The sequence below is a fragment of the Shewanella sp. H8 genome, from assembly GCF_040285065.1.
GTDB lineage: Bacteria > Pseudomonadota > Gammaproteobacteria > Enterobacterales > Shewanellaceae > Shewanella > Shewanella polaris.
This window is the reverse complement of the sequence record NZ_CP157213.1, coordinates 2768227-2825897: the sequence shown is the minus strand read 5'-3', so window position 1 is coordinate 2825897 and position 57671 is coordinate 2768227. Positions and strand designations below refer to the sequence as shown.

Sequence of the window (57671 nt, the reverse complement as noted above, 5' to 3'; positions counted from 1 at the left end):
GGTGATAATACTGTGCCCGTATTGTGCATTGAATTACAAAAAGACATCGTATGCTCAACCTCTAAAGCACTGTATCAAGAGTTATTAACCTTGGCTGAGCAATATCCACATACCGACGGAATAGGACGCTTTTTAATTCATCCTGAATTTCCGGTCGATGTGCGTCATAACGCAAAAATATTCAGAGAAAAACTTGCTGTCTGGGCACAAAAACAGTGGAAAGAATAAGGTCATCATCATGAATCTGACAGATTTACATCCACTTGAGCAATCTGCGCTTAGGCAATTGGCATTGTCGGTCAACAAAGTGTTTGTTACCGGAGCTGGCGGCTTTTTAGGATTGGCTGTCTGTCAGCGCTTATTAACGGCTGGTATTCAGGTGGTGGGTTATGCCCGTAGCGACTACCCAAGACTCGTTGAACTGGGCGTCGATATGCGTCAAGGCGATATCAGTGACTATGATAGTGTTAAACAAGCCATGCATGGGTGCGATCTGATATTTCATGTGGCATCAAAGGCAGGTGTGTGGGGTAACAAGCAAAGTTATTACTCGCCTAATGTTGATGGTGCAGACAATATTATCAATGCTTGTAAAGAACTTAATATTCAAAATCTTATTTATACCAGTACTCCAAGTGTCACCTTTGCCGGACAGGACGAAAACGGTATTAATGAGTCAGCACCTTATGCAAAAACATACCTCAATTATTACGGTGAATCTAAAGCCATAGCCGAGCAACTCGTCCTTACGGCTAACTCCGCTAAACTTCGAACAACAGCCTTACGGCCACATTTAATTTGGGGACCAAACGATCCTCATCTTGTGCCAAGAGTGATTGAACGGGCTAGAGCAGGGCGGTTAAAGCTTGTTGGGAATGAAGACAAACTGGTTGATACCATTTATGTCGATAACGCTGCCTATGCCCATATTTTAGCCGCGTTAGATTTAGTGACTAATGCTAAGTGTGCAGGTAAAGCGTATTTTTTAAGTAACGATCAACCCATTACCATGGCTGATATGCTTAATCGTATTCTCGCGTGTGTTGATTTACCGCCAGTGACCAAGCGTGTGCCAGCAAGTGTTGCTTATACTGCAGGCGTAGTGCTTGAAACCGTATATGGCTTATTGAATAAATCGCAAGAACCCATCATCACTCGTTTTGTCGCAAGGCAGCTATCAACTAGCCATTACTTTGATATCAGCGCAGCTAAACAAGACTTAGGTTACCAACCGCTGCTTAACATTGACCAAGGCATGCAAAAATTAAAGATATCACTCACAACTTAATTGTTAGGCACCTCCATTTTAATTGCGTCAACAGCATACAAAAAATGAATGGTCTAAACGACATGAAAAGCCGTTTGTAACATTGTTCTTACATCACTTCCGTTGGTTATTTTTAGTAATCACTTGGTTATATTTTATTCCACTGTATCTTAAATTCTGACCACCACGACAATAACCCCAAAGAGGGTAACAACTCATAACTAGGTGGCGCAGGGAGAAGCAATGCAAGATAACAAACAGGGTAAATGGAACTTAGCCACATTAGCCATTCATGGCGGACATCAACGCGAAGCCTTTGGCTCACTCACCACACCTTTGTATCAAACTGCCACATTTGTTTTCGATAGTGCCGAACAAGGCGGAGCTCGCTTTGCCGGAGAAGAACCAGGCTATATCTATACTCGTTTAGGCAACCCGACAACCGCAGAACTTGAGCGAAAAATGGCGCTATTAGAAGGCGCCGAAGACGCTGCAGCAACCGCATCAGGTATGGCTGCAGTATCAAGTGCATTATTAACTCACTTGCACGCAGGCGATCACTTAATCGCATCTAAAGCGGTTTATGGTTGCACCTTCGCATTAATGACTACTCAACTAACGCGTTTAGGCATCACAACAACCTTGGTCGATTTTACTGATATCGCGGCAATAGAAGCAGCCATCAAGTCAAATACCAAAGTGCTGTTTTGCGAAACGCCGGTAAATCCACATTTACAAGTATTCGACCTTACCGCCATGGCCAATGTCGCTAAAGCGTATAACCTAGTATCTATTGTCGATAACACCTTTATGACACCGCTATTGCAACAACCGCTAGCGTTGGGTATCGATATGGTGATCCACAGTGCTACCAAGTATTTAAACGGCCATGGTGATGTAATCGCGGGTATTGTGTGCGGCAATGCAGAGCACATGCACAGATTAAAATACGAAATATTAAAAGACTTCGGTGGCGTGATATCTCCGCACGATGCATGGTTAATTTTACGCGGTTTAAAAACGTTAGATGTACGGTTAACTCGTCATTGCGACAACGCAGAGGTGTTAGCCGAGTATTTAGATAAAAACGCTAAATTTAGCCAAGTGTTTTACCCTGGTTTAGCACACCACCAAGGTCATCGTTTCATCGGTAAGCAAATGAAACGTGCGGGTGGGGTTATTGCATTTGAATTGAAGGGCGATAAACAAGATGCGATAAACTTCGTCAATCGACTCAAGCTATTCACCATAGCAGTAAGTTTGGGGGATGCAGAATCGCTGATCCAACACCCAGCATCCATGACCCACTCACCTTACACACCAGAAGCTCGATTAGCCGCAGGCATTACTGACAACTTACTTCGTATTTCTGTTGGGTTAGAGAATGTAGAGGATCTGATTGCAGATATAGAGCAAGCCTTAGAATAAATACGGTAGCTAATGAAAAATTTGTTGATAGCAAATTTAAATGTAAATATTTTAATAACGGTCAATGTAATCGTAAAAAGGCTATGAACCATAATAAAGACTGATAATACTTACCTATAGGTTATCTCAGCAACGCTTTTTCGAAGTAATGTTACGAGTATTATAGGTATAAAAAACAACGCATTTTGCGTTGTTTTTCATTGTTAACAAACTTGTTTGGCTACTATGTTAGTTTTCAGAAATCGTTCCTGCTCCACCGCCTGAACCGCCACCAAAACCTGTAGCTCCAGGTGCTGGTGCAGCACCAAACCCTCCACCACCGGAAGTTTGCGTTTCTTCAACGACTTCTGCCACTATGGATGGGTCAATACCGTTGGCAAGTGCGACAGCTAAAATATCATCAGGAGCCATACCTGCAACAGCAGCAGCCTTCAATGCTTGCTTAATCAGCTCTGTATTGCCATTTGCGGCTTGAATCTCTATAGATAATTGCTGTGCTTGCTCTGAAATTGGAGCATTTTGAGTGCTAGCGGTTAACGTATCTTCAGCCATAACACCAGCAGACATGCCCGCTGTAAATAATGCTGAAACTAATAACAGGGTTAATTTATTTTTGCGCATTATTCTGCCTCGCTATTTGGTGAATGATTAAAATAGTTCAGTTGCAATGCACTGATCCATGTTCGTGTTGCATTAATAGGAATTATACTACTGAAATTTTGTACAGCATACAATCCATTCCCTTGTAAACCATCGATGTTTATGAGTGAAAAGTGTTCACCTATAATGGCAGTTTCTACTTGCGGTGCGATGACTTTAATCCCAATACCATGACAAATTTGAATAACTGTTTGAACAAAGAATCGAGTATCTGATTGAGCAATATCTCGGACATAACTAGGTTCAATCTTAATAAAATCAATGTTTAAGTTTCTTATATAGCAAAAAGAACTTAAAGTGGAACCAAAACGTTCAATGGCAATTTCAATATTTAATTTTTTTGCTCTATCAATAAAATGCTCTGTTGACTCAAGCGAAAGCATAGCTCCAGATTCGTTAAATTCATACAAAAGTGGTGGAAGCGTTTTATGTAATTTTTGGTACAAATCAAATAACCAATCGGTAAATATCGGATTATGCAAAGCACGATTACTAATATTAATGGCCACTCGTGTATGCTCGATATGTTGTAACTTATAAAAAATAAAGCACACAACAGCTTGTTCAAGTTCTTGAAGAACACCTAAACGTTCAGCCATAGCAAACACATCTAACGTCGATAACACTTCACCGTTTACTTTAAAACGAACAAATGACTCAACATATAAAATCGATTGATTATTATCTATTACAGGTTGCAACATCAAATCAAAAATCTTATCTAGTGGAATACACTTAATGGAAAAGTTTTTACTATTACAATGGTTAATTTCATTTTTAAAATACTGAGTAAACTCAGTTAAAATACTAACCCATTCTTCACGTGAATGATTCTTGTACGTTGTCTGGCTAGAAACCAACCCTGTGGCATTATCAGCATATTGATTGCATATCAGTTGATTATCTAGACGTTTAATTACTTCGGCGAAGCTTTCTTGATGGTTTACTCGGGTTAGAGTATGTTTTGCAAAGCCATTACTAAAACGTGATGAGCTTTCAATCATAATGTAAGACGTTATTTGCTTATCAACGACTTTAGCCTCGTCTTCCGTTAGCAAACTTAGAAACGCAAACTCAGACCCTGAAATACGATATAACGTTGTACCTTGTAAGTTATTTATCTTTTTACTAAAAAGCTGTGCACCTGATAAAATATAGTCATCACCACTTCCATAACCTTCATTATCATTCACCTGTTTTAAAGATGTCATCGATAATAAACCTAAGTAAAAGTGGTTACCGTGCTGCTCATATTCTGTTTGAATCGATTCAAACTTTTTTAATAACGCGCGGCGATTGGGTAACCCGGTATGTGAGTCGATATAAACATCGTGCGATAAGGCTTCAGCAAATTTTGTTTGTTCGTAAAATGATCGTTGAATATTCTCAATCATACTATTAATGGCATTTACCACAGTGTGCAACTCTGTGGTAAATGGTTTTATAGGATTGATCTCAAAGCGTTTGTGAATAACCGATTCAGCCTGCTTTTTAATACTATTTAGCGGGGTTAATACCGCTTTTAAAATAAAGTAAGCACATAACAGCGCAATAACAAACTGAAATAATGTAGAGACTAAGTTACTGACGGCATGATCCCATAAACTCTTATAAGAAGTACCAGCATGCGACTGCACTTGTAACTGTCCAGCAATACGCCAGCCATCACTCACTTCACTGGTCATTAGAGGCGGGTGCAAGGTAAACCAATTTATAAACCATTGTGGTACAACCAAGTTGCCTACAGGGTTTTCGCGCTTAAATAATATTTTCCCATCAAGATCTGTAAATGTTATTTGTTGATAATAACCAGAGTCGAAAATAACATTAGTCATGGTCTCGGCAGTCACTAAACCTTCTTCATCCATATAAGGCGAGATGGACAAACCTAAACTGTGTGCAGCACCTTGTGCGTGTGATGCTAACTGTTCATTTAAATAGTTACGCATATTCGACACATTATTGTATAACGCAGCTCCAAAGCTAAAAACAGATAAACAAACTATGAGCAGATAAAGCTGCAGACGCAAAGACATTCCATTAATAAACATTAATTGCTCCAGATCCTTTAGTTGGATTATTCACCGTTTTCAATTCGATTGATTAAATCAGTCCAATTTTTTGTACCACCGCTGGATGGTTTTGTGCTGCCTAACCCTTGTGCTTTTGCTAACCATAATCCTTGTCCATTAAATGAATAGACTGGCTTTAAATCACGACGCTGGTCAGCAGGTAAAATCTTAGTTTTTAAATTATCCAAAACCAGGGGCATCGATTTTGGGGTTTCAAAATAAATCAGTACCATATGTGGCTCGTCAATCAATAATGCACGCACATACATCAAGCGCATTTTGCTTTCATCTACGCCCATTGCTTTTAAAGTAAAGTACTTAAATATGGCAAAATCCTCGCAATCACCACCTTTAGTGCCTAATGATTCAAGCGGTGTTGCCCAATAATCACTTTTGTGCCAATGCTCACTATCACTCACAAAACGAATCCGTCGATTAGCGAACTGATTAGTTAAAAGTAACTTATCGTAATCACTTACTAGAGAACCTTCATTTATGATGTCATGCCAGTCACTAAATTCTTCTACACTTTCAGTGCCATAGCGGATCTCTACTTGTTTAAAAAAATCGGGTGTAAATAGGTCGTTGGTTATGTTGGCAATACACACAGCCGAAAAAATCACTGACAAGATAAGCCAGTGACGATATTTATCCCTATAAAACAAAATTAGCTTGATACGTAAATCCTACAAAAATGATGGTTAATCATAACACTGTAACTAATTAACATAAATTTATGCAATAACGGCCACATCATAAGCTAGTTAGTAAAAGAGCGACAATAAAATGACGCCACTTACTAGAGTATATACATAAAAATAACAAATTGTCTGAGATTAGATCGAAATCAGCCTGTTCAAATCAAAACCAAGTTTGTTAGTAAACACAATTGGTGGCGGCGTCAAATTATTGGCATGATTGTTGTTATGTAAATAGGTTGTAAGTTGATTTTAGTCATTTTTGTAGACAGTAGTATTGCTGGTTTTTGTGAGTTATTTACAGTTTATTTTTATTTATTGTTTTAAATCAATAGCTTTAGAGTCGAACATGCTTGTGATAAAAGAAATTTTTTCATAAGTAATAACAAAATAAGTGTATTTACAGGCACAAAAATAGTGCACATGATTATTTAAAATAACATTTATGGTGCAAAAGAAACAATGTAAACAGATTTTTGTAAATCCAATTTGAAGACAAATGAGTAAATTTATAGCTGGTCTATGCCAAAAGAGTCTGACATTAAACTACTGCTAAAGGAATTTTTTTTCAGTACTTTGATTTTTGACTGAATAAATAGTCATAAAACTGACCTTTTAATGGTGAGTGTCAAAAAACTGTCATTAAATTGCTGTATATCATATACTCATAACATTATTAAAGATGAATAATGCAAAACAGAAAGTAGAAATGGACAATTTAAACAAGGAATGAAGTCTGTGATAACAGTATTGAAGCCGTAAACCCTATGATTTTGCTTCATATTTTATCGATGTATTCTCATTTTTATATTTGTCCTATAGGGTCGAAAGGGATTCTTTTCTACTGTTTCGTTTAATTCATAAAATGTTAACAATTTGAAATGAATCATAGCAATCTGGAAGCTGTAATCTAGTGGCGGTAGCGTGTCTTTTTTCTAGTGTTTGTTGAGTATGCTACCGTCAACTTTCAATGCTAGAGCTTAGTTAAACGACATAATTTGAAAGACTAAATGAAACCGATCCGATTTTGATTTAAGGCAGTACCTTAAAGTTTTGTTATTGGAGTTCAACTTTAGATGTTCCTTTGCTCACACGGTTTGCATGGGCAGATTTGCAGTCATCTTTTACCGGTCAATAGAATTTGGGCTTTAGGAAATATGCGAAGAAAAGGTTTATAAATCATAAGAGAGATAATAAATACTAATATTGGACTGATGATGAAGAGTGTTACGTAACTGTATGTCATTGGTTCAATGTGAAGCTTCTTTGCTATAATCCATATAAAACTGATTATTAGAGTATGGGAGCAAAATGTAAAAAATATAACTGAACTATATTTCCCTATATTGAATTTTTTCGTTAAAAAACAAGCTATATTCCAAAAGATTATTGCCCCAAAAACTCTAGATGTTAAAGATATTATAGTTTGAACCTCATCAGGTAAGTTTTCAGGTTTGATAAAGATTAATAAGTTTGTTGAAACTATTAATAAAATTAAACTAACAGTGAACAATAACTGACTTTCAAATTGTTCAACATAGATATTTTTGTTTTTAGCTATGACCATTCCAAGAAAAAAGAAAATAATAATTTTATCATTTATAAATAAGTAATTGTTTAAATTAGATATTGATAAGGTTATTAATAAAATAAAGGTAACAATTGATTTTATTCCAGATGTTAACCGTAATAATAAAAATGATAGTGTTACACATACAAATATGTCTCTTAAAAAATATAAAGGTAGAATACCCGGCGTATCGTATATGGAAAGTAAGTAGTTTAGAACATTTTTATCTTCCAGTGGGGATGTGCCAAGTAGTGAGTCTTTAGTCAGTGATAAGAAGTTCCATGCCACTAAAGGTACTAATAGCGTCAATGTTTTATTTCTTAATAATTTAGTGTATTTGTATTTTGAAATGGAAGTAACGATAAGGTAACCACTAACAATACTGAGCAATGGAACACTAGACCTGCCAATAAGATTACTTATTAACATAATAAAATAATCTTTGAAATTATTTACATCTGTTATTTCGCCATATAGAGGTGGAAAATGTACATAAATCAAACTTAAAATGCAAATTACGCGAGCAGTTGAGATTTTCTTAGATAGTGAGTTTTTCATGATTTAATAACAAATTCATTATACATTTTCGTTGATACTATTTCTTTAACTAACATAATTCAAGTAAAAATTAATAATTATGAATGACTATAAGTTGTTAAGAACAGATGTTATCTTAAAATTTGTTGTATTTTCTTTCTTTTTCTCATTAGTATTTAATTCAACTATTGGTTCTTTAGCTGCGTTGATGTTTATTGTTTGTGGCGGTTCTATTTTGATTAATAATATTAGTGAGAGCTATCGAATCTTGTTGAGATATAGGGCGTTATTGATTATCCCATGTCTTGCTATAGTATCATCTTTTTGGTCTGATACTTCCATGATTGCATTTAGAGGTGGAGTTCAATTATTATTAACAACTGTATTTTCAATAGTGTTGATCTGCCGAGTAGATAAAAACTTACTACTTAATTGTTTGGTTTTTACGTTTATTATTGCAATGGGCGCAAGTCTTGCCTCCAATCGTGTTGCATTAAATGGAATGACTGGTGAAATAAGTTTAATTGGAATATTTTCAAGTAAGAATTATTTGGCTATACATACGGCTATTGGGGTTGGTGTTGGTGTTGTTATGTATTTTTATAGTGAAAAAACCAATAGATTATCACGTATTCTAGGCGGAATTTTGTTATTCCTTGCTGTATTGGTTCTATTAAAAGCAAAATCATTTGGTACCACATTATCAGTATCTATGTCGCTATTTTTAATGTATTTATTTATGTGGTACCAAACTAAAAATATTACATTTTATTTGAGATTAAATGTTAATTTTTTTATGGTGGCAATACTTATTTCAATTATTGGAATAGCGATTTATTCATTGACTCAAAGTTTTTTTGACGAATTTATGTATGATATCGGGAAGGATCCTACATTAACAGGAAGAACTTATATATGGCAAAGAGGTTTAGATTTGATTTCTGAAAACCCTATATTAGGTTCTGGGTATCAAAGTGTTTTCGTTATAAATAATATGGTTGCTGAAGATATCTGGGAGTACGCGAAAGTAGAGTCAGGTTCGGGATTTAACTTTCATAATATGTTTATTAATATATGGGTTGAATTAGGTTTTGTTGGTTTTTTTATCTATGTAGTAGGCCTTATTCTACTTATAAAAAAACTTTATAAAAACTATGACTTTACAAATCCATTATTGGTTTTGTCAATATTTGTGTTCTTCTTTTTCTTTACGCAATCTTTCCTTGAAGCTGTTCTGTTAAGACAATTTACATTAGCTCAGTTTCTGATTTGTTTAGCTTGGATTTCATTTAGTTCTGTAAGCAGGAGAATTGTTAATGTTGCATGATGTTGGTAAAAAAGTAATTGTTTTTGGTGGTTCAGGTTTTATTGGTAACCATTTGATCTGCTCATTGGATAATACTGTAGACAGAATAATATCTATTGATATAAAACCGCCAAAAAATATTGTAAAAAATGTTGAATATATTCAAGCTGATGTAAGAGATTTAGCATCTTTAGAGGTGTATGAAAATATTGATGTTATTTATAATTTAGCTGCAATCCACACTACGCCGGGACATGAACATCATGAATACTATGAAACTAATATAGTTGGTGCAATTGAAGTATGTAAATATGCTAAAAAATGCAATATAAAAGAAATTGTTTTCACGAGTTCAATTTCTGTATATGGTCCTGGTGAAGATCAAAAAGTAGAAACTACGGCCTTAAAGCCTACATCCTCTTATGGTTATTCTAAAAAGATAGCTGAAAGAATCCATCGTGATTGGCAACAATTCGATAGTAATTATAAACTGACAATTGTCAGGCCTGCTGTTGTTTTTGGTCATGGGGAAGGAGGTAATTTCACTCGATTAGCTACATTATTGTCTAAAGGTTGGTTTATTTACCCTGGACGTAAAGATACGATCAAAGCATGTATTTACGTTGGTGATTTGCTGAATGCCATCGAATTCGCCAGAGGGGCTCATAATGATGAAGTTACTTTTAATGGTGCTTACCATCATGGCTATACCTTAGAGGATATTATTAACACATTCACGAAAGAACACTTCCCAAAAGTTAATACATTTCTTGTCCCCAAGTTTATTGTGTTGGCAGCGGCTAAAGCATTCAGATTATTCAATGCACTAAATATTGGAATTCACCCAGATAGAGTGATGAAATTGGTGCAATCAACCAACATATACCCTCAGTGGCTAGTGGATAATGGTAAAACATTTGATGATGGACTTGTTAGAGCATTAGCAGAGTGGAAAAAGGACTCATCAGGAACTTTTAAGTAATGGATAAACAAAAAATTCTGATCATTATTCCTTGCTTAAATGAAGCAGAACATATCGGTCGATTGTTACATCAATTTTGCAAAAATAAGAATAGTTTAATTATTGTTGCGGATGGTGGAAGTTCAGATGGTACTCAGCGGATAGTCAAAGATTGTATCATTGTAAATTCTAATATTAAGTTGATTGTTAACGAAAAGAAAATTCAAAGTGCTGGTATAAACCTTGCTATTAAGCTTTTTGGGTTTGATAGTAAGTATTTTATTCGTATTGATGCACATGCCGATTATCCTGATAACTTTGTAACTGAGTTAATTCAGTCGGCTGAAGTAACGGATGCAGATTCTGTGGTAATAGCAATGGATACCGTCGGTAAAACAGCTATGCAGAATATGTTTGCTATAACGCAAAACTCAAAACTAGGTAATGGCGGTTCGGCACATCGCAATATTAGCAATGAGGGGAAGTGGGTAGAACATGGTCATCATGCTTTAATGCGTGTTTCTGCTTTCACTGATGTTGGTGGTTATGATGAATTATTCGTTGCAAACGAAGATGCTGAATTAGATTTTAGATTAATTAAAGCAGGATTTAAAATTTGGCTAACATCATCAACCTTTATGACTTACTATCCTAGAAGTGATTTTATAGGGCTATTTAAACAATATTACCGCTATGGAATTGGTCGTGCTTCTAATGTTATTAAACATAAACAAATCCCAAAAATTCGACAACTTATACCACTGTCTGTTCTCCCAATATTACTACTTTGCTTATTATTTCCAATAAATATAATTTTTGCATTACCATTTATAAGTTGGTTAGGTCTGTGTTTAGCTTATGGTGTTTTACTGTCAATTCAGAATAAAAAATTATTTATTGTTTTGTCTGGACCAACTGCTGCACTTATGCATTTTGGTTGGTCGGCTGGATTCTGCAGAAAATTAATTTCAAAAATTTTATATAGATAGGATTAGTTATGGAAGTATGTATTGGCATCTGTACCTATAAAAGACCTGAAATTAGGTTAACTTTAGAGTCTATTAGTGCACAAGTTATACCTAAAGATGTCACAATTACAATAGTTGTTGCTGATAATGATGAAACGGCTTGTGCAAGAGAATATATCGAAGGCTTAGCGTTAGAATTAAAGTTAACTTTAAAATATATTCATGCACCTAAGCGAAATATTTCTATTGCTAGAAATGCTTGTCTAGATCATACAACGAGCCCAATTTTTTTAACTATTGATGATGATCAGGTAGCATCAAATAATTGGCTTTCATTGATGCTGAAAAAATTAGAAACAGAAAATGCTGATGTTGTTTTTGGTCCTGTAAATGCTATTTATCAAGATCATACACCTAAATGGATACTCAACAATGATTTTCATTCGCATAAACCAGTGTTCATTAATAATGAAATTCAGACGGGGTATACGGGGAATACTTTAATAAATTTATCCAAAACTGATGGTTTACGTTTTAATTTAGATTATGGAAGAACTGGTGGCGAAGACACAGATTTTTTTTATAAAATGTATGAAAGTGGCGCTAAATTAGTTTTCGAACCAATGGCGATTGTTGAAGAGCCTGTTCCAGAAAATAGACTTACCAAAAAATGGATTTTGAAAAGAAAGCTTCGAATGGGTCAGTCTTTTGGACAGTTAAATTTAGATGATAATCGTGGTTTAAGTAAATTTAAATGTTTTATAATATCGTTATCAAAATTAACGTATTGCTTTGCTCTTTGTTTATTACATTTTTTTGATAATGATAAGTTTCACTTTTGGTTAATGCGCGGAACCTTTCATCTAGGGGTTAATTTAAAATCTTTGGGCTTAAACCATATTGAGAATTATTAATGGATAATAGTATTTCAGTTATAATTGCGGCCTATAATTGTGAAGATTCAATCGTAAAATGTATTAATTCAGCTTTAAATCAATCATTCGTCAAAAAAATATTTGTTATTGATGATTTCTCAACAGATAAAACACTTGAAATAATTAATAATACATACTTTTTAGAAGCTAAAGTTGAAATTCTTACTAATGATAAAAATATGGGACCTTCTTTTTCAAGAAATAGAGCTCTTGAAATTTGTGATACAGAATGGGTTACTGTGTTAGATTCAGATGATTTTATGATTGAAAATCGATTTGAATCATTATTAACATATGATAATGGTTATGAAATAATTGGCGACGATCAATTTAGAACTTTTGAAAATAACCCTGCAACATTATCAAAAATGTTAAATGTTGAAATTCCACTACTTGTTGATATATATTATTTTGTTGAGTCAAATATAACTAAAAAAGATGAGTATAGAAAAGAACTTGGTTTTTTGAAACCACTATTGAGACTTAGTTTTATTAAGAAGTATCAAATAAAATATAAAGAAGAGATGAGGCTTGGAGAAGACTTTGAGTTTTATTCAAGGTTACTATTGCATGGCGCTCGCTTTATACTTGTCGAAGCATGTGGGTACGTTACAGTCGTAAGGGATGATTCTCTTTCTGCAACACATTCAGTTGAAGATTTAACATATTTAAGAGATTGCAACTTATCCTTAATAAATGATTTTGATTATGACACTAAGGTTCACTCATTATTTTATAAATTGTATTACTCAATAAATAAAAAAATAAAATGGATCGAGTTTTATACAGCAATTAAAAATAGAAATATACTGCGTTCCATATCAGTTTTGTTTTGCCGGTTAGATGTGTTTTTCTTTATTACAAGCAATTTATTGGAGCAATTTAAGATTAGGTTTTTAAATGAAAAATAAAAGCTCTATGTTTGCATTATTTATAAGTAAATTTTTTCCGCCAATTCTTAATTTTATTGTATTTGTTTACAGTGCTAGGATTCTGGACCCTGAATCTTTTGGCGAGGTGGCATTAGCATTAACATTGATTTTTCTAGTTTCTTCATTTTTACCTACAGGATGGCGAGATAATTTATTTAAGAGTGAATACATAACAAGCGAAATGATCTCTACTGTTATTTGGTTTCATGTTCTTATGTCAATTGTTCTAGTTTCTTTATTATTATTGTTTTTTTATTTTTTTGAATTTTATTTTTATACTGAAACTATTAACAATATGGTCATGTTACTTTTTGTAAAAGTCTTATTTGATTGCTTTGTAAATGTATATAATACCCTTTGTGTGAAATATGAATATTATTTCCAACTAGCTATAAGAACAGTTATTTGTACTTTGTCTTCAGCTATAACGGTATATGTTATGTTGCAGTTAGATTTTGGTGTATGGGCTTTGGTATGTAGTCAAATCATTATTTCATTATTTGGTTTTATTTTTTTATACATTAAATTTAGAGATCAAACTTTATTATATTTTAGGTTTGAAATTATTAAGGATATGTATCAGTTTTCAATGCCTGTTACATTTGTGAATGGATTTACAAATTTATTTATTCAAGCTGAATCATTTATTGTAGGGAGTTTTTTAGGTGTTAAAGAGTTAGGTTTTTTTAATTTATCAAAACGTCTATATGACATAATAGTAGATATTTTTATTAGTACGATAAATGAAGTTTCTTTAAGTAAGATCTCTAAAAATATTAATGATGTTAAAGTTGATAAAAGTAACGAATTTATAAAACTAACGGCTGTTACTTGGTGGTTGATGTTGCCATTGATTTTTTTGGCTTATTATTTTAGCGAACCAATGTTCAATATTTTATTTACCAATAAATGGATTGAGTCAATTAAAATATTCAATTTCTTTTGTATAATCGCATTGATTGTGTCCTTAGGTGTACCACAGAGGAATTTTATTATATTACTTGGTGGCGCTCGTCATTTATCGAAAATTCAAGTATGTGTTGCTACTATCTCTATTCCAATATATATGACTTTAGCATCATACAACATGGAATATTTCTTGTATTCTTTAGTGTTTTTTAAATTTGTTAATTATATGTCATCGTTGATATTAGTTAGGCGGTTTATCTGTTTTTCTACTAGTTCATACTTTAAAGTTTTATTTAACTCTACGTTGTCATTAATCTTGGCTAACTTTCTTTGTGAATTTTTGTTTACTGGTTTTATTCATAATATTTACATTTATATAGTTATCTACTCTTTATCGCTGATAGCTTTTTATATCGGTTTTTTAGAGTTTTTTTCTCGTCGATTTAAAATAATTCCATCGATTGGGAACTTTACTTTTTTAACAATAATTAAATAAGGATAATTTTTTGAAATTGACTTTTTTTGAATCAAACCCTCCAAACTTTGGTGATGAGTTAAACAAATATTTATGGAGTAATTTAATTGAACCTGGGTTTTTTGATGAGGACGAAAGCACTTTATTCTTAGGTGTTGGTTCAATTCTTTGGGATCATTATCCTAAAGATGCAACAAAAATAGTGATGGGTTCCGGATATGGTGGTTATACACCAATTCCTAATGTTCATGATGGTAGTTGGGATATTACGTTTGTTAGAGGTCCAAGAACAGCTCAACTACTCAATATTGATAAATCTAAAGTGATAACTGATGCTGCTATTTTAGTTAAATATCTCAAATTTCCATCACATATACAGTCACCAAATAGAGTTAGTCGAATTGGTTTTATGCCTCACTATCAGAGTATTCCTCGAGCATGCTGGAAAGAAGTTTGTGAAGTTGCTGGCCTAGTTTACTTAGATCCTACAGAACCAAATGTAACAAACACACTTTCTATGATTAAGAGTTGTGATTTTATTATTTCAGAAGCGATGCATGGCGTAATACTTGCCGATACATTACGAGTTCCTTGGATTCCTATTCAACCCAAAGTAGCTATTCATCGCAATAAATGGTTCGATTGGGCTGAGTCGATGGATTTATCATTATCCTTCAATGACTGTCCAAACTCTTCTATACTAGATTTCTGGTCTTCATTTTCGGGTTTACAAGCAACCGGAAAACGTAGCAATTATGTTCAAAATAAATTAAAAATGATCAATTCCATTTTCGTTAATAATGCAGCTAAAACATTATCGAATTTTATAATTGACGATGCTTTTTTGAGTTCTGACAGTGTTTTTGAAAGAAATTCTGTTAACGCTTTGGAAGCATTAAGTTCAAAATGCAAAATCGTTAGGGGTATCGGATGAAGCATTTAGCTGTAATTATTCCATTTTATCAAAAGAAATCCGGATTATTGCGTAATTCAATAAATTCGATTCTTTCACAGTCTGACATTGATAACATAAGAATTACTATTATTATTATTGATGATGAGTCTCCAATTAATGCTGAGAAAGAGTTAATAAATATAGAAAAAATACAAAATATAGAAATTGAAATTATTAATCAAGAAAATTCAGGCCCAGCCAAAGCTAGAAACGTTGGACTTGATTTGGCTGATTCTTTGAACGTTGATTATATTGCTTTTCTGGATTCTGATGATATTTGGCATGACGACCATATTAGTCGGGCGATGTTTTATCTAAATAAAGAAAGTGATTTCTATTTCTGTGATCATCAGCGGTTTGATAATGAAAATAGCTACTTTGTAGAAAATCCTTATATAAATGATTATGTCAATAAATATAAAGTTGAGCAATCTTTAGTTATTGAAATTAAAGCAAAAATTTTCTTTGTTAATTTAATTGAAACTTATTTTTGTCAAACTTCAACAATCGTTTTCTCTCGTAAAATACTTAATGGTTTACGTTTTGATGAAACATTGACTGTTGCAGGTGAAGATCATTTAATGTGGCTTCATTTAATTTCTCAATGTAACATAGTCACTATGGATTTAAAGTCTGGAGTTGATTATGGAGAAGGTGTCAATATATTTACGTCTAGCAATGACTGGGGAACGTCATTATCAATTAAAAATAACTTTGATCAGTTCAGCTTATTTCTTAAAATGAGTAAAGAATTTATTCTTGATAATGCAGTTAAAAAATTTGTAAAATATAAAATGGATGAAAAGTTTTCTTTTTACTCGTATCTAACAGTTAAATTTGCGCTAAGATTCGACTTCATTGGTTTTAAATTATTGTTTAATAGTGATCTTCCTAAGGTATCAACTTTTTTTAAAATTATTTATAATTTTTTCTATTTTATAATTATGAGACCATTGAAATGAGAAATGTTCTAGTTACTTGCCTTTCGGTTGGGTCTAGAATGAATAGCCTAGAAGAGTGCATTTCAAAAGTTAAATCTCTTGAAGTGAATAATTTTACTTTCGAGTTGCTTATTCTAGAAAATTCTATTACAGCTTCAACAGAAATACAAAACCTAATTGGTAAATATAGATCTGATGATTTTATTATAAATCATTGTTTAGAGAGTCGTTTAGGTATCCCATTTGCTAGAAATACAGCTCTTAAATATGCAGTTGATAATAATTTTTCTTTTTTAGCTTTTATAGATGATGATGCTTATCCAGAAAAATTCTGGTTAAATCATCTTATGTCAACGCAAAAATCTTATAATGCTAATGCTGTTACTGGCCCACAGATCCCCATTTTTCCTCAGACGGCCAACAATTCATTTAAATTTGCTTCAATTTTCTCTGAACGAAAGTTTGCTCACAACAAAACTATTTCATGGGCAGCCACTAATAATGTGCTTATGGATGTGAAATTTTTTAATAATAATAATCTATTTTTTAATGAGCAACTAACAGAAGGGGGAGAAGATAAAAACCTTTTTCTTCGGGCTACAAAGCAAGGAGCTATTCTTTATTGGGATGCGAATGCATTAGTTTATGAAAATGTAGTTGATTCGAGAATGACAGTAACTTGGGTAATGGATAGAAGCTTTAGGCATGGTGCAACAGGCTATGCAATTGAATCTTCGACTAAGTCAAAAATTTATACCTTTTTAACATGCTTATTTAAAGGTAATGCGTATATTTTAAAATCTTTTATCTGGCTTCCAGTTAATATTATTAATCCTAAAAAATCATTTCTAGATTCAATTTGTGATTTTTTTCATGGGCTTGGCTTCTTTTATGGTCTTTGGTCAAAAGGACGGTTTAAAAAATATATATGAATACCGTGATTGAAAATGATATAGATGTTTCTATTGTAATAGCTGCTTGGAATTCTGCTGATTTTATTGAAACTGCAATTTTTTCTGCTTTAAATCAAGTCGGTGTAAGTGTTGAGGTTATCGTCATTGACGATTGCTCGACTGATGATACCATTTCTGTTGTACAAAATATTAATGACCCTCGTCTTCGGTTAATTAAAAATATAAAGAATACTGGGCCAGGTGGAGCAAGAAATGCGGGTTTTGATGCGGCAAGAGGTCTGTGGATAGCCGTACTTGATTCTGATGATGATATGTTACCTGATCGATTATCGACTTTGCTTTCTTTAAAAAATGATAAAACTGATATTATTCTTGATAATTTTTATCAGAAACTAAATTCTGACTCAGATTTAATACCTTATTATAGTAAATCAGATCTTCCTTTGGGTGAGTTTTCTCTTTCGTTCTTGATTAATACCAACCTCATATTTTCAAAGGTAAAATCAACTGGTTACTTAAAGCCCGTTTTTAAACGTAGTTTTATTAAAAATAAAGGGGTTAAGTATTGGCCCGAAGTTAGAGTTGGAGAAGATTATTATTTCCTCGCCAACTGTTTAGCTAATTCTGCTAATGCAGAGGTCGTTAAATATTCTGGCTACATTTATAATGTTCGTGGCGATTCAATATCAAGTGTTTTAAACTTACATCATATAAGTACATTGATTGATGCAGATACTAAACTAGTTAATTGTTTTTGTTTTGATAAAACTACTGAAATTGCGCAAGTTACCCGTACTAAAAATCTTCTACGATCATATAAATACCTCGAGATAGTTAACCTGTTAAAACAACGTAAGTTAATAAAAGCTTTTATTTATTCAATTTTATTTCCTTCAAGTTCATTTTTGTTACATCAATCAATTTTAAAAAGATTAAATATTATCTTAAGAGGCTCTAATGGATAGACCATCAAAGTTTCAATTCACTGGCGTACGATCGAATTTTTTATTACGAATTTTCGACATTGCTATTATCGCATTTTCATTATTAATTATGATGCGTGGCTATAATATTGGTTTCGATAAGGACTATTTGTTAGTTCTAATTGGTGTTTTATTCTTTTTTAGTTATGTTGGTGAATCATTAGGGTTATATCGTTCTTGGCGCTTAGGCCGCTTCTCTACAATGTGTAGAATAATATTGCTTAATGTAACCTTTGCATTTTTATTAATGACTTTAGTTTTATTTTTGTTTAAATACAGTGATACTTATTCGCGAATCGCTATGGGTGGCTGGTATTTTCTCTCTGTTGTGTTATTAGTCAGTTGGCGTTTTTGTGTTAGAGAGATAAAACGTATTCGCAGAATAAAAGGTTACAATGTTCAAAAAATTGCAATTGTTGGATTAACACAAACTGGCAAGCTCTTATATGATGAAATATTCAAACATGACGAATTAGGCTTTGAATGCGTTGGTTTTTTTGATGATAGAGAACCGAAGCGTATTGAAAACCTTGATGCGTCATTATTAAAAGGTTCTATAGACGATGCTGTCCAGTTGGCTCGTGCGGGTAATATACACAAATTATATGTTTGTTTGCCTATGTTGGCTGAAAAACGTATAGCCGATATTATTCTGACTCTCGGAGACAGCACTGTTGATGTGTTAATTACCCCCGACTTTTTGTTGAAAAACTTAATGCATGCTCGCATTGGCAGTGTTGGTGAAGTCGATACGTTAAGTGTTTTTGAGTCTCCAGTTGCTGGAATGAAGCGTTTTTACAAACGTAGTTTTGATATCATTTTTAGTTTATGTGCCATAGTGGCTATATCACCTGTACTCATTACTGTCGCTATAGCTGTTTATATATCATCACCCGGGGCAATTATTTTTAAGCAAGATCGTTATGGCTTAGATGGCCGGAAAATTAAAGTATGGAAATTTCGTTCAATGACGGTAACTGAAAATACAGATAAGGTTATTCAGGCTAAAAAAGGCGATGCCCGTATTACTAATGTAGGTGCATTTATACGAAAAACATCATTAGATGAATTACCTCAATTTTTTAATGTCCTCATGGGAGATATGTCAGTAGTAGGTCCACGTCCTCATGCTGTCTCTCATAATGAAGAATATCGTAAGTTAGTAAGTTATTACATGCTCCGACATAAAGTTCTACCTGGTATTACCGGCTGGGCTCAGGTTAATGGTTGGCGCGGTGAAACGGATACCCTTAATAAAATGGAGAAGCGGGTTGAATATGATCTTGATTATATTCGTAATTGGTCATTGTGGTGGGATATAAAGATTGTATTTTTGACTTTTTTTAAAGGCTTTGTCGGTAAAAATGTTTATTAAATATTCCGTAGGTTATTTATTCATTAACCTTTTTATCCCTTTTCTGACGATTATTTATTAGTCTTTCGGATGATGTTTGCCCTTTTGACATTCTGTTAATGTTTTGTAGGCCAAACCTAAGGCTTATAAAGTCAAACACAGCTAATTCAAGTTTTAAATTTTGCTCTTGGGCACTATAGCGTAAGTGTTGTTTTCCCCTCATACATTTTTTATAAGGATATTAGTCATGAACATACCGTTTAAATTGAGTCACATTGCTACTGTTATTACCTCATTAGTACTTATTAACCCTGTATTTGCAGCCGATGAAAAAGCTGGCATGATTCAAACTGAATCGGGTATTGATTTTATACCTGGTTTAAATAGTGGTATTAAATATGATGATAATATCAGCAGTGCTTCAGTGGATACTCAAGACAGTTGGATTTTAACTGTTACCCCAGCAGTACAAGCTCAGCTATTGGATGGTAACAATATTCATACGTTAGAGCTTGGGTTTGAATACGGTGATTATTTTAGTAGTAGTGATGATAACTATCTAGATGCTTTACTTCGGGCTAGTTCTGAAGTTGAGTTAAACCAGTCTAACCGTTTTAATTTTGAGGCTATGTACGTTGCTGGTCACGAAGATCGTGGTACTGGTGTTTTTGAGGGGAATAGCGGCTATATTCAAGAGGAACCTAATACCTATGATGTGTTTAGCGCCGGAGGGTTTTATGAATACGGTGCAAAAACAACGCCAGCGAGGGTTCGAGTTAATGCTGAACTTTATAGTAAAGAGTACAGTAATTATGAAACCATAACTCAATATCGTAATTTTGATGATACGACTTTAGGCGCTACATTTTATTACGATACTCGGTCTGTAACCAGTATTTTTGCTGATTTTCAAAGTGTTGATACCGCCTATGATTCGATGGATCCAACTGGTGACCGTGACAGTAAAACTAATACAGCAAGGTTAGGGGTCGAGTGGGAGGCTACGGCTGCTTCAGAAGGAAGCATAAAAGTCGGTTACCAGCGAAAAAGTTTTGATAATAAAGAACGTGAAGACTTTAGCGGTTTGTCATGGGAGGCTAAGGTTTCTTGGAAACCTCTTACATATTCGGTGTTTGATTTTACCACGGGCCGTACTAGCCGAGATCCTAATGGTTTCGGAGATTATGTAAAGGAAACTAGTTATGGCGTTAAGTGGAACCACGAGTGGAGTGATTTATTCTCTTCAGCCATTGGTTACAGTCATTTTGATGACATTTACACTGGCGTAGATCGTGAAGATAAAAGTAAGCTTTACCTATTTTCTGTTAATTATAACGTTAGTCGTTGGTTAACTTTAGAGGCTGGAGTCAATATTTCTGAAGTTGATTCTAATGATGAACAGTATGTGTTTGACCGTAACGTGTATTTCATCAATGCCGAAATGACCTTATAGGGATCCCATGAAGCATTTATCTCATTTATTTTTTTCTGTTATGTTTTTATTGCTGCTTATACAGCCTACGCTTGCCAGCGCTCAAACTCAAAGTTACCAATTAGGGGCTGGCGATACTATTATCATTAAAGTGTATGGTGAAGACGCATTAACACTCGAAACTAAAATTACCAATAGCGGCACCATAAACTACCCTTTTTTGGGGGCACTAGAATTGAATGGTTTAACTATTAAACAGGTAGAAAAGTTGGTTTATGATGGTTTAAAAGGCGATTATTTTATTGAGCCTAGTGTGTTTGTAGGCATGGTTGAATATCGGCCATTTTATATTCATGGTGAAGTTAAAAAACCTGGTGGTTATCCATACCAGCCTGGAATGACTGTAAACCAAGCTATTGCCTTAGCTGGTGGATTAACCGAACGGGCCTCACAAGAAAAAATTTCAATTTCTCGTGAGGGTAGCAAAGTAGAGTCTGAACAGGGCACCATTAATAGTGCCATTCAAGCCGGCGATACCATCACTATTGAACAGAGATTTTTTTAATGATCTTCCAAGAAAGACGACAAAGAGCTTCCTCAGACAATGTTATTAGCCCAGCAACAATGCAAATGGACCAGCTTATTAATGTTAAAAAACTGCTTTTACCAATATTACGTTTTAAGTGGAGAATTTTAGCTTTCACATTGTTAGTTACAGCGTTAACCATATTTGTGGTGTTAAGTATTACGCCAACTTATAGGGCTTCATCGACATTATTGATTGAGTCGGAGCAGGCTAAGGCTATTAAAATTGATGAAGTCTATGGGATTAATTCTGGTCAACAAGAATACTACTTAACTCAGTTTGAAATTATTAAATCTCGTAGTATTGCTGAACGGGTATTTAATGATCTTGATTTAATTAATCACCCGGCTTTTAACCGGCCACCAAGTTGGTTTTCTAAGCTTAAATCTCAGCTAAACTTTATTCCTAAAGAAGTTGCCACGGGTGATAGCATAGTAAATCGAGACATTGCCAAACATCAATTAATAAACAGTTTCGCTCGAAGTATCAGTATTTCCCCTGTGCGTAAAACGCAGCTGGCGTATATTAGTTACGAAAGTACAGACCCAAAGCTTGCAGCACAAGTCGCTAATGCTGTGGGTGATACCTACATTATAAGTCAGTTAGAAGCTAAGCTTGGAATGACCCAGAAGGCTAATGTTTGGTTAGGGGGGCGTTTAGAAGGCTTACGCTTAAATTTGGACCAGTCTGAATATAGATTAGAACAATTTAAGCTTGAAAATGGTTTGATAGACGTAGAAGGGGTTACGGCATTAGATGCCAAAGAGTTAGAGCGTTTAAGTGATGAGATTACTGTGGCAAGATCGCGTAAAGCCGAAGCCGACAGCTTTATGGCAGTGGTCAAACGTTATGGCGACACTGACATTAGTCGTCTAGAAAGCTTACCTGAAGTGACGTCACATCAGTCAATACAGAATGTAAAACGCGAAGTGGTGTTAGTTGAACGAAAAGTATCTGAATTACAACAAGTTTATGGTCAAAAGCACCCTAAAATGATTGCTGCGCAAGCTGAGCTTAATACCGTACAGCAAAATTTACATAAGCAGATAAGCCGGTTAGTCCAAGGGATTGAAGATGAAGCGCAAACTGCAGCTCAAAATTTAAAAGCCCTAGAATCGCAATTCAATTCAGCTAAAACTGCGTATCAAAACTTGAGTACCAAGGATATCGACTATCAGCGTTTATTGCGTGAAGTTGACACCAACAGGCAGTTATTTGACAGCTTTTTAGCTCGTCAAAAAGAAACCGCAGTCACAGGGGATTTTGATTCACCAGTTGCACGATTTACTGACCGTGCCGTTGAACCGTTATCACCTGAAAAACCAAAGAAAAAAATGATTGTTATTTTAGCATTTATGGCAAGTTTAGGTTTTGCTATTGTATTAGTTTTAGCTTTGGATTCGTTAAATGACACGATTAAGACTAGTGATGATGTTGAAAAAATATTGTCACAAAGGTCGTTAGGTTACGTGCCTAAAGCCAAAAAAGGCACCAGTTATGAAGACATTAATTTTGCTTTTTATGATACGAGTTTACCTCTGCATGCGGAGGCTATTCGTACCATTAGGACTTCTTTGTCATTGATGGCCATGGGTAATAAGTTATCGACCATTGAGGTGACATCATCCACTCCTAATGAAGGGAAAACCTCGACATCAATGAATATAGCATTTGCCTATGCCACTATGGAAAAAGTATTAATTATTGATGCTGATTTACGTAAGTCTAGCTTAGGGATGCGCTTTGGTTTACCAACGTACCAGACCGGTCTTGCTAATATATTATCGGGTACAGACAGTGTGGATAATTGTATTGTAAAAGAAGTAAGACCTAATGTGGATGTTATGCCCGCAGGTGCCGTACCGTTAAATCCGCAAGAATTATTGTCTTCTAGTCAGTTTGATGAATTACTCACAATGCTTAAAACCCAATACAGTAAAATTATTATTGATACACCACCTGTACATGCTGTAAGTGATGCATTAATTATAGCTTCATTATGCGATGCCACAGTGCTAGTGGTGAAAGCAGGACATACTCGTAGCGAAGCGATTAAGTTGACATTAGCTAAGTTAAATCAGGCTCGAGCTAAAGTGTTTGGCGTAGTGTTAAACCAATTCAATGTTAAAGATGCACTGCAATATCAAGGAGATTATGGTTACTACCAAGCTTATGGCGCAGATTCTACAATTAAAGACTCTGCCACCAAAAAGAGTAAGGCGAAGAATAAGGCATGATTGATTTACATTGCCATATCTTACCCAATCTTGATGATGGGGCAAAATCTATTGATGAAGCCATTGGTCTAGTGGCGCTCGCTGTTGAGCAAGGGGTATCACGTATGGTCGCCACACCTCATATTCATTTGGGCATTTTTAACAACAATTTGCAGTCAATTAATAAGGCTTATGACGTGTTATGTGAGGCGTTGGCATTAACCAGTTTAGATGTGCAAATACGCACTGCCGCAGAGGTAAGAATTACGCCAGAAATCATGCTGTTTATTGAACAACAACAATTGCCTTTTCTAGGCCGTTATCAGCAAAAAGATGTGTTGCTGTTAGAGCTGCCTAGTAGTCACATCCCTCCTGGTACAGACAAGTTGATTAGTTGGTTATTGGAAAGGAATGTATTACCTATGATTGCTCATCCTGAACGTAACCGAGAATTACAATCTCACCCTGAACGGATAAACCCTTTTGTTCGATCTGGTTGTTTATTTCAGTTAACCGCAGCGTCATTAATTGGCGACATGGGGCCAGGCCCACAAAAATTGAGTGAATTTTTTATTAAACAAAAGCTTTATTCCATTATGGCTTCTGATTGTCATTCATTAAACCGCCGTCCTCCAAAGTTGATGCAAGCCAGTAATATAGTGACAGAGTTGACTAGCCAAGAATATGCATATGCGTTAACGACGTTGGTGCCAGATAATATTTCTAATGCACTATTTGCGGAGTGCGGTGATTAATGACATGGGTAAAGTTGTCTCCTCGCATGATGGTTTACGCATTAATGATATTTGCATTGTTAAGCTTACTGCCCATGTTGATGCAAAAGGGCTTAGCCAATGCATATCATTTTAAGTCGCGTTTTTATATTGACCAATGGCAACAAGGTACAAAACCTACATCGTTACAATATGCTAATGCATTATTGGCTGCTGATTATGCTTTTAGTGTTGACGACAAAAACCCTCATTATTTGTTAACGCTAGCCAAAGTAATGGAGTGGGGGGTGTTTTCGCAACAAGCAGAACCGAATATTATAGTGTTTAATCAACTGTATTTGGATGCAATTACTCTGCGACCTAGCTGGCCAAATGCTTACAGCGATTATGCGTACAATTTAGCTTTTATCCAGAAAGATATTGTGCAAGCTTGGCCGTATTTAGAGCAAGCCTTGCATTATGGTCCATATGCTCCAGAAGTGTTACATCAAACTTTAGCAATTGGTTTTGCTTATTGGCCTAGTTTAACCATGGCCCAAAAGCAAAAAGTATTTAGTAGCGCTTATATTGCAGCTAGTGCTAATTGGGAAATGTTTATCGATCTTAAAACGCTGGCTTTGAAGTATAAATTAACCCCTGTGATCTGTACTTATTTTGCTTATGCAACGCCCGTTAGTGGTGACGTTAATAAATGGATTAAACTGGATATGTGCCGCTAATGGATAATAAAATTACCCATACGACGATGACTTTTGGGTTATTTAATCGTTCTATGTTGCTAGCATTATGTGCAGTTATTATTTGGGTGCCTATTCCATTAGGTAGTAATCGAATTTGGGCATTGGCGATTTTAGAATTTGTTATTATTACATTAGCTATTGCTCATGTAGCATATTGTTTTAAACATGATGCGTTATTACTTCGTCACGAGTGGCAAAAAAAGCTGTTGTTACCCATAGTATTAATGCAGGTCTACTTATGTATGCAATTACTTAATTGGATACCGCTAATTGATACTGTTGACCCATATCAGACGGCACAGCAATTACTTAAGACCTTTTGTTATGCCCTGTTTATTTTATTAGTGAGTCAATATTGCCAGCAAGCTAAAGCATTACGTTGGTTGTTGATTGCCATCATTATTTCTGGTTGTTTACAGGCTTTTTATGGCACTTTACTCAATTTGTTGCAGCTTGAAGTATCACCTATTTTTGGTTATCACGATGGTGATAGGGCCCGTGGATCGTTTGTGTATCAAAATCATTTTGCTAATTATCTAGCATTATGTCTTTCTATTGCCTTTGGCTGGCTATTATCAGAATTAAAAACAACCAAAAAAGAGTTCGATTTACGTGGGATGTTAATTGATTTGTTATCGACATTATTCAGTCGAAAACTCATTTTACGTTTAGCAATAGTGATCATGATTATTGGCTTAATCTTAAGTCGGTCGCGTATGGGAAATGCCGGTTTTTTTACCTCTCTGGGCGCCGTATCGCTGTTGTCGATGTTTATTTATCGTCGTCCTGCAACCTTGTTTAAGCCTTTAGTTGTGAGTATTTTTATTCTGGATTTATTGATTGTGGGTTCTATTTTTGGCGTTGAGAAAGTTAAGCAGCGCCTCAATGACACCTCTTTTGCCTCAGAAACTCGAGATGAAGTAGTTATTGATAGCCTTCCTATTATTCAAGAACATCTGTTTACTGGTACTGGTGGTGGAAGTTTTTATACTGTATTCCCGCAATACCAACCACAGTTTTATTCTGGTTTTTACGACCATGCTCATAACGAATATATACAGTTTGTCCTTGAGTATGGTCTGGTAATGACATTGATATTAGGTTTATGGGTACTTTATTCATTTTGGTTAGCTTGTCGAACTATGTATTTACGTCACAATAAACTTTACAAGGGCGTCGCATTTGGTTGTGCAATGGCAATAGTGCACATGTTGTTGCATATTTCTGTCGACTTTCATCTGCAGTCCCCCTCTAATACTTTATTATTTTTAACCATTTTAACCTTATGTTGGTTAGTACGTTATTTACCTGCTGACACTGCGCAAACGAAGTCTGCGCTTAATCCATTTTAGTTTTTTAATTTTGTCACTTTAGTTTTAGCGTTAGCTAAATAAGGATATTTATGAAAGTTGTTATTCCTGTTGCCGGTTTGGGTACGCGTATGTTGCCTGCCACAAAAGCAATCCCAAAAGAAATGTTGCCTTTGGTGGATAAACCATTGATTCAATACATTGTCGACGAATGTGTTAGTGCAGGGATTAAAGAAATCGTTTTGGTGACTCATGCCAGTAAAAATGCTATTGAAAACCACTTTGATAAATCTTACGAGTTAGAGTCGACACTTGAGAAACGTGTTAAGCGTCAGTTATTGCATGAAGTGCAGGCTATTTGTCCTAAAAATGTCACTATTATGCATGTACGCCAAGGAGAAGCTAAAGGTCTTGGGCATGCTATTTTATGTGCTAAGCCATGTATTGGTGATAACCCATTTGCAGTAGTGCTTCCAGATGTGATTTTAGATTCGTATTCTGCAGATCAACGCACCGAAAATTTAGCTTCGATGTTAATTCGATATCGCGAATCTAAAGCGAGTCAAATTATGGTTGCGCCAGTACCTGATGATCAAGTCAATAAATATGGTATTGCCGATTGCGGTGGTGAAACGATTAATCCTGGTGATTCGACTAAAATATTTAATATGGTTGAAAAGCCTGAAATTGGACAAGCACCGTCTAACTTAGCCGTTGTCGGCCGTTATGTATTGTCTGAAAAAATTTGGGATTTACTTGCGAGAACGTTACCTGGTGCAGGGGATGAAATTCAGTTAACCGATGCTATTGATATGTTGATAGAGTCTGACACTGTCGAAGCTTTTAATATGACTGGTAAGTCACACGATTGTGGCGACAAGCTAGGCTACATGAAAGCCTTTGTTGAATACGGTTTGCGCGATCCAAAATTGGGTAGTGGCTTTAAGAAAGAACTCGCTGGTTTGCTGGAAGAGTATAGGTAGTCATTAGCTTTGTTTTTTCTCTATACCGTTATTCCGAGTGTTAATTGTTGAGAAACCATACTTCACATTTGGTAGTAAAGCTTAAGCCAAGATCTAGGCTTAAGCTTTACAGGGATGACATATCGGGTGGCGCTGGTGGATCCCGTTATAATATGAGGTTACCAGCGGTATGTACCCGTTTCAGTGATATTTTGGTTTGAGTGATAGTTGATTATCATCGAGCAGTAACACCGCAGTCATCATTAGAGTGCTAAGGCTTTCTTGAAATTATTTTTAATGAGTGAAGGCATTTTTTTGATTAAATCGTGTAATAGATTGATATCATGCAAGGTGTTGAATTTAGTTATTTTTAGCGAAATAGATTAAATCTAATAGCACCATGTATATCTATTATTTAGAAATACACAGGGACTATCTTGTAATTCCCTAGCTGCGGGCGTTATACGCTAAAGCTATCATTAGAGTATATTTCAGATGAGAAGATTAGAATTGTTAGATTATGGGCGTTTTTTCGCGGCCATAATTGTTATTTTATTTCACTATACTTTTAATGGTATGGCCAATGGAAAAATTGATTCAATAAACCATGTTGATTCGATTATTGATTTCACTAAATATGGCTACCTTGGCGTTGAATTGTTTTTTATGATTAGTGGTTTTGTAATATTTCATTCTGCTAGAAATAGAACACCTGCTCAGTTTGCCGTTTCTAGAGCGACGCGACTTTATCCTTCATATTGGTTTGCCGTTATTTTCACCTCCTTATTTGCATTTTTTTGGGGTGGCGATTTAATGTCAGTATATCCGAGCCAAATAGTTGTTAATTTTACATTATTACAAAATTACTTAGATATTGATCATGTTGACGGAGTGTACTGGACTTTAGTATATGAAATAAAGTTTTACTTTCTCGTTTTCTTTATACTGATGATAGGTTTGCAAAAAAAATTAAATCTGTTATTTATGTTATGGCCTGTCGCAATGCTTGCTGCTTATATCACTGGTTATGATTATCTTCCGTATCTAGGAGGGTATTTCTCCTATTTTTCAGCAGGGGCTTTATTTGCAATGTTACAATTAAATAAGTCGTTGAAAAATATACTATCAACCATGATATCTTTTGTTTTATGTTTATTGTACTCAATAGATATAGCAGCATCAAAATCAGAGTTGATGGGAGTGAATTTTTCAGAATATATTGTAGGCTTAATTATTATTAGTTTCTTTGCTTTTTTTATTTTTCAAAATACAAAAAAGGCTCAATTATTAACGCTTCCATTTTCAAAAACACTTGGTGCATTAACATATCCAGTCTATTTAATTCATGCTCACTTTGGATATATGTTCATTTCAAGATATGCCACAGAAGAAAATAAAATATTTATTTATATTCTAACAATATCAATTGTTTTATCAGTTGCATATTTTATGCATAAAGTTATCGAAGTGCGGTTTTCTAATGTATGGAAAGCATTATTTATGAATACTCTTTATAAAGTTATCGTTAAAGTGCAGAGCATTCATGTTGAGGTGATAATTGCGTATAACAAATTGCTCAAGCAAGGACAATAACACTTGACCATCGCTCCGCGTTTATAGGTAATCATTATTTTCCTTCTTTTTGTACATTGCTATTTCAATCCCTCTTTTGATGAGTGCTTATAGCGATGTAACTTTTTGCTTTTGGAAATAAAAAGCTAGCTTTTATCTGTGGTTCACATCAACGATTTGCCTTTAAGCAGTTTACGCAGCCACATTCTGTTTGGGTTAAGCTGTGCTTGTAAATCTAAACTTAATGGCGACAATTCACCGCATAGATTTGCCGCTAGGCATTCGGCAATGAGTGGACCTGAACTTAATCCTCGCGAGCCTAATCCACCTAATACATACAACCCTTCATAAATCGGTGCTGCTGTAGTTTGCCAGTATCGTTGCCATAGGCTGGGTTTATCTTTAGATTTTTGCTGTACGGCATAACGCGCAAATATCTCTTTAACATCAGGTACACATCCCATAACGGGGAAATGATCTCGACTCACCATTCTTTCGCCAACTCTGGCATCATTATTTGAAACATCAATATCGTTAGGCCAGTTAGCGTTAGGAAAGCTTTGCTGCATCTTTAGGCTATTTTCATGCTGTTCTTGTAAGCAAAATTCTAGATGCTTAGGATCTTTTACGTAACTTGCACCGACACAATGTAACTGATCTCGTTGTGGTGTCAGATAACCATTGGCACAGATAACCGTATTAAGCTGTGCGAGTTCACCTTGTGAGGGAACATGACTGACTTGCCCCCTAAAAGCTGTAATTTGCAGTTTTTTTGTTTGGTGGTAGCGAGTAAGTTGCGATCCTGAGGCAATAACAACCTGACTATGTGTTGCTATGGAGTTGTTATTTTCGCCACTAAACAGTTGCCAGCCAGATGAATGTGATTTAAGTGAGCTAATGTCGCTATTATAAATTACCCTCACTTTGGTTAATGTTTGTGCTTTGGCAATACTCGCCTGTGCGAATTCAAACGGGCAAGCCCAACCACCCAAGGGGTAATAAAAACCTGATTTATCGATATCGACGTTAGCAAGTCGTGTAGCTTGTTTTGGATTGACACTAAAAGCAATCTCACTTGGCCACGTTTGCCCATGAATAATTTTATCTAATCTTGTTTGGCTACGTTGATCAAAGCCCGTGTGTAATACACCACACCAATCATGTCCAATATGATAACCATCATCAACTAATGCTTGAATGCGACGCCGGCTATAGAGAAAAGCTTGTTGAAAAAACTGACTGAGTGAATTGTTTTCAGGCGTGAGTAAAGGGTAAATTGCACCTTGTTTGTTACCTGATGCACCTTGTCCTAATTGTTCATCTTTACAATAAATGATTACCGACTTTCCCCGCTCAGCTAATGATAAAGCCAGACTTGCTGAAGCTATTCCCCCGCCTATAATGGCAATGGGACCATCGTCATTACACTGGATTGCAGGAATTGGATTGTAGGCAAACTGTTGGCGTGTTTGTTGTCTGAGAGCTTCACGTTCTGCAATAGCAATATTATCCGTTGATGTGGCCGGAATTGTTTGTGAAAACCCACAAAAATCCAATTGCTTTTTGATTGCAGAGGGAATACCGTTATTATCAAGGGTAGCGGTAAAAAATGTCGCATTATCAAGACTGATACGCCCATATTGCCACAATAAATACTGATTAAAATAATGATCCGAATGAGTCACTTGGCTCGTATAAGGTAGGGCAAACCAATGTGCTATTCTGTTATTCTTCGGTGTGGCAATCGTTTTAGTTTGCTCTAAAGGCGAGCCTTGATATAGGTCAATGACTAATTCGTTGTGGTGTAGACTTAATCGTTGGCAACCTTTGATAGCCGCTATTTCGCAATTGAGTAATGCTTGGGTCAAATCAATTAAAGGGTGATCTGAATGAAGGAGTCCTTGCTGTTGCCATTTTTGTTCAAGTTGCTTTCGGTTTATAGGCGTTTGTTCAAATATACTGATGTGAACTCGGGTTTGTTGTTTAGCTAGAGAAGCATGGCTATTTATAGCTCTTAAGGCAGCACATAATAGGATGATTTCATGGCCATCGCCGAAACCTAATTGGCCTAGCATGAGTAAATGACGTTGATTATCTGTGGCAGTCTCATGACCGTCACCGCTTTGCAATACAATGTCGATATACTGTTTAACAAGTTGGGAATATAGGCTATTTTGATGAGTGTCGGTGCCCAGTAATGAACAACTATGCATTTCTTGTAAATTGGGAGAGACAGATAATAAAGTGGTTTTATTCAAAATGTTTTACTCAGGGCCGATAACTTGGCATTATTTTACCTGTGTTTATGGAAAGCTGACCACTTAATTGCTTTAAAGAAGCTATGATTGCCGCAATTAAGTACTGACATGTACCAAATGGATAGCAAAAAAATGAAAAGAGTCGTGATCACCGGAATGGGTGTAGTTTCAAGTATCGGTAATAACAAGCAAGAAGTGACTGAGTCACTGAAAGCAGGTCGTAGCGGTATTACTCACTCAGAGCAGTTTGAAGAAATGCAATTACGCAGTAGAGTTTGGGGCGATATTAAAATTAACCCAGCTGATCATATCGATCGTAAAGCACTTCGCTTTATGGGTGATGCTGCCGCATATGCTTACATTGCTATGCAGGAAGCGATTACAGATGCTAATTTAACAGAAGAACAATATTCTAATTTTCGTGTCGGACTGATTGCTGGTACGGGTGGCGCGTCATCTAAAAACCAAGTGCAAGCTGCAGATACACTTCGTGAAAAAGGTGTTAAGCGCGTAGGACCTTATATTGTGCCTCGCATTATGTCTAGTACTGCAAGTGCTTGCTTAGCGACACCGTTTAAAATTAAAGGGACGAGCTATTCAATCAGTTCAGCTTGTGCCACCTCAGCGCATTGTATTGGCCATGCCGTTGAACTTATCCAAATGGGTAAGCAAGATATGGTATTTGCTGGTGGTGCTGAAGAAGTTGATTGGACATTAACCATGGGCTTTGATGCCATGGGTGCATTATCAACTAAGTACAATGATACTCCTGAAAAAGCGTCTCGTACTTATGATGCTGACCGTGATGGTTTTGTTATCTCTGGCGGCGGCGGGATTGTTGTTGTTGAAGAATTAGAGCACGCACTTGCTCGTGGCGCCAAGATTTATGCTGAAATTATTGGTTATGGTGCATCATCTGATGGCTATGACATGGTTGCGCCATCAGGCGAAGGTGCTGTTCGTTGTATGCAAATGGCATTAGCGGATGTTGATACACCAGTTGATTACATTAATACTCATGGTACTTCTACACCAGTAGGTGACATGCGTGAACTTGAAGCATTACGTGAAGTCTTCAGTGATAATATGCCTCCAATTGCATCTACTAAATCACTTACAGGTCATGCTTTAGGCGCCGCAGGTGTTCATGAGGCTATTTACAGCTTAATCATGATGGAAGATAGCTTTATTGCACCAAGCATTAACATCGATAACCTTGATGAGAAAGCTACTGGCATGCCAGTAGTTCGCGAAATGCGTAAAGCTGAATTGAATACCGTTATGAGTAACAGTTTTGGCTTTGGTGGCACTAACGCAACATTAGTGATGCGTAAGTATAAAGCTTAAACAGATATGTTCAGTATAAAATAGTATGAGTGGCTGTTGCCGCTAATTGATTAAAGCCAGCCTTGGAAACAAGCTGGCTTTTTTGTTGTCTTTTGTGCAAAAATCTTGGATTTTATTGTATAGAGTCGAGAATGTTTCGCGATTGAATTCTATAAAATAGATAGCAAAAAATAAGAGGTGATAGTTAGCGAACGCTGCACTTACTGAAAAACCGTGCAGATTAGGAGCTAAGATGCTGTTCACTCTAGCATATAGGCATAGAAGTTAATCAAAAACTGGATCCTTAATAAACATCTTGGCAATGACGAGGTGAGGGCATTTGGTATAAGATAATGGCCATGAAAAAGTGATGTAATGCCGTTAACTTACAGAGAACTAGATCTCAAAATGAAAATAATTGCTGATGAAAATATGCCTTATGTTGAAGCCTTATTTGGCGACTTAGGCCAAATTGAATATGTAAATGGTCGAACTTTGAGCCCAGAACAAGTCAATGATGCTGATGTGTTGCTGGTGCGTTCGGTGACTAAAGTGAATGCAGCGTTAATTGAGAATGCAGAGAAGCTTAAGTTTGTCGGTAGTGCGACGATTGGTACCGATCATGTTGATGTTGATTATCTGGCAACGCGCAATATTTATTTCACTAATGCCCCTGGGTGTAATGCTACCGCTGTAGGTGAATATGCCTTTATTGCGATGTTGGAGTTAGCTCAACGATTTGGTGAATCATTAGCCGGTAAAGTTGTGGGCATAGTGGGCGCCGGTAATACGGGTACTGCAGCAGCTAAGTGTTTGCAAGCTTACGGTCTAAAAGTATTGTTATGTGATCCAATTAAAGCATTGCAAGGTGATCCTCGTGAGTTTGTGTCACTCGACACTATCATCGAACAAGCAGATATTATCAGTTTACATGTACCAATTACGAAACAGGGGCAGCATAAAACGTGGTATTTGTTTGATGAAACGCGACTCAATCAATTAAAGCCTAATACATGGTTATTAAATTGTTGTCGTGGCGAGGTTATTGATAATCGAGCGTTAATAAAGTTTAAGCAACAACGTGATGATGTAAAGTTAGTACTTGATGTATGGGAAGGTGAACCTAATCCCATGGCAGCGTTAGTGGCGTTAGCAGAATTTGCGACACCGCACATTGCTGGTTATAGCCTAGAAGGCAAAGCCCGTGGCACGTTTATGCTGTATCAAAAGTGGTGTGAATTACTTGATTTACCAGTAGCAAAATCGTTGGAGAGCTTGTTACCGAGATTCCAATTTAGTCACATTTCCAGTCAAGGTGATTTAAACGAAAGACAATTACTGAAATTATCACGTTTAGTCTACGACTTGCGCGATGATAATTTAAGCTTCAGAGGTTGTTTTGCAACCGCTGCAGGATTTGATTTAATGCGTAAAAACCATACATACCGTCGTGAGTATAGTGCTATTGCGTTAAACCAAGTTACGTCATCGTTATCTGCTGGTGCAATTAACCAATCGATGCTAATGGCTTTGGGGTTTACTTCATAACCACGGGTGTTAACTCTGAAAGTAGTCAATTCGAATAAGCAGCGATATTGTGGGTAAAATTGAGTATTTTAAGCCTGTTGAGAAAAAATCACTTCAAAGCAGGCTTTTTTAGCATATTAACCCTAGTAAAGCATAAGCAATCTAAGGTAAATTGATTGTCCAAACTGGATAATCGGAGTCGAGCGTTAATTATGTCTCAGGAATTTAATGTAGTCGTTTTAGGTGCATCGGGCGCAGTGGGTCAAACTATGATTGAGATCCTCGAGCAGCGTAATTTCCCGGTTGCGAAGTTGTTTCCATTAGCGAGCAGTCGCAGTGCTGGCGAAACGGTCAGTTTTCATGGTAAACAAGTTGAAATTCTTGACGTAGAAACATTTGATTGGACTCAAGCGCAAATTGGTTTCTTCTCTGCTGGTGGTGACGTGTCTGCCAAATGGGCTCCAATTGCGGGTGAAGCCGGTTGTGTTGTTATCGATAATACGTCACATTTTAGATATGACGTAGACGTGCCTTTGGTGATACCTGAAGTTAACCCAGAAGCGATTGCTGATTTCCGTAATCGCAATATTATTGCTAACCCTAATTGTTCTACTATCCAAATGTTGGTTGCGTTAAAGCCTATTTATGACGCTTATGGCATTTCACGTATTAACGTGGCGACGTATCAATCTGTATCTGGTACGGGGAAAAAAGCCATTGAAGAGCTAGCGGGCCAATGTGCAAAATTATTGCAAGGTTTACCTTCAGAGCCATCAGTTTACCCAAAACAAATTGCATTTAATGTGTTGCCGCAAATTGATATGTTTATGGAAAATGGCTACACCAAAGAAGAAATGAAAATGGTGTGGGAAACCCAAAAGATATTTGGCGATGATGAAATAGTTGTTAATCCAACGGCTGTACGTGTACCTGTGTTTTATGGCCACTCAGAAGCAATACATATTGAAACTCGTCAACCTGTTGATGCTGAAGATGTTAAAGCTGTTTTACGTGATGCACCAGGTGTGGTGTTATTTGAAAGTGACGACGAATATCCAACAGTTGTGACCGATGCTGCGGGTAACGACCCTGTCTATGTTGGCCGTGTTCGTAAAGATATTTCGCATTCTCACGGTATAAATTTATGGGTTACTGCCGATAACATCCGTAAAGGTGCAGCATTAAACAGTGTTCAAATCGCAGAAATTTTGATTAGAGATTATTATTAATTACATTTTTTAAATGGGTAATGATATTAATCAATAACGCGATTTAGTTTAAAAAGCCTGCATTGAGCAGGCTTTTTTCGTTTTACAGACCCCAATAGTAGCAGGTCAGGTGAATCTAGTTTATAGTCGTAAACATATCATTTTTAACATCAATAATATTGTCATTGCCTGTAAAATGGGCTCAAGATGGATGTGATTAGATATAATTAACGACTTAATACTAACGATAAAAATTGCCTAAAGCCTGTTGCCAAGCTGGTAACTCAATAGCGCTAAAAGGGAAGGATTGATGACTTTGCGTACTTCATATATTTTGGGTTTGATTGCCTGCACTACTGTTGGTTTAACAAGTGTACAACTTGTTGAGTCTGCACAGGCAGAAACACTGAAGATTACTGGTCCAAATGGTGAGCTAAAACAACAAGTAAAACGCCAATATGGTCCAACTACAGTAAAAGATACCTTTTGGAGTATTGCACAAAAAGTCAGGCCTAATGACAAGGTCAGTGTTTATCAAGTAATGGCTGCATTATTTGATGCCAATCCACACGCATTTAGTGGTAATAATTACAATACATTAGAACGTGGGATGATATTATTAGTTCCCTCGGCAGATGTAATGGCTGCTATTCCCAATAATGTTGCTAAACGTCGTGCAGAGCAAGATGACCGCAGAGTTAGCAGAGCAACGCCACCTACTCAAGTGATTAGTCAACCAGCTCAACTGCCTAAAATTACCACACCAAAGAAACCGACTGCAGGCAAACCACTGCAAATAGTTCAGAAAACACCTGCCGTAGAGGTACAAACCAAAGTCATTAAAGAAGCTAATGATGTTGTGGTCAAGGAGCTTAATAGCGAATTAGATAAAGCCAATGCAAAAACGTTAATGCTGACAGATGAGCTGGCGCGCTCACAAGATGAATTAATGGTTAGCAACAATGATAATCAAGTGTTGAAAAACAAAATTGAACAAATGTCATTGAATATTTCGTCACTTGAAGAAGATTTACAGCTATTACGTGAGAAATATGAAGGTTTAACCTTAGAAAATGAAAACCTCGCTTATCAAGCTGAAAACGTCGAAACTCTTGTAGAAGAACCCACTGATTTTTGGCGCAGCTTAATGGATAACACCATTTTGTTAATCCTCGCCGCATCAATTCCGCTGCTTATGTTATTTGGCTTTATTTTCTGGTTACTCAGCCGCCGCAATAAAAAGACTCAACAGGCAGAAATAAAATCAGAAATTCAACCAGAACAACAATCGACTACTTCAACAGTTGATGATGACGCTGAAGATATTGTGGTTCATTTAGATTCGGATGATGAAGAGTCAATTGATGATTTATTGGATTTAGATAGCGTTGATTTACAGCCTGAAGCCCAAATGAGTAGTGATGCCGAGATGGATATGGCATCAGAGATGTTTATTAGTGAAAAAGAAATCGAAGATGATGAAGGCACTTCACTAGATGATTTATGGGCTGAGGCCATGGATGATCAAGATTCAGAACTTGAACCTCTAGAGGATGACGATGATCTAGACAGTTTATTGGATGGATTAGATGATCAACCCGCTGCAACCATAAGCTCTACTGCACCAGAAGATGATTTAGACAGTTTATTGGCAGATTTGGATGTTGATAGCAAAGATGATGTTGATGGAATAGATGCCTCTGCAGATGATGATATTGACTCATTGCTCGCCGAATTCGATATGCCGGCAGAATCAGCTGACACTATTGTTGATGAACCCGTTAAAGCCGATAGCTCAAGCGCAGAAGATGATATTGACTCATTGCTCGCTGAATTCGATATGCCGGCAGAATCAGCTGACACTATTGTTGATGAACCCGTTAAAGCCGATAGCTCAAGCGCAGAAGATGATATTGACTCATTGCTCGCTGAATTCGATATGCCAGCGGACTCAACTGATACTGTTGTCGATGAACCCGTTAAAGCCGATAGCTCAAGCGCAGAAGATGATATTGACTCATTGCTCGCTGAATTAGATATGCCAGCAGACTCAACTGATACTGTTGTCGATGAACCCATTAAAGCTGATAGCTCAAGCTCAGAAGATGATATTGACTCTTTGCTTGCCGAATTCGATATGCCGGCAGAATCAGCTGGTACTGTTGTCGATGAACCCGCTACAGCTGACGAGGCTGTTAAAGTTGATAACTCAAATGTGGATGATGATGTTGACTCATTGTTAGCCGAGTTTGATATGCCAGCAGGATATGATGAAGACATAGATGATGTTCTTGTGGGCTTGACCGCGACCAACGATGATAATGCTGATGACACAGAGCTTACGCCGGTAACGAGTGATTCCGTTGACAATGATGACGATATAGCCGCATTAATAGCTGCAGAGCTACAAGATGATGATGTCAATGACGACAAAAAAGATGATGAATCAAGTGATGAAGATATAGATGCATTATTGGCTAACTTAAATGAGCCTGTTATTGAGTCAATATTCGTAAAATCAAGTGATCATTCATCCAGTGATGAGCTTCAAAACACTGAGGATGATATAGCAGCACAAATTGAAGCTGAATTGAATGATGAAGATGCTATTGATGAAAGTGATACTAGCGACGAAGACATAGATGCGTTATTAGCGGATCTCAACCAGCCAGTGGTTGAACCTGAAACTAACGACTCTGACCGCGACTCAGTTCAAGCACAAATTGCTGAAGAATTAAATGATGAAGATGTTGCCCATGCTATTGATGACAATGATACTAGCGACGAAGACATAGATGCGTTATTAGCAGATCTCAACCAGCCTGTTGTTGAACCTGAAACTAACGACTTTGACCGCGACTCAGTACAAGCACAAATTGCTGCAGAATTAAATGATGAAGATGTTGCCGATACTAATGATGAAAGTGACACCAGCGACGAAGACATAGATGTGTTATTAGCGGATCTCAACCAGCCTGTTGTTGAACCTGAAACAAGCGACTCTGACCGCGACTCAGTACAAGCACAAATTGCTGCAGAATTAAATGATGAAGATGTTGCCGATACTATTGATGAAAGTGACACCAGCGACGAAGACATAGATGCGTTATTAGCGGATCTCAACCAGCCAGAGATCGAGCCAGAAACAAGCGACTCTGAGCAAGCACAAATTGCAGAAGATGCTGCCGATGCTATTGATGTCGATGACAGTGACACCAGTGATGAAGACATTGATGCATTATTAGCAGACCTTAACCAGACTGTGGTTGAGCCTGAAGTAACAGCTCAAGATATTGTCCCACAACAAGATTCAATCATTGCTGAGCCAGAAGAGGCTCCATTTGCTGAAGAATCAATATCAGATGATGATTCGCTTGATGACGATATGAATACGTTATTGGCAAGTTTTCAAGAAGATGATCAAGCTCCATCAACATCCGATCCCGAAACGGTTCTAGGGGGTGATGAGCCCATTAACGATGATGAGTTATTTGCTGAATTTGACGAATATCTTACTGATAACAATTTAACTCAAAAAGATGATATTGAAGTAGTTCAAGATGCAGAAGAAATACCAGAAACTATGGCATTTGAAGCCGATGATGGCCTTGATGCTTTACTGTCAAAAATGGATGATGATACTGCTTCGCCTACAGATCAACAAAAAACCAATAAAGATTCAGGCTTTTTTAATGACCTAAAATCAAGTAAACCTAAGCCTGAATTATTAGATTGGGAATCGGATTTACTTAATGCTGCACAATATGCAACAGAAGAGCAAAAAATCGATGAACCAGAGGTGAGTGATGATGATTTACTGGCGGCATTTTCACAGTCATTAAAAGATGACAATGATGATGACTTTACTTCTGAAGACGAATATATCCTTAGTGATGATAATTTAACCGTCGATGAAGCGTTGGCTGCATTGGATCAAAATGAGCAAAGTCAATCAGTTGAATCTAAAACCACTGATGATGACTTGATGCGTTTTGAGCGTGAAAATGGTTACATTGATATCGACAAACTATTAAATGACGCCGATGAGAATGACGATAAAACGGATCAATATAAAGATGTTAATATCGATATGGGATCAGCCAATTCGCTTATGGGCAATCCCGATATGGTCGATGTCGATGATGAAGAAAACTCTGTTAATGCCAAGCTCGATTTAGCTAGAGCCTATATTGAAATTGAAGATCAAGACAGTGCCAGAGCATTGTTAAAAGAAGTGCAAATGGACGGCAATGAACGACAGAAACTAGAGGCCAAAAGTTTACTGGAAAGCTTCAGTTAACTAGGTCTATTAGCTCAGTCAATTAATTGGAACAATTGATGCTACATAAGTAAAATATAAGCTTATGTTAACCATAGAAAAGCAAACGGCGCAGATACATGCGCCGTTTTTTTGTGGTAAACTGCGCGCGATTATTTACGAGGGGATATAGGCATGCGGGTCGCGTTAGGTGTTGAATATGATGGTAGTAGTTTTTATGGGTGGCAGCGCCAACTCGATGTCGATTCAGTGCAAGCCCAGATTGAAAAAGCCTTAAGTTTTGTGGCTAACGAACCTATAAAAGTATTATGTGCCGGACGGACTGATACGGGGGTGCATGGTACAGGGCAGGTGGTTCATTTTGACACCAATGTTCAGCGTCCAATAACGGCTTGGACCCAAGGTGTAAATGCTAATTTACCAGACAGCGTAGCGGTACGGTGGGCAAAAGAAGTCGATGATAGTTTTCATGCTCGATATAGTGCTACAGCAAGACGCTATCGCTACGTTATTTATAATCATAAACTGCGACCAGGCATTTTAAGTGCAGGTGTTAGTCATTATCACGGCGTTATTGATGAAACCTTGATGCATCAAGCTGCACAACTTTTAGTCGGCGAACATGACTTTACCACTTTTAGAGCTTTGCATTGCCAAGCTAATACTCCCATTCGAAACGTGCATCAAGTCAATGTGACTCGCCAAGGCATGTATGTGATGGTAGATATCCAAGCTAATGCATTTTTACATCATATGGTACGTAATATTGTCGGTTCACTGCTTCAAATTGGTTTAGGCAATCAACCTATTGAGTGGATAACACAACTCTTGGCAGTAAAAAATCGCAAACAAGCAGCAGCCACAGCTAAACCGAATGGCTTGTATTTGGTTGATGTGACTTACCCAGAGCACTTTCAATTACCTAAGTTAAGTCTCGGTCCCTTGTTTATGCTCGATTAAGATGCTTTGTATCGTATTTATTGAGATGCAAAATGAATGTTATGTTGTCGCAATGCCTTGTAAGGTTTGCCTAAGTCAAAGGGTAGTGAATTTTGTCAATCGAGTCTAAAATGACGGTACCCAATCAACAATCAAGTTTACATCAATGGCTTGATTATTTGCTGGCAATTCATCCTAGTGAAATTGATATGGGCCTAACGCGAGTTAGCGCCGTAGCCAAACGTATTGACGTGATCGATTTGGCTCCAGCTAAAGTGATTACCGTTGCGGGTACCAATGGCAAAGGTACTACCTGTGCAATGCTTGCCGCTATTTTACGCCAGGCCGACTTATCTGTTGGTGTTTACAGCTCACCTCATTTATTGCAGTACAATGAACGAGTACAGATTAATCAACAAGATGCCAGTGATGACTCTCTTATTGAGGCATTCAGTGCCATTGAAACGGCTCGAGGTGATATTTCATTAACCTTTTTTGAATATGCGACACTCGCAGGCTTATATTTGTTTAAAGCTGCTAAAGTCGATGTGATTATTCTTGAAGTGGGCTTAGGTGGTCGATTAGATGCCACCAATATTATTGACTCCACTGCCACTATTTTGACCTCTATCGATCTTGATCACCAAGAATATTTAGGTGATACCCGAGAACTGGTTGGCAGAGAAAAAGCCGGGATATTCCGCCCCAATTGTGTCGCTATTATTGGTGAACCAGACTTACCCATGAGCGTGACTGAATATGCGGATCAGACTCATACGTCTTTGTATCGTGTTGGTCATGAGTTTCATTACCATAAAGACCAGAATCAACCAGCATTATGGCACTTTGAATCAGCGCAACAGTCTTATACTGATTTAGCAGTGCCAAGGTTACCGCTCGCTAACGCTGCAAGCGTTGTCGCGTTGTTAAGTCATATTTGGCCACATATAAGCCAACAGCACATTAACCAAGGTTTACAACAAGCTCAACTTGCAGGGCGATTAGAACAGGTGAGTGAGCAACCATTAGTATTATTGGATGTCGCGCATAATCCGCATGCTGCAAGATATTTAGCGCAGCAATTGCAGGTCTATAAAGGTCGTCGTATTATTGCTTTATGTGGGATGCTTAAGGATAAAGACATTAAGTCGGTACTGGCCACATTGGCCGCACAAGTTAGTCATTGGAACATGGTGAGTTTAAATAATCCTCGCGGCGCATCAGCACAAGCATTGTGTCAAGCACTGCCTAATGACGATTGCCGTCAACATGTCAGCGAATTTACTGACATCAGTAGCGCATGGCAAGCAATACAAGCTACCGTAAATGCTAATGATGTGGTCATTGTATTTGGATCTTTTTATACTGTGGCAGGATTTAAATCTTTATAAACATTATTTATGTCAGACGTTGGTTGTACAAACCATCATTAACGTCATTTCGTTGAAAAAGGGAATTAGCTTTGAATCGTCAATTTCAAAATCGTTTGGTGGGCACCATTGTATTAGCAGCCTTAGGGGTGATTTTTTTACCTGATTTACTCGACGGAAAAAAAACACAGGTGGTCGAGGAATTCACTGAAATTCCTTTACGTCCAGTTCAGTCGAGTTCTTCAAATGGGGCCAAGTCGGGCAATACCGACGATTCAGTGGAAGAATTCCAAGTACTAACGATTGCTGAGCCACAAGATATTAGCAACGATATCGTGGCATTAGGCGAAGATAAACCCAAAAAAGAGGGTAGCCAAGTAGTTCAACAGTCCGCTTCAGCCATTTCGACAGTGAAAAAACCTGAGACACAAAATGCCAGTAAAACTAAATCTCCCGTTACCGCTGGTTTTACACTGCAGTTGGGCGGTTTTAATAATGTAACTAATGTGAAAGCTTTGATTATTCAGCTTAGAAAAGCAGGATTTAACGCTTATACACTGCCTAAAACCCCTGTTGAAGGTAAATTAACACGTGTGTTTGTTGGCCCAGAAGTGTCAGAAGAAAAACTTAAAGCTCGTCAACAACCTATATTAAAATTAACGGGGTTAAAAGGCAAAATCGTAGCCTATAATCCTCAAGAACAATAACCTGTTTAGACGGCAGTTTACGTGCGTGATAAATATTTACAATTTGATTGTTCTAAATCACGCAAGAATAATTTGTACAATCGGAGGTGAGAAACATCTCTGTCTCTGTTAGAATCCCGCCGTCTTGAACCCTATACCGGATCCCCATCTTTATGGTTTGGATTGATTACGCAATAATTATTGTCATTGGATTATCAACTATTATTAGTTTGATCCGTGGGTTTGCCAAAGAAGCCATGTCTCTTGTGGTTTGGTTTGCCGCTTTCTTTATCGCTAGCCAGTTTTATCTCGATCTTGCTGCTCATTTAACTCAAATGCAGGACGAGTTAGTCAGAAACGGTGTGGCGATTGCCATTCTTTTTATCATTACCCTGATCCTAGGGGCATTAGCTAATTATTTGTTAGGCCAGTTAGTCGATAAAACTGGTTTATCGGGCACAGACCGTGTTTTAGGCCTGTGTTTTGGAGCCATTCGTGGCGCGTTAATTGTTAGCGCATTACTGTTTTTTATGGATGCTTTTACGGCATTCCCTGACACTAAATGGTGGCAGGATTCTGTACTTGTACCTGAATTTGGCGTGGTTATTCAGTGGTTTTTTAACTATCTTGAAAACACCTCAAGCTTTGTACCCAAAATTTAACCTAAAACACTTTACAGTGAGGAACCTTACCCATGTGCGGTATCGTCGGAATAGTAGGAAAATCAACAGTTAATCAGACCATTTATGATGCACTAACTGTGCTTCAACATCGTGGTCAAGACGCAGCAGGTATTGTGACTGTTGACATGAATGCGTTTCGTTTACGTAAAGCAAACGGCTTAGTCAAAGACGTGTTTGAACCTAAACATATGCAGCGTTTACAAGGCAATGCCGGTATTGGACATGTTCGATATCCTACCGCTGGCAGCTCGAGTGCATCAGAGGCTCAACCGTTTTATGTTAATTCGCCATTTGGTATTTCGTTAGCCCATAATGGTAACTTGACCAATACGATTGAATTAGCAGATGTTTTGGTGACAAAGCGTCGTCATGTAAACACCACCTCTGACTCCGAAGTTTTGTTAAATCTGTTTGCCGATGAGTTGCAAGAAACGCGCAGCTTAACCTTAAGTGCAGACGAAGTATTTGATGCTGTAGCTAAAGTGCATGCACATATTCGTGGTGCTTATGCCGTGGTGGCAATGATCATAGGCCAAGGAATGGTGGCATTTCGCGATCCGTTTGGCATTCGTCCTTTGGTACTTGGTAAGCATGAAACACCAACCGGCACTGAATATATGGTGGCCTCAGAAAGTGTGGCTCTGGATGCTGTTGGGTTTGAAGTCATGCGCGATGTAGCACCTGGTGAGGCGATTTATATTTCACTTGATGGGCAGTTATTTACTCGTCAATGTGCTGTTAATCCAAGCCATGCTCCATGTATGTTTGAATTCGTGTATTTTGCACGTCCAGATTCTAGCATCGATAAAATCTCTGTTTATGCCAGTCGGGTAAATATGGGCGCTATGTTAGGCAAAAAGATTCAGAAACAATGGGAAGATCATGACATTGATGTTGTTATCCCTATCCCAGAAACCTCATGCGATATAGCGTTAGAAATTGCACGTTGTATGGAATTACCGTATCGCCAAGGGTTTGTTAAAAACCGTTATATCGGCCGTACCTTTATCATGCCCGGTCAGCAAGAACGTAAAAAGTCTGTGCGTCGTAAGCTAAACGCGATTAATACCGAATTTAAAGGTAAAAACGTGTTGTTAGTTGATGATTCGATCGTTCGTGGTACTACGTCTGAGCAAATCATTGAAATGGCACGTGAAGCAGGCGCAAAGAAAGTGTATTTTGCTTCAGCAGCACCTGAAATCCGTTTCCCGAACGTATATGGTATCGATATGCCAACGTCTAATGAGCTTATTGCCCATGGTCGTGATGCAGATGAAATTGCTAAAATCATTGGTGCTGACGGCATTATTTTCCAAGACTTAAGTGACTTAATTGAAGCGGTAAGAATGGAAAATCCTGAAATTAAACGTTTTGAAACATCAGTATTTGATGGTCATTATATTACTAATGACGTTGACCAAGCTTACTTGGATCATTTAACTCAATTACGTAATGACGATGCCAAAGCCAATCGCTCAAAAGACATCGGTACTAACTTAGAAATGCACAACGAGTGTCATCCATAAGTTAGCCTGATTGTTTGCCAATAAAAACCAGCATATTTTATGCTGGTTTTTTTATGCGCGAATTAAGAGCTTAGTCGCTTTGCGGCGAGATTCTATCCAAACCAAGTCTAAAAAGTCAGTGTAATGACTAGCAAATGATGCATTGATAATGGCTCTGGATTTTATCACCACGAAGCAAACTCGTAAGGTAGTCCGATCTAGCTCCTCAGTTTTATGCTTATTTGGCGATAATACTCAAGCGCCTGTGACGCTGCATTCGGATTGAATTTGTTTATCTTGCTGTAATGTTCTAGCGTTTTATGCAAATAACGTATGGCTAAATCTTGTTGGTGTGGATCGTTTGAATGCCATATTTTATCGCCAACAGGGCTAATTCTATTGTCATTGCTCATAGTTGGTCGGGTGTTGCGCTCATCCATGTTGTTATTAGTGTCGTTATTATTTAACTCATTAGTGTTTTTATGGGGTTTCTGACCACCATATCGGACATACAAAATTTCATAAAAACGACGGTTTTCTTCAATCAGTTTTTCGTCAATTAAATCACAATCAAGTTTAATAAGTTGTTGGCGTAGTTCATATTGGTGATGAACAGGACACAAGATAAAGTCGATATTGCGTGCAGAATGTTGTTGGCAAAGCGAATTAACCAACTCGATCATCAAATCTCCGCCAACACCCGCAATAATCACCAAAGGTGTTTGCGGGTGTTGCTCCAGTGGTATCGCTGATACGTCACTACAATGTACCTGCCATTGACGAGATGTTTGTTGCGGATAAAACCGCTCAAGTTTAGTGGTTAACTGTTGCATTAGTGCAGGCACAATATCGACAAAATGGATCATGTTAGCAGCTTGCTTATCTAGCAACGCAGCGCCAAGCAATCCATGGTCGCAACAACAATCCCAAATGTGACTGTAACCCTTGGGGAACATGTTATTGATATGTGTTAAGCGTTGGCCGAGTTTCATCTGTTTATCATGTTTAAGAGTGAAGCTGCGCATTGTAATGATTTGAGCAAAAAAGTGGATAATTATTTGGTATTTGCAGCTTGGCGTATTTAGCGCTAATCTATACTGTAAATTTATACAGTTAAGTGGCGTTATTAAGTTCATTCAGTTGAACGTTAGCGACCCAATAATGGATTATGATTCTATACATTGCTGAAAAACCGAGTTTGGGTCGCGCTATTGCTGATGTTCTGCCAAAGCCACATAAAAAAGGTGATGGTTTTATTACAGCTGCCAATGGTGATTGCGTGTCATGGTGTATTGGTCATTTACTAGAGCAAGCCGAGCCAGATGCTTATGATGATGCCTTTAAATCCTGGAAACTCGAACACCTTCCCATAGTGCCGCAAACGTGGAAATTACAGCCTAAACCTAAAACACGCAGTCAACTTACGGTGTTACGTAAACTGGTTAAACAAGCAACGTCGATCATTAATGCTGGCGATCCAGATCGTGAGGGGCAATTGCTGGTGGATGAAGTTATTGCCTATTTAGGCGTAAAAGGTGACAAGCTCAACCAAGTTCAGCGGCTATTAATCAGTGATTTAAATCCACAAGCCGTTAAACGAGCGCTAGGGCAGTTACGCAGTAATCGTGAGTTTATTCCTTTATCGACTTCAGCATTAGCTCGCAGCCGTGCTGATTGGCTGTATGGCATGAACATGACCCGTGCTTACACCATTCAAGGTCGTAAAGTGGGTTATCAAGGGGTGTTGTCAGTTGGCAGAGTTCAAACGCCTTTGTTGGGCTTAGTGGTACGCCGCGATGACGAGATTGCAGATTTTAAACCCAAGTCCTTTTATGAGGTGTTGGCACATTTAGTTACCGACCAACAACAAACCTTTAGTGCTAAGTGGCAACCTAGCGAAGCGTGTCAACCTTACATGGATGAAGACGGCCGAGTTTTAGCCAAAGGCTTAGCTGAAAATGTGGTTACTCGTATTAATGGACAATCAGGTGAAGTGACTAAGCTTGAAGCCAAAGATAAACGTCAACATCCACCATTGCCTTATAGTTTATCTGCACTGCAAATTGATGCAGCTAAACGTTTTGGCCTGTCTGCTAAAGAGGTACTGGACACCTGCCAAAGTTTATATGAGCGTCATAAGTTGATTACTTATCCGCGCTCAGACAGTCGCTATTTACCTAAAGAGCAACATGCTTTGGCACCAAAAGTATTGGATGCAGTACTCAAAGGCGCTGCAGCATTAGTTGATGGTTGCGACGCTCCTAATGCCAAGCTTAAATCTAAAGCGTGGGACGACAGTAAAGTGGACGCTCACCATGCCATTATACCTACAGAAAAAGTGGCTAATTTGTCTGCGCTATCAAGTCACGAGGCTAAGTTATATCAACATGTTGCGAGGCAATATTTAGCTCAGTTTTACCCTGCTTATATTTATGCTGAAACCGCAGTTGAAGTAACTATTGCCGGTGGTTTGTTTACCACTAAAGCTCGCCAAGATAAAACCCTAGGTTGGAAGCAATTGTTTAAACGGGCTGCCACAGCAAGCCAATCGAATAGCGAAGACAATAACGACGAAACTGTACAATCGTTACCACCACTGGTTAAAGGTCAAATACTCCAATGCGAACGCGGAGAATTATTAGAGAAAATGACTCAAGCGCCAAAGCATTTTACCGACGCGACTTTATTAGGTGCAATGACCGGAATTAGTCGATATGTAACGGACTGTGACATTAAAAAAATCCTTAAAGAAACCGATGGACTCGGCACTGAAGCGACTCGGGCAGGAATTATTGAACTGTTATTTAAGCGCGGTTATTTAGTTCGTCAAGGTAAATCAATTCTAGCCACCCCTGTCGGAAAGGGTTTGATCCGTAGCTTGCCAGAATCGGCAACTACCCCTGACATGACCGCATTGTGGGAAAACAGTTTGGATGCAATCAGTCAAAAGCGACTCAAGTATGATGCGTTTATGCAGCCTTTACTGAGTCAATTAGATAGTCTAATAACCCAAGCATCTAGCCAGTTACCTTCAGCATTACAAGGTGTATCAAGTAGTGCACCCAAGCGCAGCTTTAAAAAGCCATATAAAAAGCGTGCCAAGGCAAAAACAAAAAGTTAAGTTTTAAAGCTGAGTTTGATAACAAGCGAACGCTGCGCTTACGGATAAAAGCTAAAAAGTCTAGAAAATGGTCGTAACGCGGCGAGAGGCTTTACAAGTAGATCACTTGCCGATTAAATTTGACCTTTATGAATAGCTGGCAAGGTAAGCAATATCTTATTGACTGGTGCTCTGGTTTGCCAGCGTTATTAACATCTCGTCCCATCATTTAAGATGAGATTGTGAACAATACCGAGATGTAATCATAGAGGGAGTAACTTACTTATTTAAATTAAAATGTTTCAGTGCATTTTCAGCGACTTCAACGCCGTACTCTTGTACAAAGTGACCCGCTTCAGCTATTTTCATCGGCTCTGGGCAACCCTTGATGATTCCCTTTAATGCCATCATTACAGGTTCACCTAAAACCGCGTCTTTCATGCCGATTGCCATAAAACTGTCACCATCCCAAGTGTTAGACCAAAAATCGATAGCACGCAGTCCATATTTTACCGCGTCATCATTGGCATCTGTTGGGATCATCTGCGGGAAGCGTCTGACGCCAGTTTTATAACTGTTATCAGGAAAAGGCGCATCATAAGCGATAACATCCATCATATTTACCGCAGACCCCGCATCACAAGCAATCAGTCCGCCTACTGGAATTTCAGGTACCGCAGCAGAAAAGGCCATCCATTGTATAGCGGCTTCTGATAATGCTTGGCCATTACTGATCCCTGTGTTCATTACGATGAGTTTTTTAAATCGGTCTTGCATATCCATCGGGATAGTTAATCCTAGGAATCCCCCCCAGTCTTGACATACAAGAACGATGTTTTTCAGATCTAAGCGCTCAATCAAGCCTACTAAACTGTTTCGGTGAAATTCAAAGTTGTATGTATCGTCATCAACAGGTTTGTCTGAACGACCAAAACCAAATAAATCTGGGGCGATTACGCGATGTCCTGCTTGAGTAAATACTGGGATCATTTTGCGGTATAAATAGCTCCAGGTTGGCTCACCGTGTAAGCACAAAAATGTGTATTCAGCAGACTTATCACCTTCGTCGATATAAGCCATGCGTAAAGACTCAAAGCCGTCCAAATCATCAACATAATGAGGTTGAAAAGGGAAAGCGGGTAGCATAGCAAATCGTTGTTCTGGTGTTCTTAGTGCTTTAATAGTCATGTTATATCTCCGAAGGTTTGTTTGATAAGTTAAGTATTTTTTAGTTCGAAACTATCAGCTCGAGCAGTTATCTCGAGCTGATATTAATCAGTGGCTTCTACCTAAAAGTAGGGCATTAAAAGGTAATCCTGATACCCGTATACTGCCGATGATGTAAATAAAAGCCGTAATCAGATCCATGGCCGCAATGACGACAAATGCCTTAGGTGCCATACCCAATGAACCTGCGTAAGCGACAGCGGTAAAGCCGACTATTCTTACTAATCCTCCCCACACAATAATGGGTGCTCGTGTGTTGATATCCGACACCGCCCAAAGTAATGCGGCTCCCATGAGAATTAAAAATGCACCCAATACTACAGTAATAATCAAGGTGTCAGCCTGCGGATTAATTAGCGCTGGAATGATTATTCCTATAGCGATAGGAAAGTTAAATAGCGCCGTTAATTGGACAAACTTTTTAAACATGTTGGTTCTCACTTATGTCAATTTCACTTATATCAATCTCACTTATATAAATGCAATGTGTGGTGATCGGTATAGAATGTGTGAATTATGTATCGATCACTATATTATGTCAATACAGTAAATTGACATTTTGTAGTAACTACTACAAAATGGTAAAAATTCGACAATATAGTGGATGATTAATTGAAAGCGGGTAGAAAAAGAGCATTTGATAGAGATATCGCGTTAGATAAAGCCATGCGCTTATTTTGGGTGAATGGTTATTCTGCTACGTCGATTGCTAACCTTAGTACCGAACTTGGTATTAATACGCCGAGTTTATATGCCGCATTTGGCAATAAAGAAACTCTGTTTAAAGAAGTGCTTGAGCATTATATTGCTCAATATTCAGGGCCAAATTACTTACATTTAACTAAGACTTCTGAGGCAACACTAAAAAAAAGGTTGCAAGCGTGTTTCTATGGTTTGATCCATTTGTTCGCTAATAGTGACACTCCACGCGGCTGTTTATTGGTAAAAAGCGTCAATGAGTCTGATAGTGCAGCATTTCCTGAAGCCGCGCTGTTATATATGAAACAGCAAGGGCAGGAAACTAAACAGTTGTTAATGACGTTACTCGAGTCAGATATGAATCAAGCTAACAGTGCTCATAACCCAGATATTGAAACATTAGTCGATTACTTATTAGCGGTTAGCTATGGTCTGGCAGTTCAAGCCAAAGCAGGGCAATCGGAGGCGGCATTGAAATCGGTGTTTGATCATGCTTTATCAGCTATTCCTAATCACTAATCTTCATGCCTATTGTTTGCTAGGTTAGGAGAATACTAAATTGGCTTATCAGACTACATTAGTTGTTGTAGCAAGTGCCGTTAGGTTAAGACTTATATCACAGTTTCATTAAGCATATACCAGGCAGATGTTGACAATTTATAGCAATCACTACAATATATTAATTATGTAGTAATCACTATGAATTAAACCTAGGCAGATCATCTATGAATAGTACCTTTAACATAAAACAGTTCATTGTGGTGATGTTACTCACCAGCATTTGGATCAATATTGCTGAAGTAGCAAGAGCGATTTTGGTCGCATTTCCAATGATGGAAGCATTCTATGCTGGCAAGTTAGCCGTTGGCCCAATGGCGTTGAGTAATGCGCTGATATGGGGTGTGTGGGATACCATGCTCGCCAGCACATTGGTATTTGTCTATTGGCTATGCGCTCAAAGCTTTGGTCATAACGCTAAATCGATTGTGATATCGGCCACGGTGACGTGTATCGCAACCCTAGGTGTTTTTTGGGTCGGTTCTGTCAACTCAGGGTTAGGCACATGGCAGATGGCATATACTTTGGTGCCAATTGCATGGGTTGAAATGATTATCGGGGCATTTTTGGCGAGTAAACTCTACGCTCGTTATGCTTAATTTGTTAAAATTTCAGAACGGAATATTCATGTTGAGCTCAAGCTTATTGCAACTTCAGCTCAACTAAACTCCCGTCACGATAAGTAATAATGAACTTATGAATCACAGTGAATTTAATCAATTTTGTCAGTCCTTGCCTGCATCGTCTTACGTCATGCAATGGGGCGGTTCACACGTGTGGAAAGTGGCAGGTAAGGTATTCGCCATCGGCTTTACGGCTAAAAATGGTGATGCTGCATTCACATTCAAAACATCACCGCTCAATTTTGAATTTTTAAAACATAGTGATGGTTATTATCCTGCGCCTTATTTTGCCAGCCGCGGGATGAAGTGGATTCAACAAATTGAAACATCAGGTAGATTAGACGAAGAGATAACCTATTATTTAGCGGAATCTCATCGTATCGTCGCTTCCGGTTTGAGTAAGAAAAAACAAGCTGAACTGGGTTTACTGCAAAGTAAATAAGCTTAACAATGTTATTTTCTATTGGGTTTACATGGGGATATTTTAACGCTTAAATAGTCTTAAGCAGTGACAACTTGAGTCGTTACTTTTGGAATAACAACAAACTCATTCCCCTGCAGACCTATGCAAGGTGGTGTTTCTACCGCCAGCTAAACCACACAATGCACACAACACACCTGCAATAGCGCATAACCATAAGGGTACGTCCCAACTGCCAGTAGCAGTATGTAACTGGCCTGCTAACATAGGGCCGACAGCGGCCAGCAAATATCCAACACTTTGTGACATGCCTGAAAGCGACGCCGCTTGGTGTGGGTCATCGGTACGTAAACTAATAAACGATAACCCTAAAATAAAACACGCCCCAGAGCAAAAGCCCAACATGAGTGTCCATACAAAGGCAAAGTGAGGCATATAAAGTAAACCTAGTGCACTTGCTGCACTGAGTAGTGCCAAAATAAAGCTCAGCGCGCTTTGATCTTTTAACTTAGCCAATAGCGGTATTAATACTAAACCTGGTAGTGCAGTCGCAATTTGAAAAGCCCCATGATATGCCCCTGCTTCAACCGCTGAATGGCCGGTGTCGGTCAGTATGCTTGGCAGCCAAGTAATGATGATGTAATTCAAAAAAGAGTTTAACCCTAACAACAAACTAATTTGCCAGGCTAATAAATAGCGCCATACGCTTTTTGATGGTGCTGATTGATGTGCGGAATAGGTGGGCCTAGTGTGTTTACCCAATTGAGCGGTCCATACAATTAAGCTGGCTACAGAAATAATGGCTGCCGAGCCCAGTGCAAATTGCCAGCCTAAACCGTTTAGCTGGCTAAGTGGAAACACCAACGCTGAAAAGCCACCAGACATCACGCCCATCGTTAGCACATAAGCTGAGGTCATCAGTGCCACTTTAGTCGCAAAGTCACGTTTAATCAGGCTGGGTAATAATACGTTAGCAATCGCAATGCCTATACCAATAATGGCAGTACCAATAAATAACATGGCTGATGAATTAATAAATCGAGCCACAATACCTATAAAAATCAGTATTAACGCAGTAAATAAAGCATGTTCTAAGCCTTGTTTACGGGCGAAAATCGCCGCCATAGGCGAAATAACCGCAAAGGCGATTAGCGGCAATGTGGTTAAAAACCCAGCTTGAGATCCGCTTAGACCAAAGTGGTTAATTATTTGCTCTAGTACTGGTGCAATACCGGTAAAAGGGGCGCGTAAATTAGCCGCAATAAGCAAAATACCCATCACCAGTAATATGCCCGAGAAGCGAGAGGGTGGTTTGTTATGTGATGTCACTGAGCTCATGCAATATTTAATTTTCATAGTCGATAATGGCGCCTAGTATAAAGATTTTGTCAGTTAAATAATTTAGAAATAGTGATATTTATTCATATAAAACGGACAACACTATATTTGATGAAATTTATAGGCGAGTTAATGCTTATTGGGCATATCTATATCATCGCTTTGCATGAGCGACTAACAAGAGTCACTAGCGTCAGTAAGCTTGTATTGGGCTAGCGTCTTTATGGTATTTTTTTTCGGTTAATTTATAGTTGTAAGTTTTTTGTTAACAAGTAATACTCGTTGACTGTTGCACCAATAGTCGTTAACTCAATAAAGTCTAAGGATTAAATCTAGGCTATCACAAGGATATTCATGAAAAAAACACCCATTATCGCTGTGCTTACTATTCTTCAAGCACTGCCTGTTCTCCTTACTATCGGTGCACTCATTAGTTTCGCTTTCAATGAATCAACCAGTACTTGGTTGATGGTGAGCAGTCTTGTTACTGTCTTACTGACAGGTTATTTAGGGGTCCCTGCAAGTGTATTATTGTTTAAGGGACATAAATTAGGTTATCAACTAGGGGCGGTTATTTGGGGATATGCCATCATAGTAAAGTTTTTAGCACTGTGGGAAGTAGCCATCGATTCCAGTGAGCTGGTCGGCGGAATGATAATGTACATCGCACTGACTAAATTAGTTTTTTGGTTAATGATCAGTGTTGGTATTTTTACTTTATTGGTTAAAGCGCTCCGTCAACCTAATAACATATCAGCCGATATTGACTCAGCTGATGTAGAAATAACCGAAGCAACGGCTCAACCGTTTAAAAAAATTAGCGTTAAATCGTTGGCGTTATGGTTTATTTATACCGCAATTGTAGTGATATTTTATCAGCTTAGTTAGCATTGTTAAGGCCACTTATAGACTAGGATATGAGTGGCTCAGTTTATGTTTTGTTATTGAGTTACCTTGAGAGTGCTAATCTTAACAATAATAACCATTCACTTGTCTTGTAGCGTTGCCACTTGAGATCATCTTGTCACTTAACATGAGCAATATAACAACAAAAAATCACCTTGTAACAGCTTATAAAAAACTAAAATTAAACCTTGATCACATTTTTATCTAGTTATTAAATTACGATTAATTGCTGACTTTGCTTGTTATTTATTCAGGTGAAAATTTAATACATAAAAACTTATCAGAATAGTGCAACTCAGTTCACTTTATTTTATTTTATGTGATTCCCGTCGGTTGATTTGGTTATTTGCTAGTTAAAAACATACAAAATATAGCCCTTTGATAAGTGTCACCTATGCCTTAGATTCCTTGCAAAGAAAAATAATCTCAAGGTTGTATCCATGTCACCAAATTTAAAAAATAGTATTCCCTCCGAAACGCCTACTACCGGGGTGGGACTCGATCAAAAGAAGATGCTGATCTTAATTGCAGATATTATATTGTTATTTGCTTTATTCTTTGGTTTACCCTTTGAACAAGGAATAAACACAGGGTTAGCTATTTTGGTCTTTACGGCCATTTTATGGGTCACAGAAGCGATTCATATTAGTATCACAGCAATCCTAGTTCCAATTTTAGGTGTTTGCTTTGGCGTGTTCGAAACTAAAGTCGCTATGACTAATTTTGCCAACCCCATTATTTATCTCTTTTTTGGTGGCTTTGTGCTGGCAGCAGCTCTTAATCATCAGAAAATTGATACATTAATTGCACAAAAATTACTAGTTGCGTCAAAAGGCAGATTAGGGGTTGCTTGCTTTATGCTTTTTGGGGTAACAGCTTTGCTTTCGATGTGGATTAGCAATACGGCCACAGCGGCGATGATGTTGCCATTAGCGTTGGGGATATTGTCGCAATTAGATAAAGATAAATATCATAGTACCTATTTGTTTTTGCTTTTAGGTATTGCCTATTCTGCCAATATTGGTGGTATAGGAACCTTAGTCGGCAGTCCACCTAATGCCATTGCAGCAGCGCAAGTGGGATTAAGCTTCAGTGATTGGCTGGAATTTGGTATACCTACCGTTATTATTTTACTGCCGTTAATGTGGTTAGCTTTATATTGGTATTTCAAGCCTAATCTTGCTGCCAAGATTGAAATTCAACGTGAAAGTAAAACACTGACGCGTCGAGGTAAGCTAACGTTAGTCATTTTTCTTACCACAGTTTGTAGCTGGATATTTAGTGTGCCCTTAGCTAAAGCATTGGGTGGTATTCCTCAGTTTGACACTATTATTGCCTTAAGCGCCGTGGTTGTTCTGGCAAGTTTAGGCTTGGTTAGTTGGAAGAAAATTGAAACAACGACTGATTGGGGAGTATTAATTCTATTCGGTGGTGGTTTAACCTTAAGTGCTATTTTAAAAGCGACGGGCACCAGTGTATTTCTAGCTCACTTTATGACGGATATTTTTGGCAGTACACACATGTCGCTATTTGTGTTTGCCGTGGTTGCATTCGTAGTGATGTTAACTGAATTTGCCAGTAATACTGCTAGTGCAGCCTTGCTAGTACCTGTTTTTGCTGCCATTGCTGAAGCGTTAGGCTTATCGCCAGTGATGTTGTCTGTCATGATAGGCATCGCAGCATCTTGTGCCTTTATGTTACCTGTCGCGACGCCACCTAATGCGATTGTGTATGGTTCGGGTTTTATCAAGCAATCAGAAATGATGCGTGTAGGTATGATCATCAACGTGATTAGCATGATAGTACTCGGGGTAATCGCACATCTATTCTGGAATATCTAACGGTAGAATAGATAGCATTGAACAAACGGCGCATTTTGCGCCGTTTTTTATAGAACAATAAACTTGTTATTACCATTCTGTAGTTGATGTTTGTATTTGGGTTTTTTAGCCGAACCCTTCGGGCAGCGTTTGTTGGTCATTTTTACTGCGTTATCAACTTTTTATGTAGAATAACTACACATCAAAGTCTTTGCCTTGTACAAATGGCCAACAATTCGCTGCAAACATGACCTTGAAAGATCAACAGGCCCTCAGGTTATTTGAAAGTTTTATTCTGTTTAGTTGGTCTTTTAATGTAATCAATTGCTTTTAGTCGGGTTATTTATAAGTGCTTCGGTGACATGTTGCCAGCACATTCGTTTAAGCTTAATGACAGTATTGCTTATATTAATGGTTACAGTCGTGCTTTCACCCTAGCTTTTCCCAGCTATATTGATATCAAATCGCGAGTGCTGCGTGATATCTACAGCGATGCTTACTCTTGTTGATATTGAACTCAAATTTTTGATAATTTCCGTCAATTTATATATTTGAAAGATGGAAAATGCGGTCGTAATTAAAGCGTAAAGCCGTTATGTTAATTGTCATAAAATTGGGTGGTTTGATTATGTTGTAAGCGTTTAAATTATTAAGATCATATTGTAGCTATGTTAGAGATAAACATGCCAACAACCTTGAAAATAAAAGGAAATATTATGAAAATTACACTAGGGTTAATAATATTAGCAGCAAGTTTATTGTCTTATGCTTCTAATGCCAATGCAGATAAAACCATTTTGGCTGGTGGATGCTTTTGGTGCATGGAGTCTGATTTTGAAAAACTTGATGGAGTAACCGATGTGATCTCCGGATTCACAGGCGGAAACATAAAAGACCCCATATATAATGGTAATCATAGCGGTCATTTTGAAGCGGTTCAAATAACCTATGATCCTAACAAGGTCAGTTACAAAGAGCTGTTAGATTATTACTGGGTTAACATTGATCCCTTTGATGCAAAAGGACAGTTTTGTGATAAAGGTACCAGCTATTTAAGCGCGATTTTCGTGGCAAACGCACAAGAAAGAGACATCGCACAACAGTCTAAAAGGGACATTGAAAAGCAATTTCCTAATAGTAACGTTATCACGCCTATCTTAAATGCTTCTATTTTTTACCTTATAAAAGGTGATGAAAGTTACCATCAGGATTATTATAAAAACAACCCTATTAGATACAATGCTTACCGCTGGAGTTGTGGTAGGGACAAAAGATTAAAAGAAATTTGGGGTGATAAAGCGACACATTAATCTAGTTTATACATTTATAAATTCACTGCAAACAACGGGTTTAACAGCGAAACTAATCTGGCATTTATAGCGCAAAGTGGCTTTGATACTTACATTGCAAATAGCCAATTTATAAAATGAAACCCGTTGCTTAAAAAAGTGAAACTGACGAAATAGAGCAAAAAAAGCGCAGGTTACAAAGGCGTAATGGCAAGCCACTATTTTTACCTCCGATGACTTTCATTACGATGAAGCAACACAAAGCTGCCGATGTCCCGCAATCAATGATATGTGGCGAAGCGGCATCAATGTAAAAAGCTATCACTAAGAATACACCTGATTTTGCAGTTATTTAAAGATTGTAAAATCTGTCCCCTGCAACAGCAATGTATGCGAAAACCGCCCATAAAAATGGGACTACAGGTGCTGTTTGAAAATGATAAATCACGGAAAAAACTGAGTTACATCGACAAGATGAAAGTGAAAATAGAC

48 protein-coding genes (2 of these 48 only partly in view) are annotated in these 57671 nt (G+C 37.5%); 39 read left to right on the top strand and 9 right to left on the bottom strand.

Annotation, left to right across the window (positions count from 1 at the left end):
• From oleC to megL, 3 genes are all read left to right on the top strand, one after another.
• Nucleotides 1-228, top strand: partial view of an olefin beta-lactone synthetase gene (oleC, locus tag ABIS04_RS12265; RefSeq protein ID WP_350431237.1) — the 3' end only. Its footprint begins 1467 nt before the window's first position; only the last 228 of its 1695 coding nucleotides appear in the window; the start codon falls outside the window, past its left edge; the stop codon is at nucleotides 226-228.
• 10 nt (nucleotides 229-238) lie between these two features.
• Nucleotides 239-1288 (top strand): 2-alkyl-3-oxoalkanoate reductase, encoded by a 1050-nt coding sequence (oleD, locus tag ABIS04_RS12260; protein ID WP_350431236.1) that lies wholly within the window; start codon nucleotides 239-241, stop codon nucleotides 1286-1288.
• A 222-nt stretch (nucleotides 1289-1510) separates the two neighbouring features.
• Entirely contained in the window at nucleotides 1511-2695 is a 1185-nt protein-coding gene (gene megL / locus ABIS04_RS12255) for a methionine gamma-lyase (protein ID WP_350431235.1), read from the top strand.
• Nucleotides 2696-2923: 228 nt separating this feature from the next.
• Here the strand turns inward: megL and ABIS04_RS12250 are convergent, their stop codons facing one another.
• The 4 genes from ABIS04_RS12250 to ABIS04_RS12235 all read right to left on the bottom strand — a co-directional run bounded on the left by ABIS04_RS12250 (nucleotide 2924) and on the right by ABIS04_RS12235 (nucleotide 8253).
• Entirely contained in the window at nucleotides 2924-3316 is a 393-nt protein-coding gene (locus ABIS04_RS12250) for a hypothetical protein (protein WP_350431234.1), read from the bottom strand.
• The gene (locus ABIS04_RS12245; protein WP_350431233.1) at nucleotides 3316-5406 is read right to left on the bottom strand and encodes a LapD/MoxY N-terminal periplasmic domain-containing protein; all 2091 of its coding nucleotides are present in this window, start codon (nucleotides 5404-5406) and stop codon (nucleotides 3316-3318) included. The genes ABIS04_RS12250 and ABIS04_RS12245 overlap by 1 nt, the downstream gene beginning before the upstream one ends.
• Nucleotides 5407-5432: 26 nt before the next feature.
• On the bottom strand, nucleotides 5433-6050 hold the full coding sequence (locus tag ABIS04_RS12240) for a transglutaminase-like cysteine peptidase (RefSeq protein ID WP_240778501.1): 618 nt from the start codon (nucleotides 6048-6050) through the stop codon (nucleotides 5433-5435).
• A gap of 1192 nt (nucleotides 6051-7242) precedes the next feature.
• Nucleotides 7243-8253, bottom strand: coding sequence for an acyltransferase (locus ABIS04_RS12235; RefSeq protein WP_350431232.1), 1011 nt, complete (start codon nucleotides 8251-8253; stop codon nucleotides 7243-7245).
• Between the two features lie 94 nt (nucleotides 8254-8347).
• On the opposite strand from ABIS04_RS12235, the gene ABIS04_RS12230 reads away from it, so the two are divergent.
• The 19 genes from ABIS04_RS12230 to ABIS04_RS12140 all read left to right on the top strand — a co-directional run bounded on the left by ABIS04_RS12230 (nucleotide 8348) and on the right by ABIS04_RS12140 (nucleotide 29438).
• Complete coding sequence (locus ABIS04_RS12230) at nucleotides 8348-9559, top strand: O-antigen ligase family protein (RefSeq protein ID WP_350431231.1); 1212 nt, start codon at nucleotides 8348-8350, stop codon at nucleotides 9557-9559.
• Nucleotides 9549-10520, top strand: a complete 972-nt coding sequence (locus tag ABIS04_RS12225; RefSeq protein ID WP_350431230.1) for an NAD(P)-dependent oxidoreductase — start codon at nucleotides 9549-9551, stop codon at nucleotides 10518-10520. Before ABIS04_RS12230 ends, ABIS04_RS12225 begins: the two co-directional genes overlap by 11 nt.
• Nucleotides 10520-11488 (top strand): glycosyltransferase family 2 protein, encoded by a 969-nt coding sequence (locus ABIS04_RS12220; protein ID WP_350431229.1) that lies wholly within the window; start codon nucleotides 10520-10522, stop codon nucleotides 11486-11488. The genes ABIS04_RS12225 and ABIS04_RS12220 overlap by 1 nt, the downstream gene beginning before the upstream one ends.
• 8 nt (nucleotides 11489-11496) lie before the next feature.
• Entirely contained in the window at nucleotides 11497-12381 is an 885-nt protein-coding gene (locus tag ABIS04_RS12215; protein WP_140234549.1) for a glycosyltransferase family 2 protein, read from the top strand.
• Nucleotides 12381-13313, top strand: coding sequence for a glycosyltransferase family 2 protein (locus ABIS04_RS12210; protein WP_140234548.1), 933 nt, complete (start codon nucleotides 12381-12383; stop codon nucleotides 13311-13313). Before ABIS04_RS12215 ends, ABIS04_RS12210 begins: the two co-directional genes overlap by 1 nt.
• Nucleotides 13303-14739, top strand: a complete 1437-nt coding sequence (locus ABIS04_RS12205; RefSeq protein ID WP_350431228.1) for an oligosaccharide flippase family protein — start codon at nucleotides 13303-13305, stop codon at nucleotides 14737-14739. Before ABIS04_RS12210 ends, ABIS04_RS12205 begins: the two co-directional genes overlap by 11 nt.
• A 10-nt stretch (nucleotides 14740-14749) precedes the next feature.
• Nucleotides 14750-15652 (top strand): polysaccharide pyruvyl transferase family protein, encoded by a 903-nt coding sequence (locus ABIS04_RS12200; protein ID WP_140234546.1) that lies wholly within the window; start codon nucleotides 14750-14752, stop codon nucleotides 15650-15652.
• Nucleotides 15649-16635, top strand: a complete 987-nt coding sequence (locus ABIS04_RS12195) for a glycosyltransferase family 2 protein (RefSeq protein ID WP_140234545.1) — start codon at nucleotides 15649-15651, stop codon at nucleotides 16633-16635. Before ABIS04_RS12200 ends, ABIS04_RS12195 begins: the two co-directional genes overlap by 4 nt.
• 38 nt (nucleotides 16636-16673) lie before the next feature.
• Nucleotides 16674-17546, top strand: a complete 873-nt coding sequence (locus tag ABIS04_RS12190; protein WP_350431227.1) for a glycosyltransferase family A protein — start codon at nucleotides 16674-16676, stop codon at nucleotides 17544-17546.
• Nucleotides 17543-18493 carry a glycosyltransferase family 2 protein gene (locus ABIS04_RS12185; protein ID WP_206194422.1) on the top strand — a complete coding sequence of 317 codons (951 nt, stop codon included), beginning with the start codon at nucleotides 17543-17545 and terminating at the stop codon, nucleotides 18491-18493. The genes ABIS04_RS12190 and ABIS04_RS12185 overlap by 4 nt, the downstream gene beginning before the upstream one ends.
• Entirely contained in the window at nucleotides 18486-19886 is a 1401-nt protein-coding gene (locus tag ABIS04_RS12180; RefSeq protein ID WP_140234543.1) for an undecaprenyl-phosphate glucose phosphotransferase, read from the top strand. The genes ABIS04_RS12185 and ABIS04_RS12180 overlap by 8 nt, the downstream gene beginning before the upstream one ends.
• A 226-nt stretch (nucleotides 19887-20112) precedes the next feature.
• Nucleotides 20113-21318, top strand: coding sequence for an outer membrane beta-barrel protein (locus ABIS04_RS12175; RefSeq protein ID WP_350431226.1), 1206 nt, complete (start codon nucleotides 20113-20115; stop codon nucleotides 21316-21318).
• A gap of 7 nt (nucleotides 21319-21325) precedes the next feature.
• A complete protein-coding gene (locus ABIS04_RS12170) occupies nucleotides 21326-21862 on the top strand; it encodes a polysaccharide biosynthesis/export family protein (RefSeq protein ID WP_140234541.1) in 537 nt (178 codons plus the stop codon).
• Complete coding sequence (locus ABIS04_RS12165) at nucleotides 21862-24120, top strand: polysaccharide biosynthesis tyrosine autokinase (protein WP_350431225.1); 2259 nt, start codon at nucleotides 21862-21864, stop codon at nucleotides 24118-24120. The genes ABIS04_RS12170 and ABIS04_RS12165 overlap by 1 nt, the downstream gene beginning before the upstream one ends.
• Nucleotides 24117-24854: a tyrosine-protein phosphatase gene (locus ABIS04_RS12160; protein ID WP_140234539.1), complete on the top strand. Its 738-nt coding sequence runs from the start codon at nucleotides 24117-24119 to the stop codon at nucleotides 24852-24854. Before ABIS04_RS12165 ends, ABIS04_RS12160 begins: the two co-directional genes overlap by 4 nt.
• Nucleotides 24854-25552 (top strand): hypothetical protein, encoded by a 699-nt coding sequence (locus ABIS04_RS12155; protein ID WP_140234538.1) that lies wholly within the window; start codon nucleotides 24854-24856, stop codon nucleotides 25550-25552. The genes ABIS04_RS12160 and ABIS04_RS12155 overlap by 1 nt, the downstream gene beginning before the upstream one ends.
• Nucleotides 25552-26925: an O-antigen ligase family protein gene (locus ABIS04_RS12150; RefSeq protein ID WP_350431224.1), complete on the top strand. Its 1374-nt coding sequence runs from the start codon at nucleotides 25552-25554 to the stop codon at nucleotides 26923-26925. The genes ABIS04_RS12155 and ABIS04_RS12150 overlap by 1 nt, the downstream gene beginning before the upstream one ends.
• Nucleotides 26926-26975: 50 nt before the next feature.
• Nucleotides 26976-27866: a UTP--glucose-1-phosphate uridylyltransferase GalU gene (gene galU / locus ABIS04_RS12145; protein WP_140234536.1), complete on the top strand. Its 891-nt coding sequence runs from the start codon at nucleotides 26976-26978 to the stop codon at nucleotides 27864-27866.
• Between the two features lie 474 nt (nucleotides 27867-28340).
• The gene (locus ABIS04_RS12140) at nucleotides 28341-29438 is read left to right on the top strand and encodes an acyltransferase (protein ID WP_140234535.1); all 1098 of its coding nucleotides are present in this window, start codon (nucleotides 28341-28343) and stop codon (nucleotides 29436-29438) included.
• Between the two features lie 143 nt (nucleotides 29439-29581).
• Here ABIS04_RS12140 and mnmC read toward each other — a convergent pair whose 3' ends face one another.
• Nucleotides 29582-31675, bottom strand: coding sequence for an FAD-dependent 5-carboxymethylaminomethyl-2-thiouridine(34) oxidoreductase MnmC (mnmC, locus tag ABIS04_RS12135; RefSeq protein WP_350431223.1), 2094 nt, complete (start codon nucleotides 31673-31675; stop codon nucleotides 29582-29584).
• Nucleotides 31676-31807: 132 nt separating this feature from the next.
• On the opposite strand from mnmC, the gene fabB reads away from it, so the two are divergent.
• From fabB to purF, 9 genes are all read left to right on the top strand, one after another.
• Entirely contained in the window at nucleotides 31808-33022 is a 1215-nt protein-coding gene (gene fabB / locus ABIS04_RS12130; protein ID WP_167496098.1) for a beta-ketoacyl-ACP synthase I, read from the top strand.
• A 387-nt stretch (nucleotides 33023-33409) separates the two neighbouring features.
• Nucleotides 33410-34549: a 4-phosphoerythronate dehydrogenase gene (locus ABIS04_RS12125; RefSeq protein WP_371833639.1), complete on the top strand. Its 1140-nt coding sequence runs from the start codon at nucleotides 33410-33412 to the stop codon at nucleotides 34547-34549.
• 191 nt (nucleotides 34550-34740) lie between these two features.
• Nucleotides 34741-35757 (top strand): aspartate-semialdehyde dehydrogenase, encoded by a 1017-nt coding sequence (locus ABIS04_RS12120; protein ID WP_137226678.1) that lies wholly within the window; start codon nucleotides 34741-34743, stop codon nucleotides 35755-35757.
• Between the two features lie 289 nt (nucleotides 35758-36046).
• Nucleotides 36047-40036 carry a FimV/HubP family polar landmark protein gene (locus tag ABIS04_RS12115; protein ID WP_350431221.1) on the top strand — a complete coding sequence of 1330 codons (3990 nt, stop codon included), beginning with the start codon at nucleotides 36047-36049 and terminating at the stop codon, nucleotides 40034-40036.
• A 153-nt stretch (nucleotides 40037-40189) separates the two neighbouring features.
• Nucleotides 40190-40975 (top strand): tRNA pseudouridine(38-40) synthase TruA, encoded by a 786-nt coding sequence (truA, locus tag ABIS04_RS12110; RefSeq protein ID WP_140234533.1) that lies wholly within the window; start codon nucleotides 40190-40192, stop codon nucleotides 40973-40975.
• A 110-nt stretch (nucleotides 40976-41085) separates the two neighbouring features.
• Nucleotides 41086-42345, top strand: coding sequence for a bifunctional tetrahydrofolate synthase/dihydrofolate synthase (gene folC / locus ABIS04_RS12105; protein WP_167496017.1), 1260 nt, complete (start codon nucleotides 41086-41088; stop codon nucleotides 42343-42345).
• Between the two features lie 71 nt (nucleotides 42346-42416).
• Nucleotides 42417-43031 (top strand): SPOR domain-containing protein, encoded by a 615-nt coding sequence (locus ABIS04_RS12100; protein ID WP_137226682.1) that lies wholly within the window; start codon nucleotides 42417-42419, stop codon nucleotides 43029-43031.
• A gap of 152 nt (nucleotides 43032-43183) precedes the next feature.
• Nucleotides 43184-43672, top strand: a complete 489-nt coding sequence (locus ABIS04_RS12095) for a CvpA family protein (protein ID WP_137226683.1) — start codon at nucleotides 43184-43186, stop codon at nucleotides 43670-43672.
• 32 nt (nucleotides 43673-43704) lie between these two features.
• Nucleotides 43705-45219 carry an amidophosphoribosyltransferase gene (gene purF, locus ABIS04_RS12090; protein ID WP_137226684.1) on the top strand — a complete coding sequence of 505 codons (1515 nt, stop codon included), beginning with the start codon at nucleotides 43705-43707 and terminating at the stop codon, nucleotides 45217-45219.
• Nucleotides 45220-45416: 197 nt separating this feature from the next.
• Here the strand turns inward: purF and ABIS04_RS12085 are convergent, their stop codons facing one another.
• Nucleotides 45417-46190, bottom strand: coding sequence for a tRNA (adenine(22)-N(1))-methyltransferase TrmK (locus ABIS04_RS12085; protein WP_350431220.1), 774 nt, complete (start codon nucleotides 46188-46190; stop codon nucleotides 45417-45419).
• Nucleotides 46191-46366: 176 nt separating this feature from the next.
• Here ABIS04_RS12085 and ABIS04_RS12080 point away from each other — a divergent pair, with 176 nt between their 5' ends.
• On the top strand, nucleotides 46367-48319 hold the full coding sequence (locus ABIS04_RS12080) for a DNA topoisomerase III (protein WP_350431219.1): 1953 nt from the start codon (nucleotides 46367-46369) through the stop codon (nucleotides 48317-48319).
• A 258-nt stretch (nucleotides 48320-48577) separates the two neighbouring features.
• Here the strand turns inward: ABIS04_RS12080 and ABIS04_RS12075 are convergent, their stop codons facing one another.
• Nucleotides 48578-49486 carry a haloalkane dehalogenase gene (locus ABIS04_RS12075; RefSeq protein WP_350431218.1) on the bottom strand — a complete coding sequence of 303 codons (909 nt, stop codon included), beginning with the start codon at nucleotides 49484-49486 and terminating at the stop codon, nucleotides 48578-48580.
• An 87-nt stretch (nucleotides 49487-49573) separates the two neighbouring features.
• The gene (locus tag ABIS04_RS12070; RefSeq protein WP_350431217.1) at nucleotides 49574-49954 is read right to left on the bottom strand and encodes a hypothetical protein; all 381 of its coding nucleotides are present in this window, start codon (nucleotides 49952-49954) and stop codon (nucleotides 49574-49576) included.
• Nucleotides 49955-50137: 183 nt separating this feature from the next.
• Between ABIS04_RS12070 and ABIS04_RS12065 the strand changes: the two genes are divergently transcribed.
• From ABIS04_RS12065 to ABIS04_RS12055, 3 genes are all read left to right on the top strand, one after another.
• The gene (locus tag ABIS04_RS12065) at nucleotides 50138-50743 is read left to right on the top strand and encodes a TetR/AcrR family transcriptional regulator (RefSeq protein WP_350431216.1); all 606 of its coding nucleotides are present in this window, start codon (nucleotides 50138-50140) and stop codon (nucleotides 50741-50743) included.
• Between the two features lie 206 nt (nucleotides 50744-50949).
• Entirely contained in the window at nucleotides 50950-51381 is a 432-nt protein-coding gene (locus ABIS04_RS12060) for a hypothetical protein (RefSeq protein ID WP_350431215.1), read from the top strand.
• Nucleotides 51382-51478: 97 nt separating this feature from the next.
• Complete coding sequence (locus ABIS04_RS12055) at nucleotides 51479-51847, top strand: MmcQ/YjbR family DNA-binding protein (protein ID WP_350431214.1); 369 nt, start codon at nucleotides 51479-51481, stop codon at nucleotides 51845-51847.
• A gap of 105 nt (nucleotides 51848-51952) precedes the next feature.
• Here ABIS04_RS12055 and ABIS04_RS12050 read toward each other — a convergent pair whose 3' ends face one another.
• Entirely contained in the window at nucleotides 51953-53182 is a 1230-nt protein-coding gene (locus ABIS04_RS12050; protein ID WP_371833602.1) for an MFS transporter, read from the bottom strand.
• A 336-nt stretch (nucleotides 53183-53518) separates the two neighbouring features.
• Here ABIS04_RS12050 and ABIS04_RS12045 point away from each other — a divergent pair, with 336 nt between their 5' ends.
• The 4 genes from ABIS04_RS12045 to ABIS04_RS12030 form a co-directional block, all read left to right on the top strand.
• Nucleotides 53519-54052 carry a hypothetical protein gene (locus ABIS04_RS12045; RefSeq protein WP_350431213.1) on the top strand — a complete coding sequence of 178 codons (534 nt, stop codon included), beginning with the start codon at nucleotides 53519-53521 and terminating at the stop codon, nucleotides 54050-54052.
• A 458-nt stretch (nucleotides 54053-54510) separates the two neighbouring features.
• On the top strand, nucleotides 54511-55911 hold the full coding sequence (locus ABIS04_RS12040) for a DASS family sodium-coupled anion symporter (RefSeq protein ID WP_350431212.1): 1401 nt from the start codon (nucleotides 54511-54513) through the stop codon (nucleotides 55909-55911).
• A gap of 695 nt (nucleotides 55912-56606) precedes the next feature.
• Entirely contained in the window at nucleotides 56607-57200 is a 594-nt protein-coding gene (gene msrA, locus ABIS04_RS12035; protein ID WP_350431211.1) for a peptide-methionine (S)-S-oxide reductase MsrA, read from the top strand.
• Between the two features lie 369 nt (nucleotides 57201-57569).
• Nucleotides 57570-57671, top strand: partial view of a hypothetical protein gene (locus ABIS04_RS12030; protein ID WP_350431210.1) — the 5' portion only. It continues 150 nt past the right edge of the window; only the first 102 of its 252 coding nucleotides appear in the window; its start codon is at nucleotides 57570-57572; its stop codon lies off the right edge, out of view.

What these genes read in the sequence shown, in the direction of transcription:
- galU (WP_140234536.1), top strand. Translation starts at nt 26,976, where the DNA reads ATGAAAGTTGTTATTCCTGTTGCCGGTTTGGGTACGCGTATGTTGCCT.
- ABIS04_RS12085 (WP_350431220.1), bottom strand. Translation starts at nt 46,190, where the DNA reads ATGAAACTCGGCCAACGCTTAACACATATCAATAACATGTTCCCCAAG.
- ABIS04_RS12245 (WP_350431233.1), bottom strand. Translation starts at nt 5,406, where the DNA reads ATGTTTATTAATGGAATGTCTTTGCGTCTGCAGCTTTATCTGCTCATA.
- ABIS04_RS12095 (WP_137226683.1), top strand. Translation starts at nt 43,184, where the DNA reads ATGGTTTGGATTGATTACGCAATAATTATTGTCATTGGATTATCAACT.
- ABIS04_RS12070 (WP_350431217.1), bottom strand. Translation starts at nt 49,954, where the DNA reads ATGTTTAAAAAGTTTGTCCAATTAACGGCGCTATTTAACTTTCCTATC.
- msrA (WP_350431211.1), top strand. Translation starts at nt 56,607, where the DNA reads ATGAAAATTACACTAGGGTTAATAATATTAGCAGCAAGTTTATTGTCT.
- ABIS04_RS12120 (WP_137226678.1), top strand. Translation starts at nt 34,741, where the DNA reads ATGTCTCAGGAATTTAATGTAGTCGTTTTAGGTGCATCGGGCGCAGTG.
- purF (WP_137226684.1), top strand. Translation starts at nt 43,705, where the DNA reads ATGTGCGGTATCGTCGGAATAGTAGGAAAATCAACAGTTAATCAGACC.
- ABIS04_RS12190 (WP_350431227.1), top strand. Translation starts at nt 16,674, where the DNA reads ATGAATAGCCTAGAAGAGTGCATTTCAAAAGTTAAATCTCTTGAAGTG.
- ABIS04_RS12220 (WP_350431229.1), top strand. Translation starts at nt 10,520, where the DNA reads ATGGATAAACAAAAAATTCTGATCATTATTCCTTGCTTAAATGAAGCA.
- ABIS04_RS12155 (WP_140234538.1), top strand. Translation starts at nt 24,854, where the DNA reads ATGACATGGGTAAAGTTGTCTCCTCGCATGATGGTTTACGCATTAATG.
- ABIS04_RS12250 (WP_350431234.1), bottom strand. Translation starts at nt 3,316, where the DNA reads ATGCGCAAAAATAAATTAACCCTGTTATTAGTTTCAGCATTATTTACA.
- ABIS04_RS12055 (WP_350431214.1), top strand. Translation starts at nt 51,479, where the DNA reads ATGAATCACAGTGAATTTAATCAATTTTGTCAGTCCTTGCCTGCATCG.
- ABIS04_RS12160 (WP_140234539.1), top strand. Translation starts at nt 24,117, where the DNA reads ATGATTGATTTACATTGCCATATCTTACCCAATCTTGATGATGGGGCA.
- ABIS04_RS12225 (WP_350431230.1), top strand. Translation starts at nt 9,549, where the DNA reads ATGTTGCATGATGTTGGTAAAAAAGTAATTGTTTTTGGTGGTTCAGGT.
- ABIS04_RS12205 (WP_350431228.1), top strand. Translation starts at nt 13,303, where the DNA reads ATGAAAAATAAAAGCTCTATGTTTGCATTATTTATAAGTAAATTTTTT.
- ABIS04_RS12125 (WP_371833639.1), top strand. Translation starts at nt 33,410, where the DNA reads ATGAAAATAATTGCTGATGAAAATATGCCTTATGTTGAAGCCTTATTT.
- truA (WP_140234533.1), top strand. Translation starts at nt 40,190, where the DNA reads ATGCGGGTCGCGTTAGGTGTTGAATATGATGGTAGTAGTTTTTATGGG.
- ABIS04_RS12050 (WP_371833602.1), bottom strand. Translation starts at nt 53,182, where the DNA reads ATGAAAATTAAATATTGCATGAGCTCAGTGACATCACATAACAAACCA.
- fabB (WP_167496098.1), top strand. Translation starts at nt 31,808, where the DNA reads ATGAAAAGAGTCGTGATCACCGGAATGGGTGTAGTTTCAAGTATCGGT.
- megL (WP_350431235.1), top strand. Translation starts at nt 1,511, where the DNA reads ATGCAAGATAACAAACAGGGTAAATGGAACTTAGCCACATTAGCCATT.
- ABIS04_RS12215 (WP_140234549.1), top strand. Translation starts at nt 11,497, where the DNA reads ATGGAAGTATGTATTGGCATCTGTACCTATAAAAGACCTGAAATTAGG.
- ABIS04_RS12170 (WP_140234541.1), top strand. Translation starts at nt 21,326, where the DNA reads ATGAAGCATTTATCTCATTTATTTTTTTCTGTTATGTTTTTATTGCTG.
- ABIS04_RS12210 (WP_140234548.1), top strand. Translation starts at nt 12,381, where the DNA reads ATGGATAATAGTATTTCAGTTATAATTGCGGCCTATAATTGTGAAGAT.
- ABIS04_RS12185 (WP_206194422.1), top strand. Translation starts at nt 17,543, where the DNA reads ATGAATACCGTGATTGAAAATGATATAGATGTTTCTATTGTAATAGCT.
- ABIS04_RS12045 (WP_350431213.1), top strand. Translation starts at nt 53,519, where the DNA reads ATGAAAAAAACACCCATTATCGCTGTGCTTACTATTCTTCAAGCACTG.
- ABIS04_RS12195 (WP_140234545.1), top strand. Translation starts at nt 15,649, where the DNA reads ATGAAGCATTTAGCTGTAATTATTCCATTTTATCAAAAGAAATCCGGA.
- ABIS04_RS12180 (WP_140234543.1), top strand. Translation starts at nt 18,486, where the DNA reads ATGGATAGACCATCAAAGTTTCAATTCACTGGCGTACGATCGAATTTT.
- folC (WP_167496017.1), top strand. Translation starts at nt 41,086, where the DNA reads ATGACGGTACCCAATCAACAATCAAGTTTACATCAATGGCTTGATTAT.
- ABIS04_RS12140 (WP_140234535.1), top strand. Translation starts at nt 28,341, where the DNA reads ATGAGAAGATTAGAATTGTTAGATTATGGGCGTTTTTTCGCGGCCATA.
- ABIS04_RS12080 (WP_350431219.1), top strand. Translation starts at nt 46,367, where the DNA reads ATGATTCTATACATTGCTGAAAAACCGAGTTTGGGTCGCGCTATTGCT.
- ABIS04_RS12075 (WP_350431218.1), bottom strand. Translation starts at nt 49,486, where the DNA reads ATGACTATTAAAGCACTAAGAACACCAGAACAACGATTTGCTATGCTA.
- ABIS04_RS12165 (WP_350431225.1), top strand. Translation starts at nt 21,862, where the DNA reads ATGATCTTCCAAGAAAGACGACAAAGAGCTTCCTCAGACAATGTTATT.
- ABIS04_RS12175 (WP_350431226.1), top strand. Translation starts at nt 20,113, where the DNA reads ATGAACATACCGTTTAAATTGAGTCACATTGCTACTGTTATTACCTCA.
- ABIS04_RS12115 (WP_350431221.1), top strand. Translation starts at nt 36,047, where the DNA reads ATGACTTTGCGTACTTCATATATTTTGGGTTTGATTGCCTGCACTACT.
- ABIS04_RS12235 (WP_350431232.1), bottom strand. Translation starts at nt 8,253, where the DNA reads ATGAAAAACTCACTATCTAAGAAAATCTCAACTGCTCGCGTAATTTGC.
- oleD (WP_350431236.1), top strand. Translation starts at nt 239, where the DNA reads ATGAATCTGACAGATTTACATCCACTTGAGCAATCTGCGCTTAGGCAA.
- ABIS04_RS12040 (WP_350431212.1), top strand. Translation starts at nt 54,511, where the DNA reads ATGTCACCAAATTTAAAAAATAGTATTCCCTCCGAAACGCCTACTACC.
- ABIS04_RS12150 (WP_350431224.1), top strand. Translation starts at nt 25,552, where the DNA reads ATGGATAATAAAATTACCCATACGACGATGACTTTTGGGTTATTTAAT.
- ABIS04_RS12060 (WP_350431215.1), top strand. Translation starts at nt 50,950, where the DNA reads ATGAATAGTACCTTTAACATAAAACAGTTCATTGTGGTGATGTTACTC.